General features: G+C 67.2%; 46 protein-coding genes and 2 riboswitches (2 of these 48 cut by a window edge). Of the genes, 22 read left to right on the top strand and 24 right to left on the bottom strand.

All coding sequences use genetic code 11. The features are described 5' to 3' along the window. The 4 genes from ACVN9Z_RS03870 to ACVN9Z_RS03855 form a co-directional block, all read left to right on the top strand. Positions 1-1,309 carry the 3' portion of an EAL domain-containing protein gene (locus tag ACVN9Z_RS03870; RefSeq protein WP_232295998.1) on the top strand. 275 nt of this gene lie to the left of the window's left edge, so only the last 1,309 of its 1,584 coding nucleotides appear in the window; its start codon lies beyond the left edge, outside the window; the stop codon is at positions 1,307-1,309. A 536-nt stretch (positions 1,310-1,845) separates the two neighbouring features. Then, a complete protein-coding gene (locus tag ACVN9Z_RS03865) occupies positions 1,846-2,427 on the top strand; it encodes a hypothetical protein (RefSeq protein ID WP_232295999.1) in 582 nt (193 codons plus the stop codon). Then, entirely contained in the window at positions 2,427-2,660 is a 234-nt protein-coding gene (locus ACVN9Z_RS03860) for a helix-turn-helix domain-containing protein (protein WP_006385840.1), read from the top strand. The genes ACVN9Z_RS03865 and ACVN9Z_RS03860 overlap by 1 nt, the downstream gene beginning before the upstream one ends. An 84-nt stretch (positions 2,661-2,744) precedes the next feature. Further along, positions 2,745-3,113, top strand: a complete 369-nt coding sequence (locus tag ACVN9Z_RS03855; RefSeq protein WP_006385841.1) for a DUF4156 domain-containing protein — start codon at positions 2,745-2,747, stop codon at positions 3,111-3,113. On the opposite strand, the gene kch is transcribed toward ACVN9Z_RS03855, so the two are convergent. Further along, positions 3,110-4,300, bottom strand: coding sequence for a voltage-gated potassium channel protein (gene kch / locus ACVN9Z_RS03850; protein ID WP_370445606.1), 1,191 nt, complete (start codon positions 4,298-4,300; stop codon positions 3,110-3,112). The genes ACVN9Z_RS03855 and kch overlap by 4 nt on opposite strands. 439 nt (positions 4,301-4,739) lie before the next feature. After that, positions 4,740-5,555, bottom strand: coding sequence for a winged helix-turn-helix domain-containing protein (locus ACVN9Z_RS03845; protein ID WP_006385843.1), 816 nt, complete (start codon positions 5,553-5,555; stop codon positions 4,740-4,742). Positions 5,556-6,289: 734 nt separating this feature from the next. Between ACVN9Z_RS03845 and ACVN9Z_RS03840 the strand changes: the two genes are divergently transcribed. Then, complete coding sequence (locus ACVN9Z_RS03840) at positions 6,290-6,631, top strand: helix-turn-helix domain-containing protein (RefSeq protein WP_006385844.1); 342 nt, start codon at positions 6,290-6,292, stop codon at positions 6,629-6,631. Here the strand turns inward: ACVN9Z_RS03840 and ACVN9Z_RS03835 are convergent. Continuing rightward, on the bottom strand, positions 6,612-7,811 hold the full coding sequence (locus ACVN9Z_RS03835; protein WP_223203251.1) for an acyltransferase family protein: 1,200 nt from the start codon (positions 7,809-7,811) through the stop codon (positions 6,612-6,614). The genes ACVN9Z_RS03840 and ACVN9Z_RS03835 overlap by 20 nt on opposite strands. A 265-nt stretch (positions 7,812-8,076) precedes the next feature. Between ACVN9Z_RS03835 and ACVN9Z_RS03830 the strand changes: the two genes are divergently transcribed. From ACVN9Z_RS03830 to ACVN9Z_RS03820, 3 genes are all read left to right on the top strand, one after another. Next, on the top strand, positions 8,077-8,607 hold the full coding sequence (locus tag ACVN9Z_RS03830; RefSeq protein ID WP_020926270.1) for an META domain-containing protein: 531 nt from the start codon (positions 8,077-8,079) through the stop codon (positions 8,605-8,607). Between the two features lie 138 nt (positions 8,608-8,745). Beyond that, positions 8,746-9,540, top strand: coding sequence for an META and DUF4377 domain-containing protein (locus tag ACVN9Z_RS03825; RefSeq protein ID WP_006385847.1), 795 nt, complete (start codon positions 8,746-8,748; stop codon positions 9,538-9,540). A 95-nt stretch (positions 9,541-9,635) separates the two neighbouring features. Beyond that, positions 9,636-10,373 carry a sulfurtransferase gene (locus ACVN9Z_RS03820; protein WP_054445995.1) on the top strand — a complete coding sequence of 246 codons (738 nt, stop codon included), beginning with the start codon at positions 9,636-9,638 and terminating at the stop codon, positions 10,371-10,373. An 87-nt stretch (positions 10,374-10,460) separates the two neighbouring features. Here ACVN9Z_RS03820 and metG read toward each other — a convergent pair whose 3' ends face one another. Continuing rightward, a complete protein-coding gene (gene metG / locus ACVN9Z_RS03815; RefSeq protein WP_054470700.1) occupies positions 10,461-12,527 on the bottom strand; it encodes a methionine--tRNA ligase in 2,067 nt (688 codons plus the stop codon). A 211-nt stretch (positions 12,528-12,738) separates the two neighbouring features. Continuing rightward, positions 12,739-13,014 carry a hypothetical protein gene (locus ACVN9Z_RS03810; RefSeq protein WP_006385850.1) on the bottom strand — a complete coding sequence of 92 codons (276 nt, stop codon included), beginning with the start codon at positions 13,012-13,014 and terminating at the stop codon, positions 12,739-12,741. Between the two features lie 101 nt (positions 13,015-13,115). On the opposite strand from ACVN9Z_RS03810, the gene apbC reads away from it, so the two are divergent. The 4 genes from apbC (at position 13,116) to dcd (ending at position 20,480) form a co-directional block, all read left to right on the top strand. After that, entirely contained in the window at positions 13,116-14,204 is a 1,089-nt protein-coding gene (gene apbC / locus ACVN9Z_RS03805) for an iron-sulfur cluster carrier protein ApbC (RefSeq protein WP_054448316.1), read from the top strand. Between the two features lie 3 nt (positions 14,205-14,207). After that, a complete protein-coding gene (locus tag ACVN9Z_RS03800) occupies positions 14,208-16,100 on the top strand; it encodes an autotransporter assembly complex protein TamA (RefSeq protein ID WP_026384793.1) in 1,893 nt (630 codons plus the stop codon). After that, positions 16,097-19,825, top strand: coding sequence for a translocation/assembly module TamB domain-containing protein (locus ACVN9Z_RS03795; RefSeq protein WP_458213137.1), 3,729 nt, complete (start codon positions 16,097-16,099; stop codon positions 19,823-19,825). The genes ACVN9Z_RS03800 and ACVN9Z_RS03795 overlap by 4 nt, the downstream gene beginning before the upstream one ends. A 91-nt stretch (positions 19,826-19,916) precedes the next feature. Further along, the gene (gene dcd, locus ACVN9Z_RS03790) at positions 19,917-20,480 is read left to right on the top strand and encodes a dCTP deaminase (protein ID WP_006385856.1); all 564 of its coding nucleotides are present in this window, start codon (positions 19,917-19,919) and stop codon (positions 20,478-20,480) included. Between the two features lie 43 nt (positions 20,481-20,523). Here dcd and ACVN9Z_RS03785 read toward each other — a convergent pair whose 3' ends face one another. Next, positions 20,524-21,375, bottom strand: a complete 852-nt coding sequence (locus tag ACVN9Z_RS03785; protein ID WP_054437853.1) for a VOC family protein — start codon at positions 21,373-21,375, stop codon at positions 20,524-20,526. 160 nt (positions 21,376-21,535) lie between these two features. Here ACVN9Z_RS03785 and ACVN9Z_RS03780 point away from each other — a divergent pair, with 160 nt between their 5' ends. Further along, positions 21,536-22,774 carry a GGDEF domain-containing protein gene (locus ACVN9Z_RS03780; RefSeq protein ID WP_047992107.1) on the top strand — a complete coding sequence of 413 codons (1,239 nt, stop codon included), beginning with the start codon at positions 21,536-21,538 and terminating at the stop codon, positions 22,772-22,774. Here ACVN9Z_RS03780 and ACVN9Z_RS03775 read toward each other — a convergent pair. Further along, on the bottom strand, positions 22,744-23,316 hold the full coding sequence (locus ACVN9Z_RS03775; RefSeq protein WP_054497302.1) for a GNAT family N-acetyltransferase: 573 nt from the start codon (positions 23,314-23,316) through the stop codon (positions 22,744-22,746). The genes ACVN9Z_RS03780 and ACVN9Z_RS03775 overlap by 31 nt on opposite strands. Before the next feature lie 116 nt (positions 23,317-23,432). Between ACVN9Z_RS03775 and ACVN9Z_RS03770 the strand changes: the two genes are divergently transcribed. The 8 genes from ACVN9Z_RS03770 to gcvP all read left to right on the top strand — a co-directional run bounded on the left by ACVN9Z_RS03770 (position 23,433) and on the right by gcvP (position 34,312). Next, entirely contained in the window at positions 23,433-23,885 is a 453-nt protein-coding gene (locus tag ACVN9Z_RS03770; RefSeq protein WP_006385860.1) for a hypothetical protein, read from the top strand. Between the two features lie 254 nt (positions 23,886-24,139). Then, on the top strand, positions 24,140-26,401 hold the full coding sequence (locus ACVN9Z_RS03765) for an arginine/lysine/ornithine decarboxylase (RefSeq protein ID WP_006385861.1): 2,262 nt from the start codon (positions 24,140-24,142) through the stop codon (positions 26,399-26,401). A 17-nt stretch (positions 26,402-26,418) separates the two neighbouring features. After that, the gene (locus ACVN9Z_RS03760; protein ID WP_024070436.1) at positions 26,419-27,621 is read left to right on the top strand and encodes a BaiN/RdsA family NAD(P)/FAD-dependent oxidoreductase; all 1,203 of its coding nucleotides are present in this window, start codon (positions 26,419-26,421) and stop codon (positions 27,619-27,621) included. Positions 27,622-27,829: 208 nt separating this feature from the next. Then, positions 27,830-28,444: a superoxide dismutase gene (locus ACVN9Z_RS03755; RefSeq protein WP_006385863.1), complete on the top strand. Its 615-nt coding sequence runs from the start codon at positions 27,830-27,832 to the stop codon at positions 28,442-28,444. 27 nt (positions 28,445-28,471) lie between these two features. After that, the gene (locus tag ACVN9Z_RS03750; RefSeq protein WP_020926284.1) at positions 28,472-29,365 is read left to right on the top strand and encodes a ZIP family metal transporter; all 894 of its coding nucleotides are present in this window, start codon (positions 28,472-28,474) and stop codon (positions 29,363-29,365) included. 69 nt (positions 29,366-29,434) lie between these two features. Further along, positions 29,435-29,527, top strand: a riboswitch (glycine riboswitch). A 33-nt stretch (positions 29,528-29,560) separates the two neighbouring features. Continuing rightward, positions 29,561-29,683: riboswitch (glycine riboswitch) on the top strand. An 87-nt stretch (positions 29,684-29,770) separates the two neighbouring features. Continuing rightward, on the top strand, positions 29,771-30,871 hold the full coding sequence (gene gcvT, locus ACVN9Z_RS03745; RefSeq protein WP_150101231.1) for a glycine cleavage system aminomethyltransferase GcvT: 1,101 nt from the start codon (positions 29,771-29,773) through the stop codon (positions 30,869-30,871). A 97-nt stretch (positions 30,872-30,968) separates the two neighbouring features. Then, positions 30,969-31,346: a glycine cleavage system protein GcvH gene (gene gcvH / locus ACVN9Z_RS03740; protein WP_006385867.1), complete on the top strand. Its 378-nt coding sequence runs from the start codon at positions 30,969-30,971 to the stop codon at positions 31,344-31,346. Between the two features lie 92 nt (positions 31,347-31,438). Beyond that, the gene (gene gcvP, locus ACVN9Z_RS03735; protein ID WP_458213136.1) at positions 31,439-34,312 is read left to right on the top strand and encodes an aminomethyl-transferring glycine dehydrogenase; all 2,874 of its coding nucleotides are present in this window, start codon (positions 31,439-31,441) and stop codon (positions 34,310-34,312) included. A gap of 134 nt (positions 34,313-34,446) precedes the next feature. Here the strand turns inward: gcvP and ACVN9Z_RS03730 are convergent, their stop codons facing one another. From ACVN9Z_RS03730 to ACVN9Z_RS03665, 14 genes are all read right to left on the bottom strand, one after another. Continuing rightward, entirely contained in the window at positions 34,447-35,118 is a 672-nt protein-coding gene (locus ACVN9Z_RS03730; RefSeq protein ID WP_223821503.1) for a C39 family peptidase, read from the bottom strand. A gap of 87 nt (positions 35,119-35,205) precedes the next feature. After that, positions 35,206-35,463, bottom strand: coding sequence for a hypothetical protein (locus ACVN9Z_RS03725; protein ID WP_144415856.1), 258 nt, complete (start codon positions 35,461-35,463; stop codon positions 35,206-35,208). 27 nt (positions 35,464-35,490) lie between these two features. After that, on the bottom strand, positions 35,491-35,970 hold the full coding sequence (locus tag ACVN9Z_RS03720; protein WP_131728502.1) for a hypothetical protein: 480 nt from the start codon (positions 35,968-35,970) through the stop codon (positions 35,491-35,493). Between the two features lie 57 nt (positions 35,971-36,027). After that, complete coding sequence (locus tag ACVN9Z_RS03715) at positions 36,028-36,942, bottom strand: hypothetical protein (RefSeq protein WP_150101233.1); 915 nt, start codon at positions 36,940-36,942, stop codon at positions 36,028-36,030. Between the two features lie 603 nt (positions 36,943-37,545). After that, entirely contained in the window at positions 37,546-39,516 is a 1,971-nt protein-coding gene (locus ACVN9Z_RS03710) for a DUF945 family protein (protein ID WP_047991895.1), read from the bottom strand. A gap of 209 nt (positions 39,517-39,725) precedes the next feature. Further along, the gene (locus ACVN9Z_RS03705; protein WP_047991894.1) at positions 39,726-41,201 is read right to left on the bottom strand and encodes a M81 family metallopeptidase; all 1,476 of its coding nucleotides are present in this window, start codon (positions 41,199-41,201) and stop codon (positions 39,726-39,728) included. A 45-nt stretch (positions 41,202-41,246) separates the two neighbouring features. Continuing rightward, positions 41,247-42,653 carry an amidase gene (locus ACVN9Z_RS03700; protein WP_458213135.1) on the bottom strand — a complete coding sequence of 469 codons (1,407 nt, stop codon included), beginning with the start codon at positions 42,651-42,653 and terminating at the stop codon, positions 41,247-41,249. A 44-nt stretch (positions 42,654-42,697) separates the two neighbouring features. Continuing rightward, a complete protein-coding gene (locus ACVN9Z_RS03695) occupies positions 42,698-44,383 on the bottom strand; it encodes an ABC transporter ATP-binding protein (protein WP_047991892.1) in 1,686 nt (561 codons plus the stop codon). Positions 44,384-44,388: 5 nt separating this feature from the next. Continuing rightward, the gene (locus tag ACVN9Z_RS03690; RefSeq protein WP_006385876.1) at positions 44,389-45,294 is read right to left on the bottom strand and encodes an ABC transporter permease; all 906 of its coding nucleotides are present in this window, start codon (positions 45,292-45,294) and stop codon (positions 44,389-44,391) included. 9 nt (positions 45,295-45,303) lie between these two features. After that, complete coding sequence (locus tag ACVN9Z_RS03685; RefSeq protein ID WP_006385877.1) at positions 45,304-46,245, bottom strand: ABC transporter permease; 942 nt, start codon at positions 46,243-46,245, stop codon at positions 45,304-45,306. Between the two features lie 26 nt (positions 46,246-46,271). Beyond that, positions 46,272-47,837, bottom strand: coding sequence for an ABC transporter substrate-binding protein (locus ACVN9Z_RS03680; RefSeq protein ID WP_006385878.1), 1,566 nt, complete (start codon positions 47,835-47,837; stop codon positions 46,272-46,274). Positions 47,838-47,921: 84 nt separating this feature from the next. Further along, positions 47,922-49,427: a M81 family metallopeptidase gene (locus tag ACVN9Z_RS03675; protein ID WP_024070429.1), complete on the bottom strand. Its 1,506-nt coding sequence runs from the start codon at positions 49,425-49,427 to the stop codon at positions 47,922-47,924. Positions 49,428-49,505: 78 nt separating this feature from the next. Further along, positions 49,506-51,002, bottom strand: coding sequence for a CoA-acylating methylmalonate-semialdehyde dehydrogenase (locus tag ACVN9Z_RS03670; protein ID WP_006385880.1), 1,497 nt, complete (start codon positions 51,000-51,002; stop codon positions 49,506-49,508). Positions 51,003-51,099: 97 nt separating this feature from the next. Beyond that, complete coding sequence (locus ACVN9Z_RS03665) at positions 51,100-52,425, bottom strand: omega-aminotransferase AptA (protein WP_448685399.1); 1,326 nt, start codon at positions 52,423-52,425, stop codon at positions 51,100-51,102. Between the two features lie 172 nt (positions 52,426-52,597). On the opposite strand from ACVN9Z_RS03665, the gene ACVN9Z_RS03660 reads away from it, so the two are divergent. Continuing rightward, positions 52,598-54,016 carry an aminotransferase-like domain-containing protein gene (locus ACVN9Z_RS03660; RefSeq protein ID WP_047991889.1) on the top strand — a complete coding sequence of 473 codons (1,419 nt, stop codon included), beginning with the start codon at positions 52,598-52,600 and terminating at the stop codon, positions 54,014-54,016. A 70-nt stretch (positions 54,017-54,086) separates the two neighbouring features. Here the strand turns inward: ACVN9Z_RS03660 and ACVN9Z_RS03655 are convergent, their stop codons facing one another. The 3 genes from ACVN9Z_RS03655 to ACVN9Z_RS03645 all read right to left on the bottom strand — a co-directional run. After that, positions 54,087-54,572: a dihydrofolate reductase gene (locus ACVN9Z_RS03655; RefSeq protein WP_020926293.1), complete on the bottom strand. Its 486-nt coding sequence runs from the start codon at positions 54,570-54,572 to the stop codon at positions 54,087-54,089. Positions 54,573-54,686: 114 nt separating this feature from the next. Beyond that, the gene (locus tag ACVN9Z_RS03650) at positions 54,687-56,750 is read right to left on the bottom strand and encodes a putative bifunctional diguanylate cyclase/phosphodiesterase (RefSeq protein ID WP_458213134.1); all 2,064 of its coding nucleotides are present in this window, start codon (positions 56,748-56,750) and stop codon (positions 54,687-54,689) included. A 398-nt stretch (positions 56,751-57,148) separates the two neighbouring features. Continuing rightward, on the bottom strand, positions 57,149-57,671 hold the 3' portion of the coding sequence (locus tag ACVN9Z_RS03645; RefSeq protein ID WP_020926295.1) for a thymidylate synthase. Its footprint extends 449 nt past the window's final position; the window shows 523 of its 972 coding nt (coding positions 450-972); its start codon lies off the right edge, out of view — the gene reads right to left on this strand; the stop codon is at positions 57,149-57,151.

The raw sequence follows: 57,671 nt of genomic DNA, 5'->3' as shown, positions 1-57,671 counted from the left end.
TCCGTATTTCCGCTCGTTGTTGCTGGTCAAGCGCGAGCACATCTATTGCTCGTCGGCCTTGGGCGAGGTGGACTACGAGACTGGCGCGTTCCACCGCTGGCCGGTCGGCGCGCCGCCGACACAGTGGTTCGTCAGCGTGTCCGGCACGCCCCTGGCGCCCGACCGCCCGGCCTTGCTGCTGGGCATGGCGGGCGAGGACGGCCGCGGCGGCGTGGTGGTGGTCGACGGCCGCTACGTGCAGGACCTGCTCAACGCGGTGTCGTCGCTGGGGGCCTACCAGCTCGAAGTGACGCTGGGCCGGGGCGCGCCCATCCGCAACGATGCCTGGGGCACGGCGGCGGCCGAGAGCCTGTTTGAGTCGACCGAGGCGGTTGCCGGCCGCGGCGACCTGGTCATCAGGGTGATGGCGCCGTCCGAAACCGTGGTGCGCGCCTGGCAGCAGCTGCTGGTCACCTATCTGCCCGTGGCGATGCTGTGCGGGGCGTTGCTGGCCTTCGGCGCCTACCGCCTGCAAGTGAACCGGCAGTCGTTCAAGGAGCAATTGCGCCGCGCCATGGACGCCGATGAGCTGCACGTCGAATACCAGCCGGTCTACGGCAAGGCCACCGGTCGCTGCGAAGGCGCCGAGGCCTTGATGCGCTGGACCCGGCCGGGCGTGGGGCCGGTGCGGCCCGACATCTTCATCGCGGCGGCCGAGGCCGAAAACATGATCGTGCCGCTCACGCAACACTTGCTCAAGCTGATCCAGCGCGACATGCAGGCCTGGAACACGCCGCCCGATTTCCATATCGCCGTGAACGTGGCGCCGGAACATCTGTCGAGTCCCGCGCTGGTCGCGGACATCCAGGCCTTTCGCGGCGCGATCCGGCCGTCCTTGATGGTGCTGGAAATCACCGAACGCAGCCTGATCTCCGACAATGGCCAGGCCCGCCGCAATATCGACGCGCTGCGCGCGCAGGGCGTTTTCGTCGCGATCGACGATTTCGGCACGGGACATTGTTCGCTGTCGTACCTGCAGATGTTCCCGGTCGACTATCTCAAGATCGACAAGGGCTTCGTGCAGGCCATCCAGGACAACGGCGAGGAAGCGCCGGTGCTGGACGTGATCATCACGCTATCGCATCGCCTGGGCCTGGCGGTCGTGGCCGAGGGGGTGGAAACCCCTGGACAATTCACTTACCTGACCGAGCGCGGCGTGGCATTCATCCAGGGCTACCTGTTCGCGCGGCCCATGCGGTCGGCCGACTTCGTGCGCTGGTATGCCGACAAAGCGGCCGAGCCACCGGTGCCGGCCACGCTTCGGGGCTGAGCGCGGCGCGCTCACTCCATGGCCTGCGCGGGCCGCCCGGACGCCGATATCTGCCAGGGCTTGCGGCGATCCTTTTCGTCCGCCGCCTCCGAAGCCGTTCCGGTCCGGGGCAATGGGCCCCGGTCACAACAGGCGCATGCCGCCCCGTCGCGCACGGACGGGAAGCCCAGCCTTGGCAAGGTCGGCAATGAAAAGCGCTGGCCCAGTGACCAGACGCTGGCGGTGCGCACGGCCGGCGCGCCCCTGTCGCGGTGGCAGGCCCGGCCAGGCGTGTCCCGCCCACAGGCGCAAGCCGACGCCAGCGCCATGAACAACAAGGCCGCGGCGACTAGCGCGGCGATCGCGATGGCTGACCGCATGGTTTTCCTTTTAGGATAAAAAATTATTGTTTTACGATAATTTATTGCTACACTACAGCAACGTCATTACCTTCGCAACGTGTTCTGGAGGCTCCCGTGGCCGCAGCGCTGACTTCGACTCCCACCCAACAAACCCCGCCCGCGCCGCCAGGGCGCGACCGGTTTGAACGCATCCGCGTGCTGTCGCGATGGATGCGCGGCCTGCTCATCGCCGTGGCGCTGCTGCTGGTCGCCGCACTGATCGGCATGTGGTTTTTCACCGCCGAGGCGGTGCTGGCGCGCGGCATCTATTCGTTCCTCGGCATCACCCCGTCGCCGGCCGCGGTCGACAGCGCGGCCGCCCATGTCGGGCTGGCCGGACCGCCGCCCGCGCCGCACCTGCAGTTGGGGCCGGGCTACCGGCTACTGGGTTTCGCGCTGTTCGGGGCGCTGGCGGGGCTGGCGTTGCGCGGCATCGCGCACGCCTACGCGATGTTCAGCGATTTCGGCCGGGGCGATGTGCTCACGGTCGCCACCGCGCGCCGGCTGCGCGGCATCGCCGTGCTGGTCACGGTGTTCAGCGCGGCGGTGCCGGTGTTGAAGACGGTGCTGGCGCTGGTCCTGACGCTGGCCAACGGACCAGGGCAGGGCCCGCACATGCTGATCGATATCGACGTCAGCGACATCCTGCTGGCGTTGCTGGGTGGCCTGCTGTTTTCGCTGGCCTGGGCCATGGAAGAGGCGGCCCGGGTCGCGGAAGAGAACCGGGGGTTCATCTGATGGCGATTGTCGTGCGGCTGGATGTGATGCTGGCGCAGCGCAAGATGAAGGCGCGTCAGCTGGCCCAGGAGATCGGCATCACCGAGCCGAACCTGTCGCTGCTCAAGTCGGGCAAGGTCAAGGGCATGCGTTTCGACACGCTCGAACGCATCTGCGAAGTGCTGCAATGCCAGCCTGGCGACCTGCTCGAATACCAGCCAGGCCCGGCGGCGGGCGACGAAGCCCCCGACTGACTCCCTCCCGTTCCTGCTTTCCCCTGCGCGTGGCGCGTGGCCATGCGTGGGATTCCCACGTCCTCTCGATGGATGCCTGCCGTCATGCAAACCCTGTCCCGCGATGCGTCGCGTATCGCTTCTTTCCTGGCCTGCGCCACCGCGCTGGCCGCCTGCGCGCCCATCGCGCTGACACCCGGCGCCGCGAGCGTGCGCATCACGCACAACGAACCCGGCAAGGAATGCGTCTTCCTGGGCGATGTCACCGGTAGCCAGGGCAACTTCCTGGCGGGAGCGATCACCTCCAACGCCGACATGGAAACGGGGGCCCGCAATGACCTGAAGAATCGCGCCGCCGCGATGGGCGGCAACGTGGTCTATCTGTTGACGCAGCGCGCCGGACAGACGGGCGGCAAGGATCACATGGAGCAGACCAACGTCACGCTGTCCGGCAATGTCTATCGCTGCGGCTAGCGTTGTGGCGCCGCCTTGGCGAAGAAGAGGTCGGTGATCGATTGGCTGTCCAGCGGCTCGCCGTTGATGGCGCGCGTCAGCAGTTCGGCGCCGAGCAATTGCACCGAGAACACCAGGTCGGGCTGCACTCGCCGGATTTTTTCCAGGTGCTTGCTGGTGTTGACCAGGGCCACCGTCCTGGCGCCCTGTTCGCCGGCGGCTTCCTTGGCGGCCAGCACGATGAAGGCGTTCTCGGCGTCGTCCTCGCGCAGCGCCAGCACATAGCGCGCGCGGGTCACGCCCGCGCTGCGCAGCACCTCGACGCTGGAGGCATCGCCTTCGATCAGGTCGGTGGCGGCCGGGTACTCCTGCGGTGCGCCGGCAGGCACGATGACCGTGACCTCGTCGCCGCGGCGCCGCAGGCCGTCGTAGACGCTCATGGCCAGGGGCGTGGCGCCGGCAATGATGATGTGGTTTTTTCTCATGGCGGTGGAAAACCGGCCCTTGACCAGCCGTTTCAGGTTGCCGCCGATCACCGGGCCGGCGATCGCGCTGATGGAGGTGGCGAAGACGGTGATGCCGAGAATGATAATCGACGCGGTGAACAGCCGCGCCGCGTTGCTGTGCGGCGTGATGTCGCCATAGCCCACCGTCGACATCGAGACGATGGAAAAGTACAGGGCGGTCGCCGCGTCCTTGATGGGCGGATTGAATTCCTCGCCCAGGTACAGCGTGCCGAACACCGCATAAATCAGCAGCGACACCATGCTGACCAGCGCGAACAGCGAGCCGGCCGTGACGCTGGCGCGATCGAAGCGGCGCCAATAGGCGACCAGCGCCACCACCAGCACCAGCGTATAGATGCCGAGTCCGGCGCGGCCGCTGTCGCCCAGGATGGCGAAGGTGCCGATGCCGATCAGCAGCACCAGCGAGAAGGCCCAGGCGATGCGCGCCTTCAGGATCAGGCCAAGGGCGATGATCTGCAGCCCCACCCCCAGCACCAGCCGCGGGATCTCCAGCAGGCCGACCACCTGCATCACGTCCCGCCAGTTGTCCAGCGCCAGCCAGAACGAATACTCGCGCGTCCGCACTTCGCGCAGCACCGGATGCATGAAGGCATACCCGTCCAGGGCCACCAGGATGGCGAGACACCAGTTGGGCGGCACAAGGGAGATCACACGGCGCAGGCGGCGCGCGAGGCCGGTCAGGGGATTGGGCATGGCAGGGGCATCCTTTGCCTGCATTCTATAGGCGCCCGTCGGGGGCTTGCTATATCCAATATGTATAGAAGGCTATCAACAAAGAATTACTTGAATTGCGCCCGACGTCCTAAACTGCCTTCATCACGCGGCTATCCGAGAGGAACGCCGCTGATACGGGCGACAAGCCCGCCAGCTGCCAGGGCGGACGAAATCCCCGGGCGTTATCACGCTGCAGCTTGGGTGGGGACTAGAGACCCCAACCGGGCTCACGGCCAGTCCGTGCGTGAGTAGTATGAGGCACGAATGTTGGAATCGCGTGATCTAGGTAGAAGGCATCAGTGCCGGCTGATGACTCCAGGCTCACGTGTTGTTTTAGCGCGGCGTCTTACCTTCGGGGCAGCGCCGCGTTTTTTTCGCCCATCGCCAGGCTCCTGGCGCCAGCGTATCAGTAAGATGGCGCGCCCGCATCCGCGGTGTCGCGGCGCCAGGCCTCCTGTCCGTCCGGACGACTCTCCTCTCCTCCTTCCCGCGGATCCAGTTCCAGCGCGATATCCGCCGCGAACATATAGCCCCAGCCATGCACCGCGCGGATCGGCAAGGTCATGTGATTGGCCGTCGCCTTGCGCCGCAGCCGGCTGATCATGACGTCTACGAAGCGGCGCCGCGTGATGGCGCCGTCGGCGTCTTCGGCGCCGTCGGGATAGAACGCGTCGCGGCTGACCTTGCGGTCGGGCGCCTTCACCAGGCGGGTCAGGAAATCACGCTCGCCCGTGGTCAGCCCGAGGGTACGCCCGGCGGGACTGATGAGGGTCCAGCCCTTGTTGGCCAGGCGCCAGGTTTCCTGCAGGGGGTCGTCGGGGGGCGGCTCGGCCACCGCTTCGGACAGGTCCAGGCCCACTGCGCGGCGCACCAGCGCCTGCAGCACCGCCGCCAGCTCCAGGCCGGTGACCTCCGGCGGCAGGCACGCGTCGGCGCCGCAGAGCAAGGTGCGAATGCGGTTTTCCTCGGCGCCGAAGGGCGCGATGGCGACGATGCCCAGGCTGCGGTCGATGGCGCGCAACCGTACGGCGGCGTTGTGGATATCGGGCAGCGGCGCTTCCAGGATGATCAGCGGGCAGGCGCGGCGGGAATAGCGGTCGTAGACGTCGGCCAGGTCGTGGCAGCGACGGACGCTGAATCCGAGATGGGACAGCGCTTGGACCAGCCGACCGTGCCTGGCGTCGTCCTGGGCCAGGAAAATGACATCCAGTGTGTTGTTCATGGATGCCCGTCCGCGCCTGCGTTGCGTGTCATGCCCCTCTCCCTTTGCTGCGCCATGATGTGGCGGCATCTGGCGGTGTTGTCTGGTGGCGGGCGAAGGTCTGGGCTGGTGCCCAGCGTGTGGGCCGCGGCAGGTTGAGGCCGCGGTCGGGGTCCGGGGCGGCGCCTGGCTCGAGCGCGTTGCGCCCAGGCCGCCGATGATCCGATTCCGCATGGAAGTCACGCCCGTGTTTCATTTAAACACGGGCGTGTTTTTTTGTGAAGATACGTTTCTGTAGTTTCTGGTGGTAACAATTGACGCGAGGCATATTTCCGCGTGGCGCTTGGAACGCTGTTTGTTTTGCGTGGTTGAGACCTGAAGATATTAAGTATTACCGATACATTATTTTCTATTTTCACACGCCGAAAAACCATAAACTCGGGCCGGCGTTAACCCCGCGCCAACGTCGCGCGTCCGCGCGCGGCAGGTACCGTCGGGATGGCGCCGTGCCGACTGCAAGCCGATGATAGAAAGGGCTTTTTTGCATCGCCGCGGGTCAGTTTCGCGGTGGCGGGGCAGGGGCCCGCACGGGGCCGGGAGGAGGGCGCCGCGATTTACGGATTAGCCACGGAATTGGGGTGCAATCCGTTTATTTGGCGGCAGTATTGAGATGTTTTAATCAAATAAATAAATTCATATTAATGTCTCAGGTTGATCGATTGGACACGTTTAGCCATCGTCTGCGCAACGCAAGAATGCTTCAGGGATGGACACAAAAGGACTTGGCGGTCGCGAGCAACCTGTCGCAAAGCGCTATCGGCAATTACGAAAGCGGCCAGCGCCTGCAGCCTTCCAGCGATGCACTCATCAAGCTGACCCGCGCGCTGCGGGTCAATCCCATGTGGCTCAGCACCGGCGAAGGGCCGATGCTCAATCCTGGCCATGCCACGTCCGTCGCCGGCGCCGGTGACGCGCCTGAACAGCCGCCCTGGCCTTTCGAAACGGTGTCGTACGCCACCTATGCGCGCCTGAGCCTGCAGGAAAAGCGCCAGATCGAGCAGGTGCTGGCCGCCTACATCAAGGCGCGCGGCGAATAGTCCCCACCGTGCCGCCGGCGGACGCGGCGTGCCGGACGGGCGCCCTGTCCAGAGGCGCCGCGCCGCGCGCCACGCCGGTCGGGTTGACGGTGCGCGGCGCCGATCCCACGCCTGCGAGCGGCGCGTCCACGCGCAGGCGCCGCCGCAGGCGTTCCACCGGCTCGGCGATGAGGCTGTTGAGCAACGCGGCCAAGCCGATGCAGCCGGCCACCACCAGCGCCATGAACATTGCCGGCTGCCGCGCCTGGGTGCCGTCGAGCAGCCAGCCGAAGAACAGGATGACCAGCGCGTGGCAGATGTAGATCGGATAGCTCAGTTCGCCGATCGCCTTGTCGAGCCGGTGCCGTGACTGGAACAGGAAGGCCAGCGGCAGCAGCGCGGCGAACAGCAACACCGCGATGCCATCGCGCAAGGTGGGCGGCAGGCCAATGGAAAAATGGGCCAGCGCATACAGCAACAGCAACGCCGTGCCCAGTTCCGGCAGCCGCGCAACGCGCCGGCTCCAGGCCTGCCAGCGTGGCAGCAGCACCTGGTGCGATAGTGAACCCAGCAGGAACAACGCCAATTCGGTTGGGAAGAAGCGGTAGGTCCAGGGATCGCCCAGGCCGATGCCGCTGGCGATCAGCGCCGCGCGCAGCGCCAGCGAGGCCACCAGCAGCACCAGCAAGCGGCGCGGCGAGTGCAGCACGAAAGGCGCGACCAGGTAGAAACTCATTTCCACGCCCAGCGTCCACGCCTGCGGCACCAGCAATCCCTGGTACAGCGGCACTTCGCTGTGGGCAAAACTGCCGGTAAAGGCCAGGCCACCCTGTTCGATACCGAAGAACATGAGCCAGTCCTGGCCCAGGATCACCAGGTTCGACACCGCCAGGAACAGTTCGGCGGACAGCGGCAGGTCTTCGTAGACGCGCCAGAACGCCTCGCCACCGCCTGCAAGGTACGCCAGCAGCGTCAGCGCGGCCACGGCCAGATAGACGGGATACAGGCGCAAGGCGCGATTGGCATAGAACCTGCCCGGCGCGCCCCGATAGTGGTCGGTGGCGGTCAGCACATAGGAAATCAGGAAGCCCGAGATCACGTAGAAAAGCTGTACGGCAAGGCGCCCGCCCACCAGCCAGTCGGTGGCGCCGCCGCCCAGGTGGTCGAGCACGACGGACAGCGCCAGCAAGGTTCTCAACATGCCCATCGCCGTGTCTCCGGAAATTGTTGTTATGGCTGCCCGGGCCGGGCGCCGATCCGCGCCCGGCCTGTCGGGAAGTGTCAGTCGATTCTGCGCGTGGCGACGGCGCCCCGCCATGCGGCATTCGATGCAGGCCCCCTGCGCGCGATGTAGCGCGCGTGATGAGCGGGTGCAGCTTTAGGCTTCGGCTGTCGGGCGGAGGCACGGGACGTGCTGGCCTCATGGCGGTTACAGTCGAGGTTGTGTCTTTTCAGGAGTGCTGTCGATGTTTACCTTCCTGTCTTCGCGTTGCCGGGTGCTGGGCGTCGGGGTGCTGGCCGTGGCGTTGGCTGGCTGCGCCGGGTCCACCGGCGGCGCGCGCGCCGAGGGCGCCGCCGCCGCCAACGCGGCCAGCAGCGCGGACTCGCTGGCCCAGACCAGCTGGGAACTGGTGCGCTGGACACGCGCGGGCGGGGCCTTGCGCGATATTCCGCATGGCGACAATGGCGAGCCGATCCGCCTGACCTTCCTGGCACAGGGCAAGCAGTACCGCGCCGAGGGCTTCTCGGGCTGCAACCGCTACCAGGGCAGCTATAAGCTGCAGGGCGGCAAACTGGCCATCGACGCGCCCGCCGCCACTCGCATGGCGTGCGTGCCGGCCGAGCGCGCCGCGCTGGAAGCCGACTATCTGCGCGGCTTGACCGTCATCGACACGTTCACGCTGGACAGCGGCGGCGCGCCGCGCCATCTGACGTTCAACCTGCGCGGCGGCGACGTGCTGGAGTTCGAGCGCCGCCAGGATCCGCCCACTCCCTGAACGCGCGCGCCGGCCAGGTGTTTCAGTATGTTTTGCGGCATCCGGCCGCAAGGCGGGGCGCGCCTACAATGGGCGCTGCCCGAAACCGCCGGCAAGCGTGCCGCGGCGGGCGGTCCTTGTTTCTTGCGGGAGATTTCCATGTCCTTGTCCTCTGCCTGGCGCTGGATCGCGCCGTGCGCGCTTGGTTTGACGCTGGCGGCCTGCGCGGCGCCGCCGCGCACCGCGGACGGGCGCGACCCGCGCTTCCAGCCGGCCGCTGCCTCGGACGTGCTGGCGCAGACCAACTGGGACCTGGCGCGTTGGACCCGCCCCGGCGGCGCGTTGCGCGAGATCCCGCATCCGTCATCCAATTCGGTGCCTGTGACCATCGGCTTCATCCATGACCAGGGCGCTACCCGCGCGACCGGCTTCGCCGGCTGCAACACCTACAGCGCGCCTTATACGGTGGCCAACGGCCAGTTGATCATCCAGTCCAACCCGGTGGCGACGATGAAGGCCTGCGCGCCGGTGAACATGAAGCTCGAACAGGAATTCCTGGCCGGCCTGACGCGCATCACCGCCACGTCCTTCGACAACACCAGCAATCCGCGACGCATGACGTGGGCGCTGAGCAACGGCGACACGCTGGATTTCGGCCGCCGCCTCGATCCCGTCGCCGGCGGCCAGGTGGGCGCGACCAAGCTGGTCTACGTCAACGCCGAGCGCGTGCCGTGCAACGCCGGCGCCGGCCGCGCCATGTGCTATCAGGTGCGCGATACGCCGACGCAGCCCTGGCAGCTCTGGTATGGCGACATCACCGGCTTCAATTTCCAGCCTGGCATCCGCTACCGCCTGCGCGTGGTCGAGGTCAGGGACCCCAACCCGCCAGCCGACGCTTCGGGCCTGCGCTGGGTGCTGGATACGGTGGTGGAACAGGAAATCGTGCGCCGCTGAGGCGGTTCGGCGGGCCGCGCTTGATCCCTGGCAAGCGGACGCCGCGGTCCAGCGATTACTATTACGCCCTTCGCCGCTCAACGCCCCGCTTTGCCATGTCTTCCGTCGTCAATATTGCCGCCTACAAATTCGTTTCGCTGGACGCGCTGCCCGAGCTGCGCGCCCGGCTGCTGGCCGTGGCTGGCGCGGCCGGCCTGAAGGGCACCATCCTGCTGGCCGAGGAAGGCATCAACCTGTTCCTGGCGGGCCAGGCCGGCGCTATCGACGGCTTTCTGCGCGACCTGCGCGGCGATGCCCGGTTCGCCGACCTGGAGGTGAAGTTCAGCCACAGTGCGCAAGTGCCGTTCCGCAAGCTGCTGGTGAAGATCAAGCGCGAAATCATCCGCATGAATCACCCGACGATCCGGCCCGAGGCCGGCCGCGCGCCGGGTGTGGACGCCAAGACGCTGGCGCGTTGGCTGGAACAGGGCGCCGACGACAGCGGCCGCCCCGTGGTCATGCTGGACACGCGCAACGCCTTTGAAGTGGACGAAGGCACCTTCCGCGGCGCCATCGACTGGCGCATCGACCGTTTCACGCAATTCCCCGCGGCGGTGCAGGCGCACCGCGACGAACTGCAAGGCAAGACCGTGGTCAGCTTCTGCACTGGCGGCATCCGTTGCGAGAAGGCCGCGATCTACATGAACGAAGCCGGCATCGACAACGTCTACCAGCTCGACGGCGGCATCCTCAAGTACTTCGAGGAAACCGGCGGCCCGGGGTTCGACGGCAAGTGCTTCGTGTTCGACGAGCGCATCTCGCTCGACCCGGCGCTGGCGCCGAGCAAGGATTGATCCCGTCCCGTGAGGACCGGCGCGCCGCCGCCGCCTGAAAAAAAGCCCGCAGATTGCGGGCTTTTTTGCATGGCTCGGGTGCGCGGATCAGCGCACGCGCATGCCGGGCTTGGCGCCGGGGAACGGCTCCAGTACGTAGATGCCGGCGTCCACCGCCTCGTCGGCGTGGCTGGCGGCCAGCACCATGCCTTCGGAGACGCCGAACTTCATCTTGCGCGGCGCCAGGTTGGCGACCATGACGGTCAGCTTGCCGATCAGGTCTTCGGGCTGGTAGGCCGACTTGATGCCGGAGAAGACGTTGCGGTGGCGGCCTTCGCCCACGTCCAGCGTCAGGCGCAGCAGCTTGGTCGAGCCTTCGACGTGCTCGCAGTTGACGATCTGCGCGATGCGCAGGTCGACGCGGGCGAAGTCGTCGATCGAGATGGTCTCGGCCAGCGGCTCGCCGCCGGGGATCACGGCGGGGGCGGCGGGCGGCTCGAACAGGTCTTCCAGCATCTGCGGCTCGACGCGCTGCATCAGGTGCTTGAACGGCGCCACGCGCTGCGGCAGCACGGCGGCGTCGGCCCAGGTGAAGTCGGCATCGGCGGCGAACAGCTCGCGCGCGACGCGTTCGGCCAGGGCCGGCAGCACCGGCGCCAGCATCACCGACAGGGCCTTGAAGCCGGCCAGCGAACGCGAGCAGATGTCCTGCAGCGCGGCCTTTTGCGCCTCGTCGGCGGTGGCGATGCCCTTGGCCAGCACCCACGGCTGGGCCGTGTCGAACGCCTGGTTGATGCGGTCGGCGTAGGCCATGATCTCGCGGATGGCGCGGTTGTACTCGCGCGCCTCGAAGGCGGCGCGGATCGATTCGGCCTGCGCGGCGTATTCGGCCGCCAGCGCGGCGGTGTCGCCCGAATAGGCCAGGGCGCCGTCGAAGTGCTTGGTGATGAAGCTGGCGGCGCGGCTGGCGATGTTGACGTACTTGCCGACCAGGTCGCTGTTGACGCGGGCGATGAAGTCCTCGGGGTTGAAGTCCATGTCCTCGACCCGGGCGTTCAGCTTGGCGGCGATGTAGTAGCGCATCCATTCGGCGTTCATGCCGAGTTCCAGGTAGCGCAGCGGCGAGATGCCGGTGCCGCGGCTCTTGGACATCTTTTCGCCGCTGACGGTGATGAAGCCGTGCACGTTGACCGCGTCCGGCGTCTTGCGGCCGGCGAACTTCAGCATCGCGGGCCAGAACAGCGCGTGGAAGTAGACGATGTCCTTGCCGATGAAGTGGACCTGCTCGGTGCTGCCGGCCGGGTCGAGCAGGGCGTCGAAGTCCAGGCCCTTGACCGCGCAGTACGACTTCAGCGAGGCCAGGTAGCCCACCGGCGCGTCCAGCCAGACGTAGAAGTACTTGCCCGGCGCGTCCGGGATCTCGATGCCGAAGTAGGGCGCGTCGCGCGAGATGTCCCAGTCGCCGAGCTTGGCCTCGCCGTCCTCGGCGCCCAGCCACTCGCGGGTCTTGGCCAGCATTTCAGGCTGCAGGTGCTTGCCGCCATTGGCGTTGCTGCCGGTGGTCCATTGCTGCAGGAATTCGACGCAGCGCGGATCCGACAGCTTGAAGAAGAAGTGATCCGACGATTTCAGCACCGGCGTGGCGCCGGTCAGGGCCGAATACGGGTTGATCAGGTCGGTCGGGGCGTAGACCGCGCCGCAGACTTCGCAGGAATCGCCGTACTGGTCCTTCGCGTGGCACTTGGGGCATTCGCCCTTGATGTAGCGGTCGGCCAGGAACATGCCCTTGACCGGGTCGTAGAACTGCTCGATGGAGCGGGTCTCGATCAGGTCCTGCGCCTTGAGCGCGCGATAGATGTCCTGCGACAGCGCCACGTTCTCGGGCGAGTCGGTGGTGTGCCAGTGGTCGAAACGGATGTGGAAGCCGTTCAGGTACTGCGGGCGCTCGGCGGCGTAGCGGGCCACCAGCGCCTGCGGCGTGATGCCTTCTTTCTCGGCCTTGAGCATGATCGGCGCGCCGTGCGCGTCGTCGGCACCCACGAAGTGCACCGTGTGGCCCGCCATTCGCATCGAACGAACCCAGATGTCGGCCTGGATGTACTCCATGATGTGGCCGATGTGGAAGGATCCGTTGGCGTAGGGCAGCGCAGTGGTGACAAAGAGAGTGCGAGACATGGTTGTCGGTCGAGGTTGAAGGGAAAAATGGGTTGGCCGGCCATTTTAGGGCAATGGCGGGCATGCGCCCGGCGCGGTCGGGGACGGCCCCCTGAAACGACGCAACCCGCCGGTCGCGCGGGGCGCGTCTGGCGGGTTGGATAGCGCTAGGCCGGCGGGCCGGCCGCAGCACGGCCGCCGCAGGGCGCGGCGGGCGCCGGTGTTGCCGTGTTCAGCGGACCTCGCGGGCCTCGACGTCGATCACGTCGCCGCGCGGCTGCGTGGCGAACGGGGCGTTGGCGGACTGGAAGGGGCTGGGACGGGCGCCCTGGCGCTGGCTCCAGTAGGCGCGCACGCCGAAAGGCTTGCCGCGCACCTTGGCGACCACGTACAGGATCGCCACGGCGATCGCCGTGGACAGCATGAAGACCAGCGCCATCGCCATGCCGATCAAGGCCAGGGCGGCGAACAACACGGCACGAAAGAAGCGGATAAGAGTATTGGTCATGTAGGTCGGATGCAAAACGCAGCGAAAGGTTCCCGTGTATCCGCTATCCTTTAGGGGATGGCGGCCCGCAGACGCCGCGCTGCCTACGGAACCATAGTGACATGAGTATAACGATAGAACACATCCGCGCCGCGCTGCGCGGCGCGCAAGACCCCAACACCGGCCTGGACCTGGGCGTTTCTGTAAAAGATCGTGACATTCAAATCGACGGCGGCCGCGTCACCGTGGCGCTGGAACTCGGCTATCCCGCCGACGCCGTGCGCGACCAGGTGCGCGATATCGCCGTGGCCGCGCTGGCCGGCGCCGGCGCGCCTGGCGCGCAGGTGAACGTTTCCTGGAAAGTGGCCGCGCACGCGGTGCAGAAGGGGCTCAAGCCGCTGCCCAATGTACGCAACATTATTGCAGTCGCCTCCGGCAAGGGCGGCGTGGGCAAGAGCACCACGGCCGTGAACCTGGCGCTGGCGCTGGCCGCCGAGGGCGCCAAGGTCGGCCTGCTGGACGCCGACATCTACGGTCCCAGCGTGCCGACCATGCTGGGCGTCTCGGGCCGTCCCGAGAGCCTGGACAACAAGAGCATGGAGCCCCTGACCGGCCATGGCCTGCAGGCCAACTCCATCGGCTTCCTCATTGACGCCGATTCGCCCGCGATCTGGCGCGGCCCGATGGTCACGCAGGCGCTCGAACAGCTGCTGCGCCAGACCAACTGGCGCGACCTGGACTACCTGATCGTCGACATGCCGCCGGGCACCGGCGACGTGGCGCTGACGCTGGCGCAGAAGGTGCCGGTGGTGGGCGCGGTCATCGTCACCACGCCACAGGACGTGGCGCTGCTCGACGCGCGCAAGGGCCTGCGCATGTTCCAGAAGGTCGAGGTGCCGATCCTGGGCGTGGTCGAGAACATGGCCATCCACATCTGCTCGCAATGCGGCCACGCCGAGCACATCTTCGGCGAAGGCGGCGGCCAGCGCATGGCCGCGCAGTACGGCACGCCCTGGCTGGGCAGCCTGCCGCTGACGCTGGCGATCCGCGAACAGACCGACGCCGGCACGCCGACCGTGGTGGCTGACCCCGGCAGCGAGGCGGCCGGACTGTATCGCGGCATCGCCAGGAAGCTGGCGGCGGGCGTTGCCGCGCTTCCCCGAGACATGGCCGGGAAATTCCCGTCCATCGTCGTGCAGCAGCCGACCTGACGCATGCGGTGGGCGGCCCGGGCCTTTCTGGCTGGACTTTGCGTAGTGGCGGGCGAGGCTGCGGCCAAGCGCCCGGAAATCATCGTGGACCCGGGCGGCGTGCCGCCGGCCGCGCTGCAGGCGATCACCGAGGCGGTGGGCGCCATCGCGCGCCTGGCTGAAGACCAGGACGGCGGCGAAATCAACCGCCTGCGACGGCGCGCCCGCGACGCCACGCTGGCCGCGCTGGCCACCCAGGGCTACTTCTCGCCCACCGTCACGCTCGAAGCCGGCACCGATATCGGCGGCGAAACCTGGGATATCGGCATCGTGCCGGGCAAGCGCACCACGGTGTCTTCGGTCGACCTGACCTTCACCGGCCGCATCACGCGGCCGGAATACGCGCAGCGCGTGCAGAAGCTGCGCGAGGACTGGCTGCTCAAGCCGGGCCAGCCTTTCATCAACGCCGACTGGAACAAGGCCAAGTCCTCGCTGCTGGACCAGGTGTCGGAGCGCGATTTCATGCTGGCGCGCATGACGGCGTCCGAAGCCGAGGTGCAGGCCGACAGCGCCGCGGCGGCGCTGCGCGTCACCATCGACAGCGGGCCCCAGGTGCGCATGGGCGAACTCAGCACCGAGGGTCTGGAGCGCGTGCCGCCCAAGCTCATCACCCGTTATGTGCGCTATTCGCCGGGAGCGGCCTACGACCAGAACCGCCTGGATGAATGGCAGCAGGATCTGCAGTCCACGGCGTTTTTCCGCGGCGCCTTCGTGGCGCTGCGCCAGCCTGGCAGCGCGCAGCAGCCTGCGGAGCCGGTTTCGGACCGGGCCCGCGCGCCGGGCGCGGCCAAGGCCGCCGAATCCGCGCCGGCCGGCGATCCGGTGGTATCCGGCGCCGTCGCGCCGCCGCCACCCAAATACGATTCCGATGGCGAAGTGACGCTGCCGGTGCAGGTGCGGGTGGTGGAGGCGCCACCCAAGCGTTTTTCGGCCTCGATCGGCGTCGACGACGAAGCCGGCGTGCGGCTGGAGTCGCTCTACCGCCAGAACGTGGTGTTCGGCCAGCCCGTGACCATGGAATCGGGGTTCAGCGTCGACCGGCTGCAGCAGCGCGTCTACACCGACTTCCTGTTGCCGCCGACCGAGCGCGGCTACAAGGATTCCATTGGCGTGTTGGCCCAGCATTCCGATATCCAGGGCCTGGACGTGACCCGTTATGCCCTGGGCGCCACCCGCAGCCAGGAGCGCAAGGGCGCCGGCGACAGCCGAGTGACCTACGAGACCCGCTGGGGCCTGCTGCTGGCCCACGACGATGTCAAGATCGATGGCGGCGACGAATATTCGTTGCCCACGCTGACCGCCACCGGCGAATGGCTGCGGCGCGACGTGGACAACAAATACGACCCGCGCGAAGGCAACCTGATCGCGCTGGGCGGTGGCGTGGGCGTGACGCTGGACACCGGCGAGCCCTATACCCGGGCCCGCTTCCGCGCGCAGAAATGGTGGCCGATCGGCAAGCTGGACGTGTTGACGGTGCGTGGCGAGGTCGGGCGCGTCTGGGCCAATGGCAATGTGCAGGTTCCGGACGACTTCGGCTTCCGCACCGGCGGCGCGCGCTCGATCCGCGGCTACAAGTACCAGAGCATCGGCCTCAAGCGCGACAAGGCCACCGTGGGGGCGCCCACGCTGGTGGTCGGCAGCATCGAATACGACCATTACTTCAATGAACGTTGGGGCATGGGCGTGTTCGTCGATGCCGGCGATGCCGCCCAATCCTTCGGCGACATGTCGATGGCGGTGGGCTATGGCGTGGGCGCGCGGGTGCGCACGCCGGCCGGCCCGCTGTTTCTGGACGTGGCCTACGGTCAACGCGAGCGCGACCTGCGCCTGCACTTCTCGCTGGGGATCGCATTTTGACCGGGCTGCGCAGATTCCTGCGGCGCCTCCTGGTGTGGTGGCTGCCGGGGCTGGCGATGCTGGCTGTGCTGGCCTGCAGCTTCGTATTCTGGCTGCTGGCCTCGCAGACCGGCACGCGGCTGCTGCTGACCACCGCTGCCCAGCAACTGGACGGCCAGGCGCTGGACGTGCGTGGGTCGATCCTGCGCGGACTGGAAGTGGGGCGGCTGGATCTCGACGTCGGCGGAACCCGCATCGGCATCAGCGACCTGCGGCTGACGGTGCGCTGGCGCGCGCTGGGTGACCGCCTGTTGCACGCGCGCGAGCTTGCCGCCGGCAGCGTCGAGGTCGCGCTGGCCACGGGCGGGGAAACGCCTGCCAACGCCGGCAGCGACGAACCTTTCGCATTGCCCTCCCTGCCGGTGGCGATCGCCGTCGACCGGCTGGCGCTGGGCGAATTCCACCTGTTGCAGGATGGCGAGCCGCTGCCGGTCGAACTCGGCGACCTGAGCGCCACCTTTGCCGCCGGCAGGCAGGGCGCGCAACTGCGCATCGCCAATCTGCGCGTAGGCCACGAAGTTGGACAGGCGCAGGTGAGCGGGCAGGCTGAGCTGCAGGCCTTGGCGGACCCCTGGCCGTTCACCGCGCGCCTGGATGTGATCGCGCGCGGCTCGGGGCCGGATTCGCCGCTGTGCCAGGCCGACCAGTTGAGCGGCAAGTTCGCGCCGCTCGCGCAGGCGCAGGCGGAGGCATCCAAGGCGCCGGAGACGGCCAAATCCCGGGCGGGCGCGGGCAAGTCCAAGGCCGGTGCCGCCAAGGCGTCGGCGGAGCCTGTCCAGGCCAAGGACGCCGGCGCGTTCGTCGGCCCGCCTGCGCCCGCCTGCCAGGTGGTGTTGCGCGCGGACGCGGCCGGCTCGATGGAGGGCATCCAGGCCAAGCTGGACGGCACCGGCGCCGGCCTGGCGCTGGACGTGATGGCCGACCTGGCGCCACGCACGCCGCTGGTGCTGCGCAGCGCGCGGGCCGATGCGCGCCTGCCGGACAAGTCGACGCTGTCGGCCCGCCTGGACCTGCAGGCGGTGGATGGGCAACCGGGCCGCGATCGCATTGTCGGCAGCCTGGGCGCGCAGCGCCTGAACCTGTCGCCGTGGCTGGGCGACGCGGTTCCGCCGGCGGTGCTCAGCGCCAATGCACAGCTGAGCGCCGAATTCGAGAACCTGAGCCGCTTGCGCCAGGCCGCCATCGACCTGCGTTTCGAGGACGGCACGCGCTGGAACAAGCAAGCGCTCGCCGGCATGGTCAAGGCCCAGGTCGAGGTCGCCGCGCCCGCCAGCACTCCGCCGGCCGGCGCGGGCGCCGATGCCGCCGCCGCGGCCAACGCCGCGACCGCCGAGCTGCTGGCCGGCCTGCGTATCCATGGCCTGGATGTGGACCTGAAGCTCGGACCCAACCGGGTGCGGGCGCAGGGTGAAATCGGCGGCGCCGACGGCGCCTTGACGCTGGACGCGCAGGCGCCGCAACTGGACGCGTTCTGGCCCGGCGTGCCGGGCGGCGCGGACGTGAAGGGCAAGCTCGGCGGCACCGTGGCGTCGCATCGCGGCGAGATCAGCGCCGGCTACAACCCGCCCAAGCCGCGTCCCGGCGTATTGGGGCAGTCGCGCGCCGAGGCCGCCATCACGTTCGCCGGCGGCTGGGGCAAAGGCCCCGCTGGCGAGGCCGATGCGGCCCTGACCGGCTGGCGCGGCACGGTCTCGCGCCTGACGGCCGGTAGCGCGGGCTTTACCGTCTCGGCCGACCGGCCGGTGACGCTGTCGTACCTGCCGGCGGCGGTGGCGCCGCAATGGCAGTGGCAGGTAGGCCCGACGGTGCTGGGCGTGGCCCTGCCGGGCAAGGAAAAACTGGCGATCGCGCACAAGGGCTCGCGCGGCGACGCCAAGCGCTGGGAAACCGCCGGCCAGGCCGACAACCTGGTCATCACCGCCGCCATGGCGCGCCAGGTCATCGCCGCCGTCGATCCCGAGGCCGCGGCGAAGATGAAACAGGGCCCCAAGCGCGTCAATGCCACCGTGGCCGAAAGCCAGCGCCGCATTGCGCTGGACGCCTCCTGGGACCTGAAATTCGACGGCCGCCTGGCCGGGCGCGCCCGCATCGCGCGCCGCGACGGCGATCTGCTGATCCCGGGCGACCCGCCGGTGCCGCTGGGCGTGAAGGCGCTGGTGCTGGACCTGACCGCCACGCCCACCGGCCCTAACGCCAGCCGCCTGGACGCCAGGCTGGACCTGGCCACGGACAAGATGGGCAAGATCGCCGGCAACGGCACGGCGGTGCTGGCGGTCGACGCCAAGGGCGGCATGGCGCTGGACCCGCGCCAGCCGATCCGGGCCAGGCTGGACGCCGATATCGCCGACCTGGCGTGGGTCGGCCTGTTCGTCGGCGACTCCATGGAAATCGGCGGCCAGGTCAAGGCCAATCTCGAGGCCCAGGGCACGCTTGCCGGCAAGTGGAGCGCCAGCGGCGCGATCCGTGGCGACAAGCTGCGCGTGGTGCGCATCGACGACGGCGTGCGGCTGATCGAGGGCACGCTGGCGGCGCGGCTGGACGGCGACAAGCTGGTCCTCGACAGCCTGCGTTTCCCGGCCTCGCTGCGCGTGATGCCGGCCGAATGGCGCACCAAGGAATGGATCACCACCAACCCCGAGGCCAAGGGCGGCTATGCCGAAGCCAAGGGGCAATGGAACCTGATCGACGGCGGCGGCAACGTGCGCCTGACGCTGTACCGCTTTCCGGCGCTGCAGCGCTCGGACCGCTACGCCATGGTCTCCGGCACCATCGACCTGAACGCGGCGATGCCGCGCATCGACATCGTCGGCGACCTGAAGGCGGACGCCGGCTGGTTCAGCCTGGAGATCCTGCAGGGCGTGCCGTCGCTGGACGACGACGTCAAGGTGCGGCGCGCGGGCGACGACCCCGGCGCCGTGTCGACGCCGCTGCAGACCAGCATGAACCTGAAGTTCGACATGGGGCCGCGCTTCTACATCACGGGCATGGGGCTGGATGCCGGCCTGCTGGGGTCGATCCAGATCCTGCTGAACGACGGCCGCCTGACTGGCGTCGGCGCGCTGCGCACGCGCGGCGGTGGCATCGAGGCCTATGGCCAGAAGCTGCGCCTGCGGCGCGGCACGCTGACTTTCCAGGGGCGCCTGGACAATCCGTTGCTGGACATCGAGGCCCTGCGCACCGGCGAGCAGGTCGAGGCCGGCGTCAAGGTGGTGGGGACCGCGCAGCGCCCGCGCATCGACCTGGTGTCGTACCCGGACGTCAGCGACGTCGAGAAGCTGTCGTGGCTGCTGCTGGGGCGCGGCCCCGACGAAAGCGGCAGCGACGCCGCGCTGCTGCTGTCGGTGGGCACGGCCCTGCTGGGGGGCGGCGAGCCGTTCTACAAGCAGTTCGGGCTGGACGACGTCAGCGTGCGCACCGGCAACCTGGGCAGTTCGGGCAGCATCCTGCCGGACCGCACCGTGGCCGGCGACGTCAACCGCGACAGCGACAGCCAGCTGGCGACGCAATTCCTGGTGGCCAGCAAGTCGTTCGCCAACGGCATCACGCTCAGCGTCGAGCAGGCGCTGGCTGGCAGCGACACCGTCGGCCGGGCCAGCTACCGGCTGGCGCGCGGCCTGTCGCTGGATCTGAAGGGCGGCTCGGTCAACGGCATTGCGCTGGTGTACCGGACCTTCTTCGGCGATTGAGGCCCGTGACCGTTCCGTCCCCGTTCGGGGACGGAACGGCGCGCTCGGGATAAAATGACGCCCATTCCATTCCCCCAAGCACCTTGCCATCATGAGCATCAAAAGCGACCGCTGGATCCGCCGCCAGGCCGAAGCCGGCATGATCGAACCCTTCGAAGCGGGTCAGGTCCGCACGGCCAATGGCGGGCGCATCGTCAGCTACGGCACCAGCAGCTACGGCTACGACGTGCGCTGCGCCGACGAATTCAAGATCTTCACCAACATCAATTCCACCATCGTCGATCCCAAGAACTTCGACGAAGGCTCGTTCGTGGATTTCAAGGGCGACGTCTGCATCATCCCGCCCAACTCGTTCGCGCTGGCCCGCACGGTCGAATACTTCCGCATCCCGCGCAGCGTCCTGACCATCTGCCTGGGCAAGAGCACCTACGCGCGCTGCGGCATCATCGTCAACGTGACGCCGCTCGAACCCGAATGGGAAGGCCACGTCACGCTGGAATTCTCGAACACCACGCCGTTGCCGGCCAAGATCTACGCCGGCGAAGGCTGCGCCCAGATGCTGTTCCTGGAAAGCGACGAGATCTGCGAGACTTCGTACGCCGACCGCGGCGGCAAGTACCAGGGTCAGCGCGGCGTGACGCTGCCGCGCACCTGATGCGCCAGGGCCTGTGCGAGGCTCCTTTTAGCCTGAACAGGCCCTAGGCCTGGCGCCCCGGCGCCGGGCGCAGGTAGTCGATGTCCCACTCGCTTTCCGCCACCGGCTCGAAGCCGTGGCGGCGGTAGAAGCGGTTCGAGTCGCTGCCGCGCAGCGCGCCCACGCGCACAGGCAGGCCCCGAAGGTCGGCGTCGCGCAACAGGCGGCCCAGCACCTGGCCGCCCACCCCCAGCCCTTGCGCCGCGGGCACCACATACAGATGATCCAGCCGCAGGCCGTCGCCGTCGGGGCGCAGGGCATAGAAGCCGATGCGCGCGCCGTCGCGTTCGATGAACCAGGTATGGTCGGGACGGAACGTTGCGCGCAATCGTGCCCGGGCCCGCTCGGGGTCGAACCGGCCCAGGCGTTCCAGGCTGTCGCGCATGGCCTCGATGCGGATCGCCAGCAGGGCGTCGAAATCGGCTTCGCCCACGGGCGCGTCGCGTAGCGCGCCCGCCGCCAGGGCATCGTAGCCCCGCCCCAGGAACTGCATGATGCAGATGCCATGGCCGAATGGATCGCTCAGGTGGGCGATCCGGCCCCAGTCATGCGAAACCGCCGGATCTTCGAGCCGCGCACCCGCGGCCACCGCCCGCGCCACCGCGTCATCCACGTCGTCGACCACCACGTCCAGGTGTACCGGCGTCCAGTGGCGGGCGTAGTCGCGCGGCTGGCGCACGGCGCCCGCGGCCGGCGTGCCGGCGGCCTTTTGCAGCAGGTAGATGGGCGCCGGGGCGCCCAGCATCTCGGCGCCGGTCGCGCCCAACCGGCGGTGCAGCGCCAGCCCGAAGGCGCGGCTATAGAAATCGATGGCCGCCTCGAGATCGGGCACGTCGATATTGACCAGGATGCGCATGAGGTTTTTCCAGGGTATCCGAGCGCTCAACATAGCACGGCGCGCACCCCGCGCCGGCCTCGCTAACGCGCTAAAGAACCCGCGCCCGCGACCGTAAAATGACATATGTGTTTGCCGATTTGGCGACGTCATTTCAGCAAGCGTGAGCAAGGCCCTATCCGTGCGTTACCCCCACATCCCCTGGCTGCCCCTGTTGTTCTATCCTGCGCTGCCGGTGATCGCGGCCGCGGGCTTGCTGCTTTGGCGGGACTGGCCGCCGGCCTTGACGCTGGTGGTGCCTTTCGTGCCCTGGGTGATGGCGCTTATCGGGGCGGCGATCTGCCTGATGTACCAGCGTTCGCAGACGCTGGCGCTGATGCTGGCGGTGCTGGCGCCAGCCGCCGCCTGGCCCACGCTGGCCAGCCAGGCGCCGTGGGCGTTGGCGCCGGCGCTGGTGTGGTGGTCGCTGGCCTACACCATCAACGCGTTGTGGCCCGAGCGCGCCGGCATGTTGCGCGACCTGGCGGCGCGCGTCGGCCTGATGGCCCTGGGCGCGGCCGCCATCGCGCTGGCCGGCAAGGAGGGCATGGCGCAGCTGTTCGGCGCCCTGGCGGTACAGGGCGCGCTGGCGCGGCTGGGCCTGCCGTTCGAGGCGCTGGCGGCGCTGTTGCTGACCGGGCTGACACTGACCCTGCTACTGCTGCGCTATGGCCGTCCGCAACAGGCCGGCCAGTGGCTGGGTTTCGTCTGCATGGCCTGGGCGTTGCCGCGTGGGGCCCAGCACGAGATCGAACTGGCCGTGATGGCCGCCGCTGCCTTGACATCGCTGTCGATCTCGCTGGCGCACGAGGGCTATCACATGGCCTTCCGCGACGAGCTGACGGGCCTGCCCGGGCGCCGCGCGCTCAATGAGCGCCTGCAGCGCATGGGCCGCGTCTACACGCTGGCGATGGCCGACGTGGATCATTTCAAGGCCTTCAACGACACCCATGGCCATGACGTGGGCGACCAGGTGCTGCGCATGGTGGCGGCGCAGTTGCGCCGGGTGCCGGGCGGCGGCTACGCCTATCGCTACGGCGGCGAGGAATTCACGCTGGTGTTCCCTGGCAAGACCGCGGTCGAGGCCATGCCGCACCTGGAGACCGTGCGGCGCGCCATCGAGGCCTACCAGATGCGCTTGCGCGACAAGCCGGCGCGTCCCAAGGCCGACCAGATCGGCTTGCGCCGGCGCGGCGCGCGTGGCGGCCGCAATGCGCGCCCGTTGCGGGTGACGGTGAGCATTGGCGTGGCCGAGCGCGGCGAGACCTTGCGCGCGCCGGACGCGGTCATCAAGGCGGCCGACCAGGCGCTCTACAAGGCCAAGGATGGCGGCCGCAACCAGGTGTGCGCCTACGGGGCGCGGCGCCGGGCGGGCGGGTAAGGCCGGCTGGGGCCGGCCTGCGCGCGGTCCAGCGGCAGCGCCATCAGCACTTCGTCGTACAGCACGCCGTTCACGCACAGGGCCTCGCGCTCGTGGCCGTAGGTCTCGAAGCCGAGGCTGGCGTACAACCGGCAGGCCGCGGCGTTGTTGGCGGTGACGCTCAGCTGCACCGTGCGCACGCCGCGCATGGTGCCGGCATGTCCGAGGGCGGCCTGCATCAGCTGCCGCGCCAGCCCCTGGCCGCGCCAGGCCGGCGCCACGTAGACGCTCCAGATATGCGCCTTGTGACGCACCTTCAGGCGGCGCTGCCTGGCCACGCCGATGATGCCCGCCAGCGCGCCTTCGGCGAAAACGCCGAACATGGCGCTGTCGTCCGCGGGCGCGATCCAGGCCTGGAAATCATCCAGTGTCAGCGTATGTTCCTCTTCGTAACTCGATCCGAATGCTTCCGGGGTTTCGCGCAGGGCGTCCAGGCGCAATTGGCGCAGCGCCGGGGCGTCGGAAGGGGTGAGACGTCGGACAAGCGGGGCGGAGGACGGCATCGGGGGCGAGGCAAGTGTTGGGAATAGGGAACGGTCGGGCCGCATTCGGCCAGTATAGGCAGGGTCGCTGCCTATAATGGGGTCAACGCCGCTTGCGGTTTTCAAAGGAGCCAATGATGTTCGGTTTCCTCAAGATAAACCAGGACGCCAAGCGCGACGAAGTCCAGCAAGAGTTCGTGGCGCGCGTGGCCCACGCCGCGCAGGATTTCGTCCAGGCAGCCGGCCCGGACGGGGCCGGACTCGACTACTCCCTGTCGAGCGTCCACGCGCTCGACGACGCGCTCGAAGCCGCGCACCTGGGCACCTTGCCCCTGACCCCCATGCAGACCGTCGGCGCCGCCGCCTACCTTTACGAAGTGGCCCGGCGCGCCCATGGCGGCCTGTACGAGGTCTGCGATGACGAGGACCCGGTGGTGCTGGTCTGCGGCTCGCCCGAGACCGAAGTCTGCTTCGGCGCCATCGCCAAGGTCGAGCGGCGCATCCGCTATGGCGCCGCCGAAGCCATTCCACCTTACTTCGACCGCTTCCTGGCAGCGTTGGACGCCGGCGCGGCCACCACCATCCGCTAGCCGAGGCGAGCCGCGCGGGCGCACCGGGATGGCGTCGGCAGGGGGCCGCGCGGCGCCTTCGCCGGCGCCCGGCGCGGCCCTTTGGCGCCGTCCTCGGGAAAACCATAGGGCCTGGGGGAAAACGGCCCTACAATTCCGCCATTCCCGCCGCCGGCGGGAACCTCGCGCCCGCCTGTCATCAGACGGTTTTTCACTAGAAGTACACTCGCGTCCGCCAACCCGGTCCGATTCGCCTTGCCCCCAGGAGCGCCTGCATGAAATTCCGCTTCCCCATCTTCATCATCGACGAGGACTACCGTTCCGAGAACGCGTCCGGTCTGGGTATCCGCGCCCTGTCCGCGGCGATCGAGGCCGAGGGCGTCGAGGTGATCGGGGTGACCAGTTACGGCGACCTGAGTTCGTTCGCCCAGCAGCAGAGCCGTGCCAGCGCGTTCATCCTGTCGATCGACGATGAAGAGTTCGACGTGGATTCGCCCGAAGACGTGGCCAGCGCCATCAAGAACCTGCGCACCTTCATCGGCGAACTGCGTTTCCGCAACGCCGACATCCCCATCTACCTGTACGGCGAGACGCGCACCTCGGAACACATTCCGAACGACATCCTGCGCGAGCTGCACGGCTTCATCCACATGTTCGAGGACACCCCCGAATTCGTGGCGCGCCACATCATCCGCGAAGCGCGCAGCTATGTGGACAGCCTGCCGCCGCCGTTCTTCCGCGAGCTGGTCAAGTACGCCCAGGATGGCTCCTATTCCTGGCACTGCCCGGGTCACTCGGGCGGCGTGGCGTTCCTGAAGAGCCCGGTGGGCCAGATGTTCCACCAGTTCTTCGGCGAGAACATGCTGCGCGCCGACGTCTGCAACGCCGTCGACGAACTGGGCCAGCTGCTGGACCACACCGGCCCGGTGGCCGAGTCCGAACTGAACGCGGCGCGCATCTTCCACGCCGACCACTGCTACTTCGTGACCAACGGCACCTCGACCTCGAACAAGGTGGTGTGGCACGCCAACGTCGCCGCCGGCGACGTGGTGGTGGTGGACCGCAACTGCCACAAGTCGATCCTGCATGCCATCACCATGACGGGCGCGATCCCGGTGTTCCTGCGCCCGACGCGCAACCACCTGGGCATCATCGGCCCGATCCCGCTGGAAGAGTTCCACCCGGACAGCATCCGCAAGAAGATCGAGGCCAACCCGTTCGCGCGCGAAGCCGTGAACAAGAACCCACGCATCCTGACGCTCACGCAGAGCACCTACGACGGCGTGATCTACAACGTCGAGATGATCAAGAAGGAACTGGGCAGCTACGTCGACACGCTGCACTTTGACGAAGCCTGGCTGCCGCACGCGTCGTTCCACGAGTTCTACCAGGACATGCACGCGATCGGCCAGGACCGTCCGCGCAGCAAGGACGCGATGGTGTTCGCGACCCACTCCACGCACAAGCTGCTGGCCGGCATCTCGCAGGCCTCGCAGATCATCGTGCAGGAATCCGAGACCCGCAAGCTGGACCGCAACGTCTTCAACGAAGCCTACCTGATGCACACGTCGACCTCGCCGCAGTACGCGATCATCGCGTCGTGCGACGTGGCCGCGGCCATGATGGAGCCGCCGGGCGGCACCGCGCTGGTCGAGGAAAGCATCCGCGAAGCCATGGATTTCCGCCGCGCCATGCGCAAGGTGGAATCCGAGTTCGGCAAGAACGACTGGTGGTTCAAGGTCTGGGGCCCGAACCGCCTGGTGTCCGAAGGCATCGGCAACCGCGACGAGTGGATCCTGGAGTCGAACGACCACTGGCACGGCTTCGGCGACCTGGCCGAAGGCTTCAACATGCTGGACCCGATCAAGGCCACGGTCATCACGCCGGGGCTGGACATGTCGGGCAGCTTCGGCGAAACCGGCATTCCCGCCGCGCTGGTCTCCAAGTACCTGACCGAGCACGGCGTGGTGGTCGAGAAGACCGGCCTGTATTCGTTCTTCATCCTGTTCACCATCGGCATCACCAAGGGCCGCTGGAACACGCTGCTGACCGCGCTGCAGCAGTTCAAGGACGACTACGACCGCAACCAGCCGCTGTGGCGCATCCTGCCGGAATTCTGCCGCGACCATCGCCGCTACGAGCGCATGGGCCTGCGCGACCTGTGCCAGCAGATCCACGAAGCCTACCGCGAGCGCGACGTGGCCCGCCTGACCACCGAGATGTACCTGAGCGACATGGTGCCGGCGCTCAAGCCGTCCGACGCCTTCGCCCGCATGGCGCACCGCGAGGTCGAGCGTGTCGACATCGACCAACTCGAAGGCCGCGTCACCGGCGTGCTGCTGACGCCGTATCCTCCGGGCATCCCGCTGCTGATCCCGGGCGAACGCTTCAACCGCACCATCGTCCAGTACCTGCAGTTCGCGCGCGAGTTCAACGAACGCTTCCCCGGCTTCGAAACCTACATCCACGGCCTGGCCGACGAAGTGGGGCCGGACGGCGAGAAGCGCTACTACGTTGATTGCCTGATCGAAGACTGATCAGGTCCGGAGTCCCGATGTTCGATGTCGCCGTCCTCGGTGCCGGCGCCGCCGGCATGATGTGTGCCGCGGTCGCCGGCCAGCGCGGCTTGCGCGTGGTGCTGGTGGACCACGCCGAGCGCCTGGCCGAGAAGATCCGTATCTCGGGCGGCGGCCGTTGCAACTTCACCAACATCGGCGCGGGACCCGCCAATTTCCTCTCCGACAACCCGCATTTCTGCCGCTCGGCGTTGTCGGGCTACACCCCGCAGGACTTCCTGGCGCTGCTCAAGCGCCACCGCATCGCCTGGCACGAGAAGCATCGCGGCCAGCTGTTCTGCGACGATTCCAGCGAATCCATCATCGAGATGCTGCGCGCCGAATGCGATGCCGGCGGCGTACAGTGGCGCATGGGCTGCCAGGTGGCCGAGGTGGCGCATGGCGAGGCGGGCTTCGAGCTGCGCACCAGCCAGGGCGCGATCCGCGCGGCCAAGCTGGTGGTGGCCACGGGCGGCATGGCGATCCCGCAGTTGGGCGCCACCGACTTCGGCCTGAAGCTGGCGCGCCAGTTCGGCCTGAAGGTGGTCGAGCCGCGGCCGGCGCTGGTGCCGCTGACCTTCGACGCGGCGCACTGGCAGCCGCTGGCGGAGCTGTCCGGCGTGGCGCTGGAGGTCAGCCTGGCGACGGGGCAGGGCAAGGCCCGGGGGGAATTCCTGGAAGACCTGCTGTTCACCCATCGCGGGTTGTCGGGTCCGGCCATCCTGCAGATCTCCAGCTTCTGGAAACCGGGCGAGCCCATCGTCATCGACCTGGCGCCGGGGCGCGACCTGGCGGCCGAACTGCTGGCGGCCAAGTCCGGCAACCGGCAGCAATTGCATACGGTGCTGGCCGGCCTGTGGCCCAAGCGCCTGGCCGACCGCTGGCTGCAGCTGGCCGAGCAGGGCGGCAAGCCGGGCCTGGCGGCCTTGCGCCTGGCCGACGCGCCCGACAAGACCCTGCGCGCCCTGGCGCAGGACATCCACCAATGGACGCTGGTGCCCAGCGGCACCGCCGGCTACAAGAAGGCCGAGGTCATGCGCGGCGGCGTCGATACGCGCGGCCTGGACCAGAAATCGATGCAGGCCCGCACCACCCCCGGCCTGTACTTCATCGGCGAGACCGTGGACGTCACCGGCTGGCTGGGCGGCTACAACTTCCAGTGGGCCTGGGCCTCGGGCGTGGCCTGCGGCAAGGCGCTCTAGGCGTTCCTGGCGCTTGATCCAACGCTTTTCCCGTCCGTCGGGCGCGGGCACGCTTCGTGCTGCCCGCCAAGGCCTGTCCGGCCCATAGCCTGACTGCATGACGGGCATTGCAACGTTGTCGTTGTGATATCAAATAAAAATACCTATCATTTGTATTTCACAAATTCAGCTGTGCCGCATCCGGTGGCGCCGCCTGATGGAGACCGCCTTGGCCTATACCTTGCCGCCCCTGCCTTACGCCTATGACGCGCTCGAACCGCACATCGACGCGCTGACGATGGAAATCCATCACAGCAAGCACCACCAGACCTACGTCAACAACCTGAACGCCGCGCTCGAAGGCGCCGGCATCGCCACCGACGAGCCGGTCGAGGCCCTGGTGGCGCGCATCGACCAACTTCCCGAAGCCGTCCGTGGCGCGGTGCGCAACAACGGCGGCGGCCACGCCAACCACAGCCTGTTCTGGTCGGTCATGTCGCCACGGGGCGGGGGCGAGCCCGACGGCGCGCTGGCCCGCGCCATCGACACCGAACTGGGCGGACACGCCGCCTTCCGCGAAGCCTTCACCAAGGCGGCGCTGACGCGCTTCGGCAGCGGCTGGGCCTGGCTCAGCGTGACGCCCGCCGGCAAGCTGGCGGTGGAAAGCAGCGCCAACCAGGACAGCCCGCTGATGCAGGGCAACACGCCGATCCTGGGCCTGGACGTGTGGGAACACGCCTACTATCTCAAGTACCAGAACCGCCGCCCGGAATACATCGGCGCCTTCTACAATGTGATCGATTGGCCCGAGGTGGCGCGCCGCTACGCCGCCGCCGTGGGCTGAGCCGGCATTGCGCGGGGGCAGCGGTCCATGAATACCTTCAGCCGTCATCGCATCCGGCCCGCGGCCACCAGCGTCAGTGTCTGGACGCTGGCGGTGCTGGTCGCCTGCCTGGGCCTGCACCAGATGTGGGTCTATTTCAACGACCACGCGCCGCACGTGGCCGACGCCCTGCTGGGCGGCATGGTCGCCGCGGGCGCCACCGCGGCGGGCACGCTGCCGATCCTGTTCGCGCGCACCATCCCGCAGAAGATGCAGGACAGCATGTTCGGCTTCGGCGCCGGCGTGATGCTGGCCGCCAGCGCCTTCTCGCTGGTGGCGCCGGGCATCGCGGCGGCCGAGGCGCAGGGCGCGGGGCCGTGGGGCGCCGGCCTGACGGTGGGCGCCGCCATCCTGCTGGGGGCGGCGGCGCTGTTGCTGATGGACCGGTTGCTGCCCCATGAGCATTTCATCAAGGGTCGCGAAGGCATCGAGGCCCACCGGCTGCGCCGAACCTGGCTGTTCGTCTTCGCCATCACCCTGCACAACCTGCCCGAAGGCCTGGCCATCGGCGTCGGTTATGCCGGCAACGATCCGGTGCGCGGCACGGCGCTGGCCACCGGCATCGCCATCCAGGACATCCCCGAGGGCCTGGTGGTGGCCGTGGCGTTGATCGCCGCGGGCTACAAGCGCGCGTTCGCGGTGGCGCTGGGCATGCTGTCGGGCCTGGTCGAGCCGGTGGGCGCGGTGCTGGGCGCGGCCGTGGTGGGCTGGTCGGCGGCGCTGCTGCCGTGGGGCTTGGGCTTTGCCGCCGGCGCCATGTTGTTCGTGATCAGCCACGAAATCATCCCCGAATCGCACCGCAAGGGGCACGAGGTCTACGCCACCTGCGGGCTGATGCTGGGCTTCGTGCTGATGATGCTGCTGGACACGGCGCTGGGCTGAAGCGGCGCCCGGGCGGCGATCGCGGATCAACAACGGAACCGCGTTTCGCGGTATGCTTTCGGCGCTGTCACGCATGTTGCGGGAGAGAGCGGCCGTTCGCGGCTGCCGCCGAAGGCGCAATTCGCCCGGAATCGCTCAGGTATCCCATACCGCGCATGCTTGCCCTGTCCCGGTTTTCACCGCGCGGACTCGGCAAAGCAGCACTCTGGAGAGACCTGGCGCCGCTGCCCAATCAGGGACATAGCGAGCAGCCCAGGCGCCGAAGGTGCAAACCCGCCACGCGGGGCAACTCTCAGGCAAAAGGACAGAGGGGCGGAAGATTCAGCCGTTGCGCGGGCGTTTTCCGTCTGTCCGCCAGCGGCATTCCGTAACCCTGGCACCGCTGCCGCTCCGGAGTACCCGCGCATGTCCGCAACCCTCAAACGCACCCCGCTGGCCGAAGAACATATCGCCTCCGGCGCCCGCATGGTCGATTTCGGCGGCTGGGATATGCCCCTGGCCTACGGCTCGCAACTGGAAGAGCACCACGCGGTGCGCCAGGACGCCGGCATGTTCGACGTTTCGCACATGCTCAACGCCGACGTCACCGGCCCCGACGCCTACGCCTTCCTGCAACGCCTGGTGGCCAACGACGTCGCCAAGCTGACCGTACCGGGCAAGGCGCTCTACACCTGCATGCTGAACCCGCAGGGCGGCGTCATCGACGACCTGATCGTGTACTTCTTCGCGCTCGACGAATGGCGCGTGGTGGTCAACGCCGGCACCGCCGACAAGGACATGGCCTGGATGCAGCGCGTCAAGCAGGCCGGCAAGTTCGACGTCACCATCACGCCGCGCCGCGACCTGGCCATGATCGCCGTGCAGGGCCCCAACGCCCGCGCCAAGGTCTGGGCCGCGCGCCCGGCCTGGCAGGCTGCCAGCGAGCCGCTGACCTCGTTCGTGGCCGCGCGCGTCGGTGACGACACGCTGGTGGCGCGCACCGGCTACACCGGCGAAGACGGCTTTGAAATCGTGCTGCCCGCCGCCGAGGCGGTGCAACTGTGGCGCGACCTGGCGGCCCAGGGCGTGCGCCCGGCGGGCCTGGGCGCGCGCGACACGCTGCGCCTGGAAGCCGGCATGAACCTGTATGGCCAGGACATGGACGAACTGACCCAGCCCGGCGAAGCCGCGCTGACCTGGACGGTGTCCCTGAAGAACCCCGAGCGCCGCTTCATCGGCCGCGACGCGCTGGAGCAGTTCGCCACGCCCGCCGCCTTCGTCGGCCTGAAGCTGCAGGAACGCGGCGTGATGCGCGCCCACATGGCGGTGCGCACCGCGCACGGCGTGGGCGAACTCACCAGCGGCACCATGTCGCCGACGCTGGGCGTTTCGATCGGCTTTGCCCGCCTGCCGCAAGGCGTGGTCGCGGGCGACACGGTCGAGGTCGACATCCGCGGCAAGTGGGTGCCCGCCCTGGTCTGCAAGCTGCCGTTTGTCCGTAACGGCAAAGCCGTCGAACACTCGTAAACTCGAAGCTTCACGCCGGTGGCCGGCCCTGCGGGGCGCGGCCGCCGGCGCGAGGCGCGCAACACCATTTCCTTATCCGAATCCCCCAGGAGTTCCCATGAGTCTGCCCACCGATCGCAAGTACACCGAGTCCCATGAATGGGTCAAAGCCGAAGGCGACGTGTTCGTCGTCGGCATCACCGATACCGCCCAGGACCAGCTGGGTGACCTGGTCTTCGTCGGCGACGTCAAGGTCGGCGCCAAGCTGAACGCGGGCGAGACCGCCGGCGTGGTCGAGTCGGTCAAGGCCGCCTCCGACATCTACGCGCCCGTGGCCGGCGAAATCGTCGCGTTCAACGACGAGCTGGAAAGCAACCCCAACCTGATCAACGAATCGGCCTTCACCGCCTGGATCTTCAAGATCAAGCCGGTCAACGCCGCCGATGCCGACAAGCTGCTGGACGCCGCCGGCTACGAAGCCGTGGCCAACGGCTAAGCCGGCCAGGGCGGGCGCGGCGCTGGCGCCGCCGCCCGTCCATGCATCACCGTCCGTCCTTCCCGACGACACCGCCATCTCGAGATCCCCCCATGTCGCGCGCCCTAGACACCCACACCGACTTCATCCCCCGCCACATCGGCCCCTCCGACGCCGACCAGGCCGCCATGCTTGCCGCCATCGGCAGCCCCAGCCTGGACGCCCTGATCGAAGAAGTCGTGCCACCCAAGATCCGCAGCCAGGCGCCGCTGGCGCTGCCGCCGTCGCGCAGCGAAGCCGACGTGCTGGCCGAGTTGAAGCAGATCGCCGGCCGCAACAAGGTCTTTCGCAACTACATCGGCCAGGGTTACTACGGCACGCAGACGCCCAACGTGGTGTTGCGCAACATTCTCGAGAATCCCGCCTGGTACACGGCCTACACGCCGTACCAGCCCGAGATCTCGCAGGGCCGCCTGGAGGCCCTGCTGAACTACCAGACCATGGTCGCCGACCTGACCGGGCTGGACATCTCCAACGCCTCGCTGCTCGATGAAAGCACCGCCGCCGCCGAAGCCATGACGCTGGCGCGCCGCAGCGCCAAGTCGCAAAGCCCGGTGTTCTTCATCTCGCGCCACGTGCATCCGCAGACCATCGAAGTCGTGCGCACGCGCGCCGAGGGCCTGGACATCGAGATCGCCGTCGGCGACGAGGCCGAAGGCCTGCCGGAATGCTTCGGCGTGCTGCTGCAGTACCCGCACAGCACCGGTTCGGTGGCTGATTACCGCAAGCTGGCCGAAACCGCCCACGCGCAAGGCGCGGTGGTGGCCGTGGCCACCGACCTGCTGGCGCTGGCGCTGCTGGCCGCGCCGGGCGAGTGGGGCGCGGACATCGCCATCGGTTCGGCCCAGCGCTTCGGCGTGCCTTTCGGTTTCGGTGGCCCGCACGCCGGCTTCATGGCTTGCAAGGACGCCTTCAAGCGCAACATGGCCGGCCGCCTGGTCGGTGTGTCCAAGGACGCCCAGGGCAACCCGGCGATGCGCCTGGCGCTGCAGACGCGCGAACAGCACATCCGCCGCGAGAAGGCCACCTCGAACATCTGCACCGCGCAGGTGCTGCTGGCCGTCATGGCCGGCATGTACGCCGTCTGGCACGGCCCGGCCGGCATCCGCCGCATCGCCGAGCGCGTGCAGCGCTACACCGCCATCCTGCGCGCCGAACTCGGTAAGCTGGGCATCAAGGTCGCCAACGACACCTTCTTCGACACGCTGCTGCTGGAAACCGGCGCGGCCACGCCCGCCATCATCACGGCCGCCGAGTGCGAGCACATCAACCTGCGCCGCGTCGACGGCGCCCGCCTGGCCGTGTCGCTGGACGAAACCGTCACCGCCGCCGACCTGCAGGCCCTGGTGAACGTGTTCGCCGCCGGCCTGGAGCGCGATGACGTCGAACTGGACATCGACGCGCTGGACGCCAAGGCGGCCGGCGGCATTCCCGCCGCCGTGGCGCGCGAAAGCGCCATCCTCAAGCACCCGGTGTTCTCCAGCGTGCAGTCGGAAACCGACATGCTGCGCTACCTGCGCAAGCTGGCCGACAAGGACCTGGCGCTGGACCGCACCATGATCCCGCTGGGCTCCTGCACCATGAAACTGAACGCCACGGCCGAGATGATTCCCATCACCTGGCCCGAGTTCGCGCTGGTGCATCCGTTCGCGCCCGCCTCGCAGAGCAAGGGCTATGACGAGCTGATCACGCGCCTGTCGGCCGCGCTGTGCGAGATCACCGGCTACGACAACATCAGCCTGCAGCCCAACTCGGGCGCGCAGGGCGAATACGCCGGCCTGCTGGCGATCCGCGGCTACCACCAGGCCAACGGCCAGCACCAGCGCAACGTCTGCCTGATCCCGTCGTCGGCCCACGGCACCAACCCCGCGTCGGCGCAACTGGCCGGCATGGACGTGGTGGTGGTGGCCTCCGACGCCAACGGCAACGTCGACCTGGGCGACCTGCGCGCCAAGATCGAACAGGTCGGCGACAAGCTGGCCGCGCTGATGATCACCTACCCGTCCACGCACGGCGTGTTCGAGGAAGCCGTGACCGAGATCTGCGACCTGGTGCACCAGGCCGGCGGCCAGGTGTACCTGGACGGCGCCAACATGAACGCCATGGTGGGCGTGGCCAAGCCGGGCAAGTTCGGCTCGGACGTGTCGCACTTGAACCTGCACAAGACCTTCTGCATCCCGCACGGCGGCGGCGGCCCGGGCGTCGGTCCGGTCGCGGTGCGCGCGCACTTGGCGCCGTACCTGCCGGGCGTGGTCAACGAGCAGGGCAAGCTGCCCGGCGAAGCCAAGGTTGGCCCGGTCTCGGCCGCGCCGTTCGGCTCGGCCGGCATCCTGCCGATCCCGTTCGTGTACATCGCGCTGATGGGCGCCGACGGCCTGCGCCGCGCCACCGAAGTCGCGATCCTGAACGCCAACTACATCGCCACCCGCCTGCGCGACCACTACCCGGTGCTGTACGCGGGCCGCAACGGCCGCGTGGCGCACGAGTGCATCCTGGACGTGCGTCCGCTCAAGGAAACCAGCGACATCAGCGCCGAGGACATCGCCAAGCGCCTGATGGACTACGGCTTTCATGCCCCCACCATGAGCTTCCCGGTGGCCGGCACGCTGATGGTCGAGCCGACCGAATCCGAAGGCGTGGCCGAGCTGGACCGCTTCATCGACGCGATGATCTCGATCCGCGAGGAAATCGCCCAGGTCGAGCGTGGCGAGCGCGATCGCGAGGACAACGTCCTGAAGAACGCGCCGCACACCGCGCAGATGCTGCTGGCCGAGGAATGGCTGCACGACTACCCGCGCCAGCAGGCCGCCTACCCGGTGGCTTCGCTGCGCGACGCCAAGTACTGGCCGCCGGTGGCGCGCGTGGACAACGCCTATGGCGACCGCAACCTGGTGTGCGCCTGCCTGCCGGTCGAAGCCTACGCCTGATGCCGCTGACGGCTTGGCAATCTGATTGAGTATGGCGGCGTGGCGAGGCTACGCCGCCTAAATGCTCTTACTCTAGGCGAACCTTGGTTTCGTTGGGAGTGGCGGCTACGGGGCGATAGATCCGTTTTGCCTTTTCAACGGAACCTCTTTCGATTTAGTCCGGAAGGGATTTGTATAACGGCAGGGTGTGATTGTCTCTTCGGATCTAAGTCGAAGAATTGCTCGCCATTATCGATACCGGATTTTAACGGTAGTATCGCCAGAAACCGGCCCCGCCTGACTCCGTTGTCGTTCTGTGTTAAGTCAGTTTCCCACATTTCTAAAAACTGGTGGCGGCTTAGCGTCTGATTGCCGACACTGGGATCAGCAAGCCAGATCGTATCCTGGTTTATCCCGCGTAGGACAGTGAAGTGATCATATTTTCTGTTCTTCACATAAAGAATTACAGGAATCTTCAAGCTCTTGAGTTGGGAAAACGTGGCCGAATATCCTTGTGCCTGAAATCCGAGCGCCTGTAGCGCTTGTGCCATGTCTTCAAAAGATGCCCTGCCGTTTTGCTTGTCCATCAATTGCAGCAACTGCAACTCAGTAATAGAAAAGCCAAATGCGCCTTGAAGTAGCGTGGCCATTGATGCGGCGCCGCAGGAAAAATCGAAATCTTGCTTGGTGATGTCTCTGTCTCGCTGGCTTTTCCAGTCTTGCACTCCTCGGTGGAGATACAGATGCCCGTTCGGGCCGACCAGTGGAATTTCTGCATAAACCGTACGGCAAGCGATTGCAATAAAAAGGATGAGGCAGGCTTTCAAGAATATTGTCTTTGCTGGACATTAATCTGCCGAGGCTGTTGAGGTAGTCTCGGCAGTAATTTTGATGTTGTTGGTTTTCTATGGTGACTATAATTTTTTTTGCTTTCGCTTTATATTTTCGAAAAATTTTAATGTAAATAAAATTAATATATAAAATGCGCTTGATATCAATGCGATAATGGAAACGCTTTGGGGGTTGAGGGAGCCGTTCCAGGCATCTTCTAATACGGCAGAAAAAAATAATAGGCCTGCTGCAATGGCTGCGAGGGTGTGGCATCGCATTTGTGGTTTTGAATTCTCCCGTCCGACTAGAAATCCCATGATGGCGGCGATCAGGTCCCCCATAGCCAATTCCCTTTCTATAAGTCCGCGTCAGCAGCGTAGCTTTTGATTGAGGCGGCACTCGCTGCTGCGTAAATACTGATTGGCTCCGAAGTTAGCGAAGGCGCCATTTGCGCGCCACACGATTGATCCTGCCTTGAGTCCGCCACCCGCTGCGGCACCAAGCCCTCCCGTCGTCGCGCCAATAAGGGCGCCGCTTGTCATATTCGCTACAAGAGCCCCTGTCGAGTATGGGTATTTATCTCGTGCTACGCCTATCATATATGTCCCCCCGTTTACCAGTGCTCCCAATGCCGCACCAACAATAATGGGAGATACGGCCCCTTCCGTGTCCTTCATCTCCTCTTTAGAAAGCGCTACAAGCTGGCGAAGATCAGCTGATTCGCGAAATAGTCCAAGCTCCTGTGCGTCGGTAAAATTAGACATGCTGGGTGGTGCAGCGTGAGCGGGGAGCGTAAACGCGAACGCTAACGCCAGCGACGCGAGATAACTTGCGGTTCTTGTCTTCATCGTGCTCTTCCAAAAAGTTTGAGGCAAATGATTGCTGTTTGATCGCTAAGAAAACTTCTAAAATGCATATGACCAAGCGAGATTCAGGTCGGCCCCTTTTCGACCGGAAATGGCGGATATCATTGATATATTGACTATGCTTTTTGCAGTGACGCCATAGCCGACGCCGAGGAGCAGGTCGGTGCTGGTGGTGCGGAAGCCGCTTTTCTCTCCGGCGACTGAGTCGGGTTGTTTGTTTGTCCATTGCGCTCCGCCGCTGAGGCTGACTCGATCATTTGCAGCAAATGCAACGGAACCGCTGATCAGGAATAGCGATCCGGGGGTATGGCGGTTTTCTCCTTCGCCTCTTGCGGTACTCATGCTTAAAGCGGTGTTCATAGAGAACACAACTGGATCTATAGCTTTGTATGCTGCCAAGCCGATCATTGCTGATTTAAACTGACTGCTCGTATTGTGCGTTTTTTCCATGAGCGCAATTTGGGAGAAGCCTATTAAACCCGGCGACTCATCATCGTCCTTGATCTGGTAGCTGGTTCCAAACCATATGTCTGATAGACCTTTGGAAGAAGCGCGATAGACAGATTCTGCGGCTGCGGATCGCGTGTCGCTCCAAAAGGCACTAGCCCGTACGTAGAGTTCAGTGCGAGTCGTGAGGCCATATCTCAATCCCACAGTCCCAACCACTATGTCAGTGTTTTTCCGTTCTTCGCCTACGTCTGTATATACGGATACAAAAGAGGTTGGGCCGGTTTGTATGATTAAGGGGTTGCCGATTTGCAGCCCCTGATCTTCACGATTCCCGTAAGCTACCGAGGTGTCGAGCTTCCATGTTCCCGCTTCTGGGACCAGACCTTCCACATACAGCGGCCGTTCAGCTAACGTTGGGGAGCAAAACAGCGAAATCAAACTGATAATGGTACTTTTCGCGCAGACGCATAGCGTCTTATGAAAATAAGGTCTGTCATTTTTCATCGAGTTAATGCTGTCTCAATATTATTTTGTGGTAATTTTTTGGCGATTCTATCAGCCGGATTTCGTTGTGCGCGCGTTGCTCGAAAAATAGGAATCGTCCTAGTTGTCGTGGGAGAGGAGGGGGCCAACGTGTGCCGGGAATACCCAAACTGATGGTGCTAGGCCTAGGGCTTTCTCAACTTTGGGAATGGATTCGAGCGAATCGGGTGCGATATCGGAGCGCGGCAATGACACAGGACAAGCAGACTGCTGCTAGTCAGAAAGAGTCCAGTGGTGTAGCCGAATTCCGTGCGTGTGACGAACGGCTGTGTCTGCCGCTCATCAGGACTATCCAAAAATGGATATTTCGCAATGGGAAAGAGCAGCCGCTGGCTGCTGTTTCTACAGGTTGACGGCATGTTGAAGAGGGCGCTGGCCCGGCTCAGGCCAACATGCCGTCCCATATTCCAGACCGCACAGGCTTGGCTGTATTAACAGGCCCGTACTGTTAGATTAAATAAAAGGCCTGAGTCCGGTGTTGAACCGAGCTCAGGCCTTTTGACTGCGGACTGTACGATTTGGGACGTCAGTTCATAAGATGAGGGGTGTTTTTGCGCGGCCGTCTTACTTCCTGGCCGGCGCCGCCGACATCGCGGTGGCGAATTCCTCGGTGATGCTGAAGTAGGTGTTCAGCAGGATCTGCAGGTTCTTCTTGCCGATGCCGCCTTCGGCGTTCATGTCCATCTGCAGCACGGCCTGGTTCTTGTCGTCCAGGTAGGCGCGGGTCCAGCGGTATTGCTGGTTCCAGGCGTTGATGGCCTTGAGCGTGGCCGGCTTCTTGCCGGCGTAGGTGGCGGTGGCGACCAGATCGTAGCACTTCTCGGAGAAGTCGTTGCACAGGAATTCCAGGCGCAGGTCGGTGGCGCCGGTGTTGCTGGCATCCAGGATCAGGACCGGGCCTTCGTCGCCGTCGGTCTTGCGCGTGGTGTAGCCCATGTCGTCCAGCATGCCGACGACCATGTCGACGTCGAACTCGTTGACCACGTCGGCATTGCTGGTGGCGGCCATGTCGTCGTCCATGGCGGTGGCGCCGACGGCCGGCTCGGCTTCGTCTTCATCGTCCATCGTGTCCTCGTCCATGCCAGCCGCGCCCAGCAGGCCCGAGAACAGTTCGTCGGCGGGAATCTTCTTGCCGTTCAGGTCGCCCATGCCGTCGGCGAAGTGGAACTTGCCGACGATGTTGTCGCCGTCGTTCTTGCCGACGTTGAACATCTCGGCCATGCCGGACATGCTGCGGATGTTGTCGGCGGCCTCGGCTTCGGCCTTGTCGGCGGGCATGCCGTCCTTCTTGATGGCGTACTGCACCATCAGGTCCTGCACCATCGGCTTGGAGATCACCAGCGTGGCGTCGATCTGCTTGATGGCCTTGACCACGATTTCCTGCGGCGTCAGGTCCTTGACATTGGGAGGATTGGCCAGGTCCAGCGTGACGTTCAGCTTGCTTTCGCCCTTGGCGGTCTTCCAGCTGATCGGGTCGATGCTGAACGACGGATTGCCGGCCAGCAGCTTGCCGGCGTTATCCAGCAGCACCTGGAACTGTTCGTCGTTCAGGCCCTCGTCGTGGGCATCGGCCATGTATTGGCGCATCAGCTGGTTGTAGGTGTCGGACAACTGCTTGACCGCGGCGCCGTCCAGCCGGGCCAGCTTGATGACGGCCTGGCCGTTGCCCAGCGGCACGTCGTTGACGTTGATGTCGCCGGTCTGATACGCGGCCTGGATGTTGATGTTCTTGTCGTCCTCGGCCAGCTTGACGGTATAGCTGAAGTTGTCGAGGATCACCTTGGCGTCGGCGTCCGGCTTGATCACTTCGATGCGCTTGATCTTGATGCCCGAGTCGCCGACCGACAGGCCGAACTTGCCCATGCGGCTGTCGACGTCCATGGTCAGGCCGGACATCGCCATCTTGATCGGATCGCTACCCTTGGTGCCGTCCACCGCCAGGGTGTCGGTCTTGGCATTGGCGGTGATGGCGGCCAGGCCGCGGTCGAACGTGCCGGTGATTTCCATGCCGCTGAAATCGACCGAATTGCCTTCATGCGTCACCTTCACCGGCGCGATGCGGGCGGTCGATGCCGTGCTGCCGCCAAAGCTGACCATGGCATCGGTGACCAGGGGCGAGACGTCCTTGGTCAGCTCGAACACCGGCTTGACGTTGTCCGTCTTGGCCATTTCGGTGTGGACGAAAGCCAGCTTGGGCGCGATGGCGCCGCGCGCCAGCGCGCTCTTGGGGAACGGGCCGTGCTCGATTTGGGCATCGAATTCCAACATGCCGTCCGGCATGTCGCTCAGGCTCTTGTCGCTCTTGACGAACGACACGCCGTAGCGCGCCTGCGTCGAGAACAGGCCGCGCTCGTATTTGATCTGGTCGATGCGCAGGCCGAACAAAGGCGTGATCTTGGCCAGCTTCTCGTTGGCCTCGGCCAGGCGGCGCTGCGCGCCTTCCTCGATGCGCTTGCCGGTGTACCAGGTAGCACCCACCCAGCTTCCCGCTCCCACTATGACCACGGCTAAGGTGATCGCTACGCTCTTTTTCATGTTTTGCTTTGTCGTTGATTGTCGAGTCTTGTCCCTGCGGCGCGGCGCCGTCGAGCGGCGCGGGCAATGGGACATATTCATCGGCCTGTCAGGACCCGCGGCGAGTATACCGAGGCGGGGTAGCCAGTTGCAGTGCGCGCCGTTACCGAAGATTTCAAAATGAAAGCCGGCGCCCTCGGGCGCCGGCCATATTGTCGACAACGCGTGTTTTACAGGGGATCGAGCGGGTAGATCGGCCGGCGCACATGCTTGAAGTCAAGCTGGCCGTAGTCGGAGGTGGTGACGCCCACGCCGGTGCACTCGATGATCTCGGTGGCCATCTCGGAGAAGCCGGCGCGCCAGTGGACCCGGCTCTTGAGCACCACATAGCGCTTTTGCAGCGGATCGATGCCGGCCGACAGCAGGCAATTGATGTCGAAGGGCTCCTGGTGGCGCGACACCACCACGATCTCGACCCGTCCGGTATCGATCACCACCGTCAGGCCGGTGTCATTGCGCACGCCACGGTACATGGGGCCGCGGTTCAGGTAGACACCGTCGAACACCAGCTTGACCCGGCCGGTCACCGTCAGCGGCTCGCCGGCCCGCTTGATGGCGGGCATGTCCACCTTGCCGCCCAGGGGCAGGGTGACGGTGCTGCCCACGCCCGCCGTGGCGGCCTCGCGCGCCGCCTGGGGATCGCAGATGGCGTAGAACACCACGTTGTCCAGTTCCTGGCGCAGCACCTCGGCCAGCACCGCCGTCGTGTCCATGGTGCCGCCGGAGCCGGTGTTGTCGTAGTGGTCCAGCAGCACCACAGGCCCGTGCTCGATGGTCTTGGCCCGGGCAATGGTGGGCGCCAGCGGCTCGGAATGGAACACCCATTTCGCCCGGTCGTTCCAGGCGCGCTCCAGCAGTTCGTCGCGGTATTGCTGCGCCTGGGCCAGGTTGGCGTCCGTACAGACCACGGCGCTCAGGCCGGCTTCGCGGATGTCGGCGTGGGGGAAACCCACGAACACCGAGGCCGCCAGAACGCCATCGGCCTCCAGCTGGCGGCAGCGCTCCTGCAGCGATTTGTTGGGATCGGCGTGGGTGCCCTGGCACATGACGTGCGGCAGCATGGGCTTGTCGCCCCAGGTCATCACGGGCTTGATCTCGCCCTTGAGCGTGCGCACGATGACGTTGGCCGCGCGCACGCCGGCCTCGCGGATGTCCACGTGCGGATAGGTATGGAAGCCGCTGATGACGGTGGCGTTGTCAACGATGTCGGCGTAGATGTTGGCGTGCATGTCTAGCGTCACCGCCACCGGGGTCTTGGAATCGATCTCGCGCAGGCGGCGCAGCAGGTCGCCCTCGGCGTCTTCCACGCCCTCGGCCACCATGGCGCCGTGCAGGTCCAGCAGGATGGCGTCGTAGCCGCCCTTGCGGACCTCGTCCAGCACCCGCTTGCACAGCAGCTCGTGGGTCTCGGCGCTGGCCGGGCCGCTGGGCCAGGATTCGGCGGCCACCGGCACCACGATCTCGGCGCCGACGCGGCGCGCCACCTCGATGTAGCCGCCCAGGCCGCTGTCGGTGTTCTCGTAGGCGCGGATGGCGCGGTCGCCGGCCAGGATTTCAGGATTGCCGCGGAAAAAGCGCGCGAGCGGGGTCGGCACGGGCGAGAAGGTGTTCGTCTCGTGCTTGATCATTGCCAGAAGCCAACGCATGGGAATTCCTGTGGGTTGCCAAAGGGGAAGGGGAGCGGGACGGTGTCAGGCCCGGGGCGGTTGCGGCCAGGGCTGCTGGGCCGGGCGCATGCGCTCCCAGGCGCGGGCCACGCGCAGCACGCCCAGATCGTCGAAGCGCGCGCCGGCGATCTGCAGGCCGATCGGCAGGCCCGCCCTGGTGTAGCCGCAGTTGACCGAGGCGGCCGGCTGCTCGCTCATGTTGTAGGGCAGCGTGTAGCCGATGTGGTGCATGGTCGTGGCGACCTCGTTGGTGGGCGCGGCCCACTCGGCGTTGTAGGCCACCACCGGCGCCACCGGCGACAGCACGTAGTCGAAGGGGGCGGTGGCGGCCACGGTCCTGGCGCGCACGTTCAGGGTTTCGTAGTAGCTGCGGAACACGGCCTCGCCGGATTGGCCGCCGCCGCTTTCGGCCCAGGCGCGGATGAACGGCAGGATCTTGTCGCGGCGCGCTTGCGGCAGGGCCCCCAGGTCGATGGCCGAGCGGGTGCGCCAGAAACGGTCGACGCCGTCCAGCATCTCCGGCGTCATCCACGGCTTGAGCGGCGTGACGATGGCGCCGGCCGACTCGAACAGTCGGGCCGCGGCTTCGACGGCGGCGCGGATCTCCGGGTCCAGCGGCAGGCCGCAGCCGGCGTCCAGCTGCAGGCCGATGCGCAGGCCGCGCACGTCGATATCCAGGTTGAGCCAGTCGAAGTCCTGGAACGGCAGGCTCATGTGATCGCGCGCGTCGGGCTGCGACAGCACGCCCATCATCAGCGCGGCGTCAGTGATGTCGCGGGTCATGGGGCCGGCGCAGCGGCCCATGAAGGGCGGGTCGATGGGGATGCGGCCCAGGCTGGGCTTGAGCGTGGCGATGCCGCACCAGGCGGCCGGCAGGCGCACCGAGCCGCCGATGTCGGTGCCGATGTGCAGCGGGCCGTAGCCCGCCGCCGCCGCCGCCCCGGCGCCGGCGCTGGAGCCGCCCGGGTTTTTGCTCAGGTCCCAGGGGTTGCGCGTCAGCGCATGGAAGCTCGACAGCCCCGAGGACAGCATGCCGTAGTCGGGCATGGTGGTCTTGCCCAGCACTACCGCGCCGGCCTCGCGCATGCGCGCCGCCGGCGGGGCGTCGGCCGCGGCCGGCGTCAGGTCAGTGGCGGCGGTGCCCAGCGGCACCGGCACGCCGCGGGTGGCGATGTTTTCCTTGATGGTGGCGGGCACGCCGTCCAGCGAGTAGCCGCCGCAAGCCTGCGGCTCGCCCTTCATCCAGCGCGCCTCGGAAGCGCGCGCCTGCGCCAGCGCCTGGTCGGGATCGAGCGCATAGGTGGCGTGGATGTGCGGTTCCCAGCGCGCGATGTGGTCGAGCACCGAGCGGGTCGCCTCGACCGGCGACAGGGTCTTGTTGCGATAGGCGGCCAGCAGTTCCTGGGCCGAGAGTTCATGCGGTTGCGACATGGCGGGTTCCGATTGCGTGGGATGCCTGGGTTGATTGGGACGCCTCAGGCGGAGGGGGCCGCCAGCCCGGCCGCCACGGGCCGGAAATTGCGGAAGTCCCAGTCGCGCCCGGGCGCCGCGTCGATCAGGGCGCGGGTGTACTCGTGGCGGGGATCGGTCAGCACGGCCTGGGCGGCGCCGGTCTCGACGACCTTGCCGCGCTGCATGACCATGATGGTGTCGCAGATCTGCGCGGCCACGCGCAGGTCATGCGTGATGAACAGCACGCCCACGCCGGTGCGTTCGCGCACCTGCTCGAGCAGTTCCAGCACCTGCGCCTGCACCGACACGTCCAGCGCCGACACGGCTTCGTCGGCCACCAGGATCTCGGGGTCCATCACCAGCGCGCGGGCGATGCAGATGCGCTGGCGCTGGCCGCCGGAAAACTGGTGCGGGTAGCGCCGCATGGCGTCGGGGCTCAGTCCGACCACCGACAGCGTCTCGCCGGCGCGTTGCAGCGCCTGCTCGCGCGGCACGCCGAAGTTGAGCAGGCCTTCGATGATGGACTCGCCCACGGTGCGGCGCGGGTTGAGCGAGCGGTAAGGATCCTGGAACACGATCTGGATGCGGCGCCGCACCGGGCGCAGGGCCGCGCCGGACAGCGTGCTGAGGTCTTCGCCGCCCATCATCATGTGGCCGGCGGTGGGTTCGATCAGGCGCACGATGCAGCGCGCCACGGTCGACTTGCCCGAGCCGGACTCGCCCACGATGCCGAGGATTTCGCCCTTGCGCAGCGTCAGGTTGACGTCTGCCGCCGCGATCACGTTGCGCGGCGCGCTGCGCGAGAACAGCGAGCGCTTGCCGCCGTAGGTGCGCCCCAGGCCCTTGACGTGCAGCACCGGCACGCCCGCGGGCGCTTCGCGGTGCAACGGCACCAGGCTGGGCACCGACGACACCAGGCGCCGCGTGTACGACTGCTTGGGTTCGGCCAGGATCTCGTCGCGGGTGCCGCTTTCGATCAGGTCGCCGCGGTTCATCACCACGATTCGGTCGGCGATCTCGGCCACCACGCCGAAGTCGTGCGTGATGAACAGCACGGCGGTCCGGTGCTTGACCTGCAGTTCCTTGATCAGCAGCAGGATCTGCTTCTGCGTGGTGACGTCCAGCGCCGTGGTCGGCTCGTCGGCGATCAGCAGCTTGGGCTCCAGGATCAGCGCCATGGCGATCACGATGCGCTGGCGCTGGCCGCCCGAGAGCTGGTGCGGATAGGCATCGTAGATGCGCTCGACGTCGGGCAGGTGCACCGAGCGGAACATGTCCAGCACCTTGGCGCGGCGTTCGGCGGCCGACATGCGGCGATGCAGCCGCAGCACTTCGTCGACCTGCTTGCCGACGGTGTGCACGGGGTTCAGCGCGGTCATGGGTTCCTGGAACACCATGGCCATGCGGGTGGCGCGCAGTTCGCGCAGGCGCCGCGGCGTGGCGTTGGCCACGTCCTCGCCTTCGACGCGGATCGAGCCCGCGCTGATGCGCAGCACGCCGGCCGGCAACAGGCCCATGACGGCCAGCGACGTGACCGACTTGCCCGAGCCGGACTCGCCGACCACGCACACGGTTTCGCCGGCGTGCACGTCCAGGCTCAGGTTGCGCACCACGCGGTTGCCGGCGCCGCCGACCTCCACCGACAGGTTGCGGATCGCCAGCACGGCGGACGAGGTATCGCCCGCGGGGGGAGTGGGAGAGTAGGTCATCGGCATCAGATCCTGCGCACCATTTTCGGATCGAGGGCGTCGCGCAGCGCGTCGCCCAGGATGTTCACGCTGAGCACGGTCAGCGACAGGAACAGCCCCGGGAACAGGATCAGGCCGGGCAGCATGCGGAAGTACATGCGGCCTTCGGACATGATGTTGCCCCAGGAGGCGATCTCGGGCGGGATGCCCGCGCCCAGGAAGCTGAGGATGGCCTCGGTCAGCATGGCCGAAGCGAACACATACGTGCCCTGCACGGTCAGCGGCGCGATGGTGCTGGGCACCATGTGGCGCCACAGCAGCAGCGGCAGCGGCGTGCCCAGCGCCAGCGCCGCTTCGACGTAGGGCTCGCCGCGAACGGTCAGGATCTGTCCGCGCACCAGGCGCACCACCCGTGGAATTTCGGGGATGGTGATGGCCACCAGCACCGTCATCAGGCTGGCCCCGGTGACCGACACCAGGGCAATCGCCAACAGGATGCCGGGGATCGCCATGATGGCGTCCATGGTGCGCATGATGATGCCGTCGAGCGAGCGGAACCAGCCGGCGATGACGCCGACCACCAGCCCGATGGTGACGCTGATGACCGCCGCGCCCAGCCCCGCGATCAGCGAGACGCGCGCGCCGTAGGCCACGCGCGACCAGACGTCGCGGCCGAAGGCGTCGGTGCCGAACAGGTAATCGGTGAACGGCTGCTTCAGGCGCGCGCCGGGATTGATGGACGTCGGGTCGACCGTGCCCAGCAGCGGGGCGAACAGGGCGATGGCGACAATGATGAGCAGCACCACCAGGGCCAGCATCACCGGCCAGCTTTTGAGGCCCTGGCGGATCTGGCGCCAGGCGGTGACGTGGGGCGTGCCGCCGCCGGGAAGATCGGCGGCCGCTTGCGCAGCGGCGTCGGTTGGCGTTTGCATGGCGTGGCCTCAGTATCGGATACGGGGGTCGAACACCGTGTAGGCGCAATCGACAACCAGATTGATGAACACGTAGACGAAGGCGAAGAACAGCGTCAGGCCCTGGATCACGGGGTAGTCGCGCGCCAGCACGGCTTCGACCACCAGCCGGCCCAGGCCGGGGATGTTGAACACCGATTCGGTCACCACCACGCCGCTGATCAGCAGCGCGATGCCCAGGCCCACCACCGTGGCGATGGGCACGGCGGCATTGCGCAACGCGTGGCCCAGCAGCACGCCGGTCTCGGTCAGCCCCTTGGAGCGCGCGGTGCGGATGAAGTCCTCGCCCATCACCTCGATGACGCTGGTGCGCGTGATGCGCGCGATCAGGGCGATGTACACGGTGGACAGCGCCAGCGACGGCAGGATCAGCCGATGCAGGAACAACCAGAAGCCATTGGCCAGCGGCGTGTAGCCCTGCACGTTGAACCAGCCCAGCTTGATGGCGAAGGCCCAGATCAGCAGGTAGCCGGTGACGAACACCGGCACCGAGAAGCCCAGCACCGAAAAGCCCATGACCGCGCGGTCCAGCAGCCGGCCCTGGCGCCAGGCCGCCAGCACGCCCAGCGGGATCGCCACGATCAGCGTGAAGACCAGCGTCAACAGCGCCAGGCTCAACGACGGTTCGAGGCGCTGGCCGATGAGCTGGGTGACCGGCACGCCGGACATCAGCGAGGTGCCCAGGTCACCCTGAAGCAGCTTGCCGCCCCAGATGAAGAACTGCCTGGCCATCGGCTGGTCCAGGCCCATCGTCTGGCGGATCTGTTCGATCCGCTCGGGCGTGGCGCCGTCGCCGGCCATGATGATGGCCGGATCACCCGGGCTCAAACGCAATATCGCAAAGACCACCACCGCGACCATCACCAGAACGGGGATGGTCGCGAGGAGCCGGCGTGAGACGAATGCCAGCATGTATTTCCCCCTGAACTACTTGCCCGTCAAGGGGCTTTTTTCACATTCCAGAACGCGAACACCGGCGCATGCACCAGGCCCGAGAGCTTGGCCGTATACACGGTGGGGACCGACATCTGGCCCAGCGGCACGTACAGGCCCTCGTCGATGCCGATGCGCTGCAATTCATCGGCGATCTTCTTCTGCTCGGCCGGATCGGAGGTCAGCGCGAACTTGGTGCGCAGTTCCTCGACCTGGGGGAAGTCGGGCCAGCCGAACCAGGCGTTGTCGCCGTTGGCCGCGGCCGGGGCCGAGCGCACCGGGTCCATCACATCGGTGGCGTACCAGTTGGTGTTGTGGATGTTCCAGCCGCCTTCGGCCGGCGCCGCCTTGGAGGCGCGGCGGGTCGCCACGCTCTGCCAGTCCATCGCCGCCAGGTTGACGTTGAAGCCGGCCTTGCGCAGGGCCTGGGCCATCACCACCGGCTGCGCCGACAGCGTGCCGACGTCGGTGGCGTGCATCACCAGGATCGGGGTGTTGTCATAGCCGGCTTCCTTCAGCAGGGCCTTGGCCTTCTCGATGTTCGAGGGCACCACCACGTCCTTGCCGATGTCCGATTCCAGCGGCGTGCCGCAGCCCCACAGCGAGGCGCAGGTCTTCCAGTACTTGGGATTGCCCACCAGCGCCTTCATCACGTCTTCCTGGCCGATGGCGTACATCGCGGCCTGGCGGATCTTCTTGTTGTTGAAGGGCGGGTACTTGAAGTTGAAGCGGTACATCGTGAAGTAGCCGACCGGGCTGAGCGACTCTTCCTTCAGGTCCTTGTTGCCTTCGATCATCGGCAGCAGGTCATAGGGGAACTGCTCGACGAAGTCGATTTCGCCGCCCAGCAGGGCGTTGGCGGTGGTCAGGGCGTCGGGCATCACATCCCATTGCACCTTGTCCACGTTCACCACCTTGCCACCGGCCAGGCCGCTGGCGGGTTCCTTGCGCGGCACGTAGTCGGCGTTCTTGGCGTAGACGGTCTTCACGCCCGGCTTGAACTCGATGACCTTGAACGGACCCGAGCCGGTCATGTCGGTGATCGGCTGGCCGATGGGCAGCTCGGCGATGCGCTTGGGCATCATGAACGGCGCGGTGCCGGTCGGCTTGGACAGGGCGCGCAGCGCCAGGTCCGTGGGTTCCTTCATGACGATGCGGAAGCTGTTGTCGTCGATGACTTCGATCTTGTCGGTGAATTTCAGCAGCGTGCGGCCCATGCCGTCGCCGGCGGCCCAGCGCTTGATCGACGCGACGCAGTCCTCGGCCGTGACCGGCTTGCCGTCATGCCATTTCTGGCCCGGGCGCAGCGTCATGGTGTAGGTCTTGCCGTCGGCCGAGACATCCCACTTTTCCAGCATCTGCGGCTGGATCTTGTTGTCGGCGTCGGTGGCCAGCAGGGTGTCGTAGATCATGTAGCCGTGCCACGTGGTGATGTACGCGGTGGTGGCGTGCGGATCGGTCAGGCGCAGCGGCGAATGCATCACCGCCTTGATGACGGTGTCGGCGTAGGCGCCATGGGCCATCAGCAGGGTGGCGCCGGCGAACGCGGCCGCGCGGACGAACTTGAGCATGAAATTCCCCTTTTATGCGTAGTGAGCGGCGCGGATTGCCGCTACGTCGTTGACGCGCCGCGCCCCGGGCGCGGCGTGCGAGGGTCAGTCGCTTGCGGCGCTGGAAAAAACCGGGCCGCAAGGCGCCATTCTGATGCCGGGACGCAACCGTGTCCATGGTTGTTTTGCCGCATCCATCAGCATCGATCCCGGCGCGGCGCAAACCAGGATGGCGTGGGCGATGGGGGTGAAGTCGGCGCGGAAATGCGCCGAGCTTTTCACCGCCAGGATGGCCGCGCGGCGCGGCTCGATGCCGGCGAAACGGAACATTTCCTGGTCCGCCATCTGCACCTTGTTGGACGCCACCACGATGCGCACGCCGCCGATGCGCAGGCAGGCGCTGGGGCCCAGGTCCATATGGAAGCCGCGGTAGAACGCGCCATGCGTATCGAAGCGCCCATCCGAAGTTTTCTCCACGATGAACTCGGCGTCCAGTGGTTCGTCGTCGGGAATACCCGAATGTCCACCCAATGCAATGCGGACCGATTTACCCACGCCGGCGCGGTGCGCGGCCAGCGCCGCTTCCGGATCGACGATCAATCCGATGGCGGCATCGCGCGCCTGGTGGCGGATCAGGGCGCGCAGCAGGCCCGTGGTGTCGGAACTGCCGCCGGCGCCGGGGTTGTCCTGCGCGTCGGCGATGACCACCGGCGCGTTGGCCTCGCGCGCCAGCCGCATGGCGGTCGTGACCGCGTCATCGGGTGAATACAGGGTGCCGCCAAAATCCCGTTCGGCATCGAGCACCGCGCGCGCCAGCGTGTCGGCGGCCGCGTCGGCCTCGGCCTGGGTGGCGCCGTAGGCCCATACCGCGGGCAGGCAATCGGGGAAATCCGCCGCCGGAAAACCGGTGGCCAGCGACACGCTCTGGGCGCCGCGCGCCTCGATGTCGCCCACCATCTGGTACAGGCTGCGCGCCGGCTCGATGTCGGTCGATTGCCAGCACAGCGGAATCAGGTAGGGCAGCTGTCGCAGCGCCACGCAGGGACGGGGCGCGCCCGCCAGGCGCCGCGCCAGCAGCGCGGCGGCGCGCTGGCCGGTCTCGGCCATGTCGATGTGCGGATAGGTGCGGTAGCAGACCAGCGCGTCGGCGTGGCGCACCATCGCCGCTGTCATGTTGGCGTGCAGGTCCAGGCTGGCCACCACCGGCACGTCGGGGCCGACCAGCGCGCGCACGCGCTTGAGCAGTTCGCCTTCGCCGTCGTCCAGGTGCTCGGTGACCATGGCGCCGTGCAGGTCCAGGTACACGCCGTCCAGCGGCAGGGCCGCTTGCAGGCCCTGCAGGATCAGGGCGCTGATGCGTTCGAAGGCATCCTCGGTGACTGGACCGGAAGGGCTGGCCGCGGCCCACGTGGCCGGCAGCAGCGTGTGCTGTTGCATGGCCTCGATGAAGCCGGCCACGGGAATGTTGGCGCCGGCCACGGCCTGGAACATCGCCGGACCGCTGACCAGCTTCGGCCAGCCGCCGCCCTTGTCGGCAAAGTCTTCCCACGCCGCGCGCGAAGGCGCGAAGGTATTGGTTTCATGCTGAAAGCCGCCGATCCCGATGCGCATCAGGATTCCCCTTGTTGTGTGTCTTTCGGCAAAACCCCGGCCGCCTGGCGGCTCGGGGCGGTGAACGCGTCTACATGGTCACTTGGCCACCGGCATGGTGAATTCCGCGCCCTTGGCGATGCTGTCCGGCCAGCGCTGCATCACGCTCTTGTAGCGCGAGTAGAAGCGGATGCCTTCTTCGCCGTAGGCATGGTGGTCGCCGAACAGCGAACGCTTCCAGCCGCCGAACGAATGCCAGGCCATCGGCACCGGGATCGGCACGTTGATGCCGACCATGCCCACCTTGATCTGGCGGGCGAAGGCGCGCGCCACACCGCCATCGGACGTGAAGCAGGCCACGCCGTTGCCGAATTCATGGGCGTTGATCAGCTCGACCGCGGCGGCGAAGTCGGGCACGCGCACCACGCACAGCACCGGTCCGAAGATCTCTTCGCGGTAGATGTTCATCGCGGGCTTGACCTTGTCGAACAGCGTGCCGCCCAGGAAGAAGCCCTTTTCGGCGCCCGGCACCTTCAGGCCGCGGCCGTCGACCACCAGCTCGGCGCCGGCGGCGACACCGTCCTCGATGTAGCCGATGACCTTGTTGCGGTGCTGCGCCGTGACCAGCGGGCCCATTTCGGCGTCGCCCTGCATGCCATCCTTGACCACCAGCGCCTTGACGCGCGGGACCAGGCGTTCGATGACCTTGTCGGCCACGTCGCCCACCGCCACGGCCACCGAGATCGCCATGCAGCGCTCGCCGGCCGAGCCGTAGGCCGCGCCCATCAGCGCATCGGTGACCTGATCGAGATCGGCGTCCGGCATCACCACCAGGTGGTTCTTGGCGCCGCCCAGGGCCTGCACGCGCTTACCGCGGCGCGTGCCTTCGGCGTAGATGTATTCGGCGATGGGGGTCGAGCCGACGAAGGACAGGGCCTCGACGTCGGGGTGCGCGATCAGCGCGTCCACGGCCTGCTTGTCGCCGTGCACCACGTTGAACACGCCCGGCGGCAGGCCGGCTTCGGTCAGCAGTTCGGCCAGGCGCAGCGAGGCCGAGGGATCGCGTTCGGACGGCTTGAGCACGAAGGTGTTGCCGCAGGCGATGGCCACCGGGAACATCCAGCACGGCACCATCATCGGGAAGTTGAACGGCGTGATGCCGGCCACCACGCCCAGCGCCTGGCGCATGCTCCAGTTGTCGATGCCGCCGCCGATCTGGTCGGAATACTGGCCCTTGAACAGATGAGGAATGCCGCAGGCGAATTCGACGATCTCGATGCCGCGCATCACTTCGCCCTTGGCGTCCGAGAACACCTTGCCGTGCTCGCGCGTGATCAGTTCGGCCAGTTCGTCCTGGTGCTTGTCCAGCAGCGCCTTGAAGTTGAACAGCACGCGGGCGCGCTTGAGCGCGGGGGTTTCCGACCAGGCGGGAAAGGCGGCCTTGGCGGCGGCCACGGCCAGCGCCACTTCGTCGGTGGAGGCCAGCGGCACGGAGGTGATGATCTCGCCGGTGGCCGGGTTGAAACCGTCGGCGTAGCGGTTGCTGCGGCCATCGTAGGGCTGGCCGTTGATGTAGTGCGAGAGGTTCTTCTTCATGGGAAAGCTCGGAGCGGGGTTCTTTGAAAACGCCGGAGGGCGGCCCGGGGCCGCCCGCCGTTGTGTGTGATGCGCGGCGCCTGCGCCGCGCCGGGGATTACGCGACTTCCTTGAGCACCTTGCCGATCTGCTCGAAGATCTGGCCGATCTGGGCCTCGTCGATGATCAGCGGCGGCGAGACGGCGATGATGTCGCCGGTGTAGCGCACCATCAGGCCGCTGTCGAAGCACTTCTGGAACACTTCGGCGGCGCGCGCGCCCGGCGCGCCGGCGCGCGGCGCCAGCTCGACGCCGGCCACCAGGCCCAGGTTGCGCACGTCGATGACGTGCGGCGCGCCCTTCAGGCTGTGGGCGGCCTGCTCGAAGGCGCCGGACAGCTTGCGGGCGCGGCCGAACAGGTCTTCGCGGCGGTAGATGTCCAGCGTCGCCAGGATGGCGGCGGCCGCCAGCGGGTGGGCCGAATAGGTGTAGCCGTGGAAGAACTCGATGCCGCCGGCCGGGCCGTTGACGATGGCGTCATGCACCTCGCGGCGCACCGCGACCGCGCCCGCGGGCACGGCGGCGTTGCTGACGCCCTTGGCCATCGCGATCAGGTCCGGCGTCACGCCGAAGAATTCCGACGCGGTGGCCGCGCCGAGGCGGCCGTAGGCGGTGATGACTTCGTCGAAGATCAGCAGGATGCCGTGCTTGGACGTGATCTCGCGCAGCTTTTCCAGGTAGCCCTTGGGCGGGATCAGCACGCCGGTGGAGCCGGCCATGGGTTCGACGATGACCGCGGCGATGGTCGAGGCGTCGTGCAGCGCGATGATGCGCTCAAGGTCCTCGGCCAGGTGCGCGCCCCAGGTCGGCTGGCCCTTGGAATAGGCGTTCTGCTCCAGGTTGTGGGTGTGGGGCAGGTGGTCCACGGCGGGCAGCAGCGCGCCGGAGAAGGTCTTGCGGTTGGGCGAGATGCCGCCGACCGAAATGCCGCCGAAGCCCACGCCGTGGTAGCCGCGCTCGCGGCCGATCAGGCGGGTGCGCTGGCCTTCGCCGCGGGCGCGGTGGTAGGCCAGGGCGATCTTCAGGGCGGTGTCGACCGATTCGGAACCGGAGTTGGTGAAGAACACGCGGTCCAGGCCCTGCGGCATGAAGCTGGCGACGGCCGTGGCGGCCTCGAAGGCCAGCGGGTGGCCGAGCTGGAAGCCTGGGGCGTAGTCCATGATGCCGGCCTGGCGCGAGATCGCCTCGACGATCTCCTGGCGGCCGTGGCCGGCGTTCACGCACCACAGGCCGGCGGTGCCATCCAGCACCTGGCGGCCGTCGACCGAGGTGTAGTACATGCCCTTGGCCGACGCCAGCATGCGGGGATGCGCCTTGAACTGCTTGTTGGCGGTGAAAGGCATCCAGAGATGGGACAGGTCGGGCAACTCGGCGGGGGCGTTCATGGCGGCTCCAGGGGGAAGGACAAGTGCCGGAGCCTGCGCGCGTTTCGGGCGGCCGGCCGGCGGGATGCGATTGATTCTGGTACGTCCGGCCGCGAATGAAAATATACAATCCGCGCAAACCGGGCTAACTGTATAGTTGCAAGCATGACAACTGTACAGATAGCGTAGCGCCGTGATCGACTTCCAGCCCGTGCGTGCCCGGGGGCAGGCGCCAACCCTGGTGGACCAGCTCGTGGCCGCCGTGCTGCGCGCCATCGAGGCGCAGGAGCTGCGTCCGGGTATGTCCCTACCCTCGGTGCGCGACTTCGCGCGCCAGTACCAGGTCAGCACCTTCACCGTGGCCAGCGCCTACAACCGCCTGGTATCACTGGGGTGGCTGGCGGCGCGCCCCGGCGCCGGCTATCGCGTGGCCTCGCCCGACGCGCCGCCGCGCCGGGGCGCGCCGCAGTCATGGGAGCCGCCGCGGCTGAACGCGGCCTGGCTGCTGTCGGACATCTTCGCGGACCACTCCATTCCCATCAAGTCGGGCTGCGGCTGGCTGCCGGGCGAGTGGCTCAATGAAGAGGGGCTGCACATGGCGCTGCGCCACATGGGCCGGGTGCCGGCCATGCGCATCGCCAACTACGGCCATCCCTATGGCTACGCGCCGCTGCGCGAGACCATCGCCGCCACGCTCAGCGCGCAGGGCATGGAGGTGGAAGTGTCGCAGGTGCTGCTGACCCAGGGCGTGACGCACGGACTCGACATGGTGATCCGCACGCTGCTGCGTCCGGGCGACACCGTGCTGGTCGAGCAGCCGGCCTACGCCAACCTGTTGCAGATGCTGCGGTTGGCCGGGCTGCGGGTGGTGCCGGTGGCGCGCACGCTGGATGGCCTGGATTGCGAGGCGCTGGAGCTGGCCGCGACGCAGCACCGGCCGCGCGCGCTGTTCGTCAACACCGCCCTGCAGAACCCGTCCGGCGCCAGCATCAGCATGGCCAATGCCTTCCGCATCCTGCAACTGGCCGAGCGCCACGGGCTGTGGGTGGTCGAGGACGACATTTCCCGCGAACTGGCGCCCGGCGTCACGCCCATGCTGGCGGCGCTCGATGGCGGCCGCCGGGTGGTCTACCTGGGCGGCTATTCCAAGGTCATCAGCCCGTCGGTGCGGGTCGGTTACGTGGTGGCGCACCGCGACCTGGCGCGCGACATCGCGCGCACCAAGATGGCGGTGGGCCTGACCTCGCCGGAAATCATGGAGCGTATCGTCCACCAGGTCATCCGCGAAGGACGCTACCGGGCGCACATCGAGCGCACCCGCGAGCGGCTGGCGCAGGCGCACGCCACGGTGGCCGAATTGATGGCGCAACACGGTTTCGAGATCTACGCGCAGCCCCGTGCCGGGCTGTTCCTGTGGGCCAAGGTGGCCGGGCAGTGGCGTGAGCGGGGCGCCAACGGCCTGGCCGGCCTGGCATTGAAGGACGGCATCTGGCTGGCGCCGGGGTCGTACTTTGAGGCGGACGAGGCTGATACGCCCTGGGTGCGCTTCAACGTGGCGTACTCGGAAGCGCCGGCGCTGTGGCGCTTCATGCGCAATGAGGGCGCGGCCTAGCCTGCTGTCCCGGGGGAGGCGGCGCGGCGTTGGCACCGCGATGGCAGCCACCACGCCCGGGCGGGGCGGCTCAGGCGCGTTCGTACGTCACGAAATCGTAGCGGTAGCCGTTTTCCTCGGGCTGCGCCGCGCGCGCGGTTTCGCGCCACTGGAAGCCGGGCAGCAGGGGGAAGAAGGCGTCGCCCTCGACCTCGGCATGGACCTCGGTGGCAAGGACGCGGCTGGCCAGCGCCAGGGCCTGCGTGTAGATCTGCGCGCCGCCGATGACGAAGGCCTCGGCGCTGTCGCCGCAGGCGGCGATGGCGGCCTCCAGTGTCGGCACCACGGTGGCGCCGGCGGCCTCGAAGGCCGGGTTGCGGCTGACGACGATATTGGCGCGGCCGGGCAGGGGGCGGCCGAGCGAATCCCAGGTCTTGCGGCCCATGATGATCGGATGGCCCAAGGTGCTGCGCTTGAAGTGCGCCAGGTCGCCCGGCAGTTTCCAGGGCAGGGCGTTGTCGCGGCCGATGGCGCGATTGGTGGAATAGGCGACGATCAGGGTCAGGCTGGCGGGCATTCGGACAGGTACGCAAGGAGGCGGCCGGCGGCGCCGGCGGGAAGATTCCAAGCGTAGCAAATTTGGCCGGCGGGGCGGGGATTCGCCCGGCCGCGCGGGTCGGCTGGCGTGGATTCAGCCCGAGGCGTGTTCCAGGAATTCGTCGGCCGGCATCGGCTTGCCCAGCAGGAAGCCCTGCAGTGAATCGCACCCCAGTCCGGTCAGGAACTTCTGCTGGGCCGCGGTCTCCACCCCCTCGGCCACGATGCGTAGATTCAACTGCTGCGCCAGCGCCACGATGGCCGAAACGATGGCAGCGTCCTCGTTGTCGTTTTCCAGCTGGTTGACGAAACCACGGTCGATTTTCAGTTCGGTCGCGGGAAGTCGCTTGAGGTACAGCAGGCTGGAGTAGCCGGTGCCGAAGTCGTCGATCGAAATGGTCACGCCCAGTCCCGACAGGCGCTTGAGCACGGTCAGGCTGGCTTCGGCGTCGCGCATGGCGGTCGATTCCGTCACTTCCAGCGTCAGGCAGGATGGTGGCACATCGTGCCGCGCCAGCGCGGCGCGCACGGTCTCGACCAGGCTGGCGTGGGCGAACTGCAGCGCGGAAATGTTGACCGCGATGGTCCAGTGGCCCTGCCCGGCGTTGATCCATTCGCGCATCTGGCGGCAGGCTTCATTGATGACCCATTCGCCGATCGACAGGATCAGCCCGGTCTTTTCCGCCGTGGGGATGAACTGGTCCGGACCCACCAGGCCGCGCGTCGGGTGGTTCCAGCGCAGCAAGGCCTCGGCGCCCATGATGGGGCCGGCCGGCGCTTCGTACTTGGGCTGGTAGTGCAGGACGAACTGGTCGCGTTCCTGCGCCAGGCGCAGGTCGTGCAGCAGCTCGATCTGTTCATGCGCGTCGGCGTTCATCGACGGTTCGAAGAAGCTGTAGCCGGTGCCGCCCAGGCGCTTGGCGTGGTACATCGCGGCGTCCGCGTTGGTCAGCAGCGCATGGGTGTCCTCGCCGTCATTCGGGTAGATGGCGATGCCGACGCTGGAGGTCACCAGCACCTCGTGGCCGTACACCATCACCGGCCGCGCGATGGCTTCGATCAGGCGGTCGGCCACATTGGCGGCGTCGGTTGGTTCCACCACTTCGCTGAGCACGATGAATTCGTCGCCGCCCAGGCGCGCCACCGTGTCCTGGGTGCGCAGGGTCTGGCGGATGCGCTGGGCCAGGTCGATCAGCAGGGCGTCGCCGGTATGGTGGCCGTAGGCGTCGTTGACCGCCTTGAATCCGTCCAGGTCGAAGAACAGCACGGCGAAATAGCCCTTGCGGCGGCTGGCGCTTTCGATGGCCTGTTCCAGCCGGTCTTCCAGCAGGATGCGGTTGGGCAGCTTGGTCAGCGTGTCGTGCAGCGCCAGCTGCACCAGTTCCTCGTTGGCCTCGGCCAGCGACGAGGCCAGCGCCGAGGTGCGGGCTTCGAGGCGGTTGTCCAGCACCGCCACCACCAGGGCGATGGCCAGCACGCTGAGGGTGACGGCGGTGACCGCGATGGCGAGCCAGCCGGCCGAAATGCCGGCGTCCGCCGCCATGCAGATGCTGCCGTCCGGAAAGCCCGCGGCTTCCATGCCGGTGTAGTGCATGCCGACGATCGCCAGCCCCATGACCACGGCCGCCAGCGGCCGCGACAGCGCCACCCGCGGCCCGTCGTGGCGTAGGCGGTAGGTGATCCAGAGCGCCGCGCCCGAGGCCGCCACCGCGATGGCGATGGACAGGGCGAACCAGGCGGGGTCGTAGACGATGCCCGGCATCATGCGCATGGCGGCCATGCCGATATAGTGCATGGCGGCGATCCCCGCGCCCATCAGCAGGGCGCCGCTGAGCAGGCGGGCCCAGGGCAGGTCGTCCTTGCAGACGATCCACAACGCGAAGGCGGAGCAGCCGATGGCGATGGCCAGCGACAGCACGGTCAGCGGCAGGTCGTAGCCCATGGGAATGGGCAGGTTGAACGCCAGCATGCCGACGAAGTGCATGGACCAGATGCCGATGCCCATCGCCAGCGCGCCGCCGCCCAGCCAATAGCGCGCCGCCGGCAGCCCGCTCGCCGCCCGCACGCGGTTGGCCATGCCCAGCGCCGTATACGACGCCAGGATGGCGACCCCTAGGGAAACGAGGACGAGCGAAGGGTTATATGTTCCAACGAGCATTTTTGGGGTCCTGTCCTGAGCGCATACAGCCGCCGCGCCGGCCTCAATTCAAATCAATTAGTAGTCAACAGTTGCAACTGGGCCGCAAGGGAATCCTGCTGTCGACGCTGGCGATTCACGTACTCTCTTGTCTGGATGGGGGGTGCGGCGCGGCACTGCAGGCGGGCGGCGGACCGGACGGACTGCCCGGTTACGCGGCGAGGGCCAGGCACGGCGCGGCATGGGCCGTTCGGAAGCAACGGCGCGCACGGCTTGCTGGACGCGCGTCCGGGGCTAAGGGATGGGTTATACCGAAAACGGGCTTCCAGAAGCTCACCAATCTTCACTTGCGCCGGACGGGGGCGCACCCGGCGCCGGATGGCGGCCGTACGCGACCCGCGAAATGCCGGCGGTGGGTTCTAGACGGCCATCGGCGCCGTCAATGGCGCGTGGTGCGTGTATCCGGCCAGCGAAAAATCGCCGGGCTCGACCTTCTCGAGCCATTCCGGCTCGTAACGGCCGGTCTGGGCGAAATCGGGGATGCGGTCGGACAGCACCAGGCGCGGGGCTTCCAGCGGCGTGCGCGTCAGTTGCTCGCGCAGCATCGGCAGGTGGTTTTCGTAGATATGGGCATCGCCGATGAAATACGTGAACCAGCGCGGCGTGTAGCCGGTCAGTCGACCCACCAGGTGCAACAGGGCCGCGCCCTCGGTAAGGTTGAACGGCGTGCCCAGCCCGACGTCATTCGAGCGGATATACAGGCACAGCGAGATTTCGCGGGTGGTCGCGTTCGGCAGGAACTGATAGAGCAGGTGGCAGGGCGGCAGCGCCATTTCCTCGATCTGCGCCCAATTCCAGCCATGGAACAGGATGCGACGGTCGCCCGGCCGTTCGTGGATGGTGTCCAGGCACTGGCGCAACTGGTCGACCGCCTTGTACAGC

Source organism: Achromobacter sp. KK8 (assembly GCF_054188005.1).
Note: the sequence above shows the minus strand (reverse complement) of the source record. Positions and strands in the feature narration are given on the sequence as shown.

Coding starts and splice junctions, on each gene's coding strand:
- ACVN9Z_RS03860 (WP_006385840.1), top strand. CDS start 2,427: ATGGCGATTGTCGTGCGGCTGGATGTGATGCTGGCGCAGCGCAAGATG.
- ACVN9Z_RS03855 (WP_006385841.1), top strand. CDS start 2,745: ATGCAAACCCTGTCCCGCGATGCGTCGCGTATCGCTTCTTTCCTGGCC.
- ACVN9Z_RS03845 (WP_006385843.1), bottom strand. CDS start 5,555: ATGAACAACACACTGGATGTCATTTTCCTGGCCCAGGACGACGCCAGG.
- ACVN9Z_RS03840 (WP_006385844.1), top strand. CDS start 6,290: ATGCTTCAGGGATGGACACAAAAGGACTTGGCGGTCGCGAGCAACCTG.
- ACVN9Z_RS03835 (WP_223203251.1), bottom strand. CDS start 7,811: ATGTTGAGAACCTTGCTGGCGCTGTCCGTCGTGCTCGACCACCTGGGC.
- ACVN9Z_RS03830 (WP_020926270.1), top strand. CDS start 8,077: ATGTTTACCTTCCTGTCTTCGCGTTGCCGGGTGCTGGGCGTCGGGGTG.
- ACVN9Z_RS03825 (WP_006385847.1), top strand. CDS start 8,746: ATGTCCTTGTCCTCTGCCTGGCGCTGGATCGCGCCGTGCGCGCTTGGT.
- ACVN9Z_RS03820 (WP_054445995.1), top strand. CDS start 9,636: ATGTCTTCCGTCGTCAATATTGCCGCCTACAAATTCGTTTCGCTGGAC.
- metG (WP_054470700.1), bottom strand. CDS start 12,527: ATGTCTCGCACTCTCTTTGTCACCACTGCGCTGCCCTACGCCAACGGA.
- ACVN9Z_RS03810 (WP_006385850.1), bottom strand. CDS start 13,014: ATGACCAATACTCTTATCCGCTTCTTTCGTGCCGTGTTGTTCGCCGCC.
- apbC (WP_054448316.1), top strand. CDS start 13,116: ATGAGTATAACGATAGAACACATCCGCGCCGCGCTGCGCGGCGCGCAA.
- ACVN9Z_RS03800 (WP_026384793.1), top strand. CDS start 14,208: ATGCGGTGGGCGGCCCGGGCCTTTCTGGCTGGACTTTGCGTAGTGGCG.
- dcd (WP_006385856.1), top strand. CDS start 19,917: ATGAGCATCAAAAGCGACCGCTGGATCCGCCGCCAGGCCGAAGCCGGC.
- ACVN9Z_RS03785 (WP_054437853.1), bottom strand. CDS start 21,375: ATGCGCATCCTGGTCAATATCGACGTGCCCGATCTCGAGGCGGCCATC.
- ACVN9Z_RS03775 (WP_054497302.1), bottom strand. CDS start 23,316: ATGCCGTCCTCCGCCCCGCTTGTCCGACGTCTCACCCCTTCCGACGCC.
- ACVN9Z_RS03770 (WP_006385860.1), top strand. CDS start 23,433: ATGTTCGGTTTCCTCAAGATAAACCAGGACGCCAAGCGCGACGAAGTC.
- ACVN9Z_RS03765 (WP_006385861.1), top strand. CDS start 24,140: ATGAAATTCCGCTTCCCCATCTTCATCATCGACGAGGACTACCGTTCC.
- ACVN9Z_RS03760 (WP_024070436.1), top strand. CDS start 26,419: ATGTTCGATGTCGCCGTCCTCGGTGCCGGCGCCGCCGGCATGATGTGT.
- ACVN9Z_RS03750 (WP_020926284.1), top strand. CDS start 28,472: ATGAATACCTTCAGCCGTCATCGCATCCGGCCCGCGGCCACCAGCGTC.
- gcvT (WP_150101231.1), top strand. CDS start 29,771: ATGTCCGCAACCCTCAAACGCACCCCGCTGGCCGAAGAACATATCGCC.
- gcvH (WP_006385867.1), top strand. CDS start 30,969: ATGAGTCTGCCCACCGATCGCAAGTACACCGAGTCCCATGAATGGGTC.
- gcvP (WP_458213136.1), top strand. CDS start 31,439: ATGTCGCGCGCCCTAGACACCCACACCGACTTCATCCCCCGCCACATC.
- ACVN9Z_RS03725 (WP_144415856.1), bottom strand. CDS start 35,463: ATGGGGGACCTGATCGCCGCCATCATGGGATTTCTAGTCGGACGGGAG.
- ACVN9Z_RS03720 (WP_131728502.1), bottom strand. CDS start 35,970: ATGAAGACAAGAACCGCAAGTTATCTCGCGTCGCTGGCGTTAGCGTTC.
- ACVN9Z_RS03715 (WP_150101233.1), bottom strand. CDS start 36,942: ATGAAAAATGACAGACCTTATTTTCATAAGACGCTATGCGTCTGCGCG.
- ACVN9Z_RS03710 (WP_047991895.1), bottom strand. CDS start 39,516: ATGAAAAAGAGCGTAGCGATCACCTTAGCCGTGGTCATAGTGGGAGCG.
- ACVN9Z_RS03705 (WP_047991894.1), bottom strand. CDS start 41,201: ATGCGTTGGCTTCTGGCAATGATCAAGCACGAGACGAACACCTTCTCG.
- ACVN9Z_RS03700 (WP_458213135.1), bottom strand. CDS start 42,653: ATGTCGCAACCGCATGAACTCTCGGCCCAGGAACTGCTGGCCGCCTAT.
- ACVN9Z_RS03695 (WP_047991892.1), bottom strand. CDS start 44,383: ATGACCTACTCTCCCACTCCCCCCGCGGGCGATACCTCGTCCGCCGTG.
- ACVN9Z_RS03690 (WP_006385876.1), bottom strand. CDS start 45,294: ATGCAAACGCCAACCGACGCCGCTGCGCAAGCGGCCGCCGATCTTCCC.
- ACVN9Z_RS03685 (WP_006385877.1), bottom strand. CDS start 46,245: ATGCTGGCATTCGTCTCACGCCGGCTCCTCGCGACCATCCCCGTTCTG.
- ACVN9Z_RS03680 (WP_006385878.1), bottom strand. CDS start 47,837: ATGCTCAAGTTCGTCCGCGCGGCCGCGTTCGCCGGCGCCACCCTGCTG.
- ACVN9Z_RS03675 (WP_024070429.1), bottom strand. CDS start 49,427: ATGCGCATCGGGATCGGCGGCTTTCAGCATGAAACCAATACCTTCGCG.
- ACVN9Z_RS03670 (WP_006385880.1), bottom strand. CDS start 51,002: ATGAAGAAGAACCTCTCGCACTACATCAACGGCCAGCCCTACGATGGC.
- ACVN9Z_RS03665 (WP_448685399.1), bottom strand. CDS start 52,425: ATGAACGCCCCCGCCGAGTTGCCCGACCTGTCCCATCTCTGGATGCCT.
- ACVN9Z_RS03655 (WP_020926293.1), bottom strand. CDS start 54,572: ATGCCCGCCAGCCTGACCCTGATCGTCGCCTATTCCACCAATCGCGCC.
- ACVN9Z_RS03650 (WP_458213134.1), bottom strand. CDS start 56,750: ATGCTCGTTGGAACATATAACCCTTCGCTCGTCCTCGTTTCCCTAGGG.